This is a genomic window from Streptomyces sp. NPDC002994, assembly GCF_040611155.1.
Classification (GTDB): domain Bacteria; phylum Actinomycetota; class Actinomycetes; order Streptomycetales; family Streptomycetaceae; genus Streptomyces.
The window spans coordinates 1-57,671 of sequence record NZ_JBEXNQ010000035.1 but is presented as its reverse complement, the minus strand read 5'-3'; the positions used below and the strand labels follow the sequence as shown (position 1 = coordinate 57,671).

General features: G+C 69.9%; 45 protein-coding genes (1 of these 45 running past the window's edge). 12 read left to right on the top strand and 33 right to left on the bottom strand.

What is annotated here, in order from left to right:
- Positions 1-393: the start of an endo-alpha-N-acetylgalactosaminidase family protein gene (locus tag ABZX79_RS33340; protein WP_355266263.1), read on the bottom strand. Its footprint begins 3,483 nt before the window's first position; the window shows 393 of its 3,876 coding nt (coding positions 1-393); it begins with the start codon at positions 391-393; its stop codon lies off the left edge, out of view.
- A gap of 132 nt (positions 394-525) precedes the next feature.
- Positions 526-993 (bottom strand): cupin domain-containing protein, encoded by a 468-nt coding sequence (locus ABZX79_RS33335; RefSeq protein ID WP_355266260.1) that lies wholly within the window; start codon positions 991-993, stop codon positions 526-528.
- 117 nt (positions 994-1,110) lie between these two features.
- On the opposite strand from ABZX79_RS33335, the gene ABZX79_RS33330 reads away from it, so the two are divergent.
- The gene (locus tag ABZX79_RS33330; protein ID WP_355266257.1) at positions 1,111-1,731 is read left to right on the top strand and encodes a YceI family protein; all 621 of its coding nucleotides are present in this window, start codon (positions 1,111-1,113) and stop codon (positions 1,729-1,731) included.
- 34 nt (positions 1,732-1,765) lie between these two features.
- Here ABZX79_RS33330 and ABZX79_RS33325 read toward each other — a convergent pair whose 3' ends face one another.
- The 6 genes from ABZX79_RS33325 to ureA all read right to left on the bottom strand — a co-directional run bounded on the left by ABZX79_RS33325 (position 1,766) and on the right by ureA (position 9,283).
- The gene (locus tag ABZX79_RS33325; RefSeq protein WP_355266254.1) at positions 1,766-3,088 is read right to left on the bottom strand and encodes a hypothetical protein; all 1,323 of its coding nucleotides are present in this window, start codon (positions 3,086-3,088) and stop codon (positions 1,766-1,768) included.
- 106 nt (positions 3,089-3,194) lie between these two features.
- Positions 3,195-4,796 (bottom strand): citramalate synthase, encoded by a 1,602-nt coding sequence (gene cimA, locus ABZX79_RS33320; protein ID WP_355266251.1) that lies wholly within the window; start codon positions 4,794-4,796, stop codon positions 3,195-3,197.
- Positions 4,797-5,140: 344 nt separating this feature from the next.
- Positions 5,141-5,776: a TetR/AcrR family transcriptional regulator gene (locus tag ABZX79_RS33315; RefSeq protein ID WP_355266248.1), complete on the bottom strand. Its 636-nt coding sequence runs from the start codon at positions 5,774-5,776 to the stop codon at positions 5,141-5,143.
- Between the two features lie 34 nt (positions 5,777-5,810).
- Positions 5,811-6,842: an agmatine deiminase family protein gene (locus tag ABZX79_RS33310; protein ID WP_355266245.1), complete on the bottom strand. Its 1,032-nt coding sequence runs from the start codon at positions 6,840-6,842 to the stop codon at positions 5,811-5,813.
- An 18-nt stretch (positions 6,843-6,860) separates the two neighbouring features.
- Positions 6,861-8,582, bottom strand: coding sequence for an urease subunit alpha (locus ABZX79_RS33305; protein ID WP_355266242.1), 1,722 nt, complete (start codon positions 8,580-8,582; stop codon positions 6,861-6,863).
- The gene (gene ureA, locus ABZX79_RS33300) at positions 8,579-9,283 is read right to left on the bottom strand and encodes an urease subunit gamma (RefSeq protein ID WP_355266239.1); all 705 of its coding nucleotides are present in this window, start codon (positions 9,281-9,283) and stop codon (positions 8,579-8,581) included. The genes ABZX79_RS33305 and ureA overlap by 4 nt, the downstream gene beginning before the upstream one ends.
- Positions 9,284-9,423: 140 nt before the next feature.
- Between ureA and ABZX79_RS33295 the strand changes: the two genes are divergently transcribed.
- The 5 genes from ABZX79_RS33295 to ABZX79_RS33275 all read left to right on the top strand — a co-directional run bounded on the left by ABZX79_RS33295 (position 9,424) and on the right by ABZX79_RS33275 (position 17,297).
- Complete coding sequence (locus ABZX79_RS33295; RefSeq protein WP_355266236.1) at positions 9,424-10,869, top strand: cytosine permease; 1,446 nt, start codon at positions 9,424-9,426, stop codon at positions 10,867-10,869.
- 358 nt (positions 10,870-11,227) lie between these two features.
- Positions 11,228-15,352, top strand: coding sequence for a hypothetical protein (locus tag ABZX79_RS33290; protein WP_355266233.1), 4,125 nt, complete (start codon positions 11,228-11,230; stop codon positions 15,350-15,352).
- A 1-nt stretch (position 15,353) separates the two neighbouring features.
- Complete coding sequence (locus tag ABZX79_RS33285) at positions 15,354-15,803, top strand: hypothetical protein (RefSeq protein ID WP_355266230.1); 450 nt, start codon at positions 15,354-15,356, stop codon at positions 15,801-15,803.
- Positions 15,804-15,842: 39 nt separating this feature from the next.
- Positions 15,843-16,781, top strand: coding sequence for a hypothetical protein (locus ABZX79_RS33280; RefSeq protein ID WP_355266227.1), 939 nt, complete (start codon positions 15,843-15,845; stop codon positions 16,779-16,781).
- Between the two features lie 15 nt (positions 16,782-16,796).
- The gene (locus ABZX79_RS33275) at positions 16,797-17,297 is read left to right on the top strand and encodes a hypothetical protein (protein ID WP_355266224.1); all 501 of its coding nucleotides are present in this window, start codon (positions 16,797-16,799) and stop codon (positions 17,295-17,297) included.
- 89 nt (positions 17,298-17,386) lie between these two features.
- On the opposite strand, the gene ABZX79_RS33270 is transcribed toward ABZX79_RS33275, so the two are convergent.
- Complete coding sequence (locus tag ABZX79_RS33270; protein WP_355266221.1) at positions 17,387-18,475, bottom strand: branched-chain amino acid aminotransferase; 1,089 nt, start codon at positions 18,473-18,475, stop codon at positions 17,387-17,389.
- Between the two features lie 224 nt (positions 18,476-18,699).
- Positions 18,700-19,743, bottom strand: coding sequence for a 3-isopropylmalate dehydrogenase (locus ABZX79_RS33265; RefSeq protein ID WP_355266218.1), 1,044 nt, complete (start codon positions 19,741-19,743; stop codon positions 18,700-18,702).
- A 127-nt stretch (positions 19,744-19,870) separates the two neighbouring features.
- Between ABZX79_RS33265 and ABZX79_RS33260 the strand changes: the two genes are divergently transcribed.
- The gene (locus tag ABZX79_RS33260) at positions 19,871-21,433 is read left to right on the top strand and encodes a fibronectin type III domain-containing protein (RefSeq protein ID WP_355266215.1); all 1,563 of its coding nucleotides are present in this window, start codon (positions 19,871-19,873) and stop codon (positions 21,431-21,433) included.
- Between the two features lie 9 nt (positions 21,434-21,442).
- Here ABZX79_RS33260 and ABZX79_RS33255 read toward each other — a convergent pair whose 3' ends face one another.
- The 4 genes from ABZX79_RS33255 to ABZX79_RS33240 form a co-directional block, all read right to left on the bottom strand.
- Positions 21,443-21,568 carry a hypothetical protein gene (locus ABZX79_RS33255; RefSeq protein ID WP_285439257.1) on the bottom strand — a complete coding sequence of 42 codons (126 nt, stop codon included), beginning with the start codon at positions 21,566-21,568 and terminating at the stop codon, positions 21,443-21,445.
- 250 nt (positions 21,569-21,818) lie between these two features.
- Positions 21,819-23,030, bottom strand: coding sequence for a hypothetical protein (locus ABZX79_RS33250; protein WP_355266211.1), 1,212 nt, complete (start codon positions 23,028-23,030; stop codon positions 21,819-21,821).
- A 154-nt stretch (positions 23,031-23,184) separates the two neighbouring features.
- Positions 23,185-23,742 (bottom strand): GNAT family N-acetyltransferase, encoded by a 558-nt coding sequence (locus ABZX79_RS33245; RefSeq protein ID WP_355266208.1) that lies wholly within the window; start codon positions 23,740-23,742, stop codon positions 23,185-23,187.
- 111 nt (positions 23,743-23,853) lie between these two features.
- The gene (locus ABZX79_RS33240; RefSeq protein ID WP_355266205.1) at positions 23,854-24,915 is read right to left on the bottom strand and encodes a S1 family peptidase; all 1,062 of its coding nucleotides are present in this window, start codon (positions 24,913-24,915) and stop codon (positions 23,854-23,856) included.
- A gap of 161 nt (positions 24,916-25,076) precedes the next feature.
- Here ABZX79_RS33240 and ABZX79_RS33235 point away from each other — a divergent pair, with 161 nt between their 5' ends.
- Positions 25,077-25,916 carry a DUF1206 domain-containing protein gene (locus tag ABZX79_RS33235; protein ID WP_355266203.1) on the top strand — a complete coding sequence of 280 codons (840 nt, stop codon included), beginning with the start codon at positions 25,077-25,079 and terminating at the stop codon, positions 25,914-25,916.
- A 102-nt stretch (positions 25,917-26,018) separates the two neighbouring features.
- Here the strand turns inward: ABZX79_RS33235 and pruA are convergent, their stop codons facing one another.
- Together pruA and ABZX79_RS33225 are read right to left on the bottom strand one after the other, a co-directional pair.
- Positions 26,019-27,650 carry an L-glutamate gamma-semialdehyde dehydrogenase gene (gene pruA, locus ABZX79_RS33230; RefSeq protein WP_355266200.1) on the bottom strand — a complete coding sequence of 544 codons (1,632 nt, stop codon included), beginning with the start codon at positions 27,648-27,650 and terminating at the stop codon, positions 26,019-26,021.
- A gap of 71 nt (positions 27,651-27,721) precedes the next feature.
- Positions 27,722-28,648, bottom strand: a complete 927-nt coding sequence (locus ABZX79_RS33225; protein ID WP_355266198.1) for a proline dehydrogenase family protein — start codon at positions 28,646-28,648, stop codon at positions 27,722-27,724.
- 197 nt (positions 28,649-28,845) lie between these two features.
- On the opposite strand from ABZX79_RS33225, the gene ABZX79_RS33220 reads away from it, so the two are divergent.
- A complete protein-coding gene (locus ABZX79_RS33220; RefSeq protein ID WP_355266195.1) occupies positions 28,846-29,967 on the top strand; it encodes a helix-turn-helix domain-containing protein in 1,122 nt (373 codons plus the stop codon).
- 226 nt (positions 29,968-30,193) lie between these two features.
- On the opposite strand, the gene serA is transcribed toward ABZX79_RS33220, so the two are convergent.
- The 6 genes from serA to ABZX79_RS33190 form a co-directional block, all read right to left on the bottom strand.
- Positions 30,194-31,786 carry a phosphoglycerate dehydrogenase gene (gene serA, locus ABZX79_RS33215; protein WP_355266192.1) on the bottom strand — a complete coding sequence of 531 codons (1,593 nt, stop codon included), beginning with the start codon at positions 31,784-31,786 and terminating at the stop codon, positions 30,194-30,196.
- A 265-nt stretch (positions 31,787-32,051) separates the two neighbouring features.
- A complete protein-coding gene (gene ilvC / locus ABZX79_RS33210) occupies positions 32,052-33,053 on the bottom strand; it encodes a ketol-acid reductoisomerase (protein WP_355266189.1) in 1,002 nt (333 codons plus the stop codon).
- Between the two features lie 131 nt (positions 33,054-33,184).
- Positions 33,185-33,712 (bottom strand): acetolactate synthase small subunit, encoded by a 528-nt coding sequence (gene ilvN / locus ABZX79_RS33205; protein ID WP_028813778.1) that lies wholly within the window; start codon positions 33,710-33,712, stop codon positions 33,185-33,187.
- A 26-nt stretch (positions 33,713-33,738) separates the two neighbouring features.
- Complete coding sequence (locus tag ABZX79_RS33200; protein ID WP_355266308.1) at positions 33,739-35,598, bottom strand: acetolactate synthase large subunit; 1,860 nt, start codon at positions 35,596-35,598, stop codon at positions 33,739-33,741.
- A 208-nt stretch (positions 35,599-35,806) separates the two neighbouring features.
- Positions 35,807-38,818 (bottom strand): EAL domain-containing protein, encoded by a 3,012-nt coding sequence (locus ABZX79_RS33195; protein WP_355266186.1) that lies wholly within the window; start codon positions 38,816-38,818, stop codon positions 35,807-35,809.
- A gap of 345 nt (positions 38,819-39,163) precedes the next feature.
- Positions 39,164-40,102: a 2-hydroxyacid dehydrogenase gene (locus ABZX79_RS33190; RefSeq protein ID WP_355266183.1), complete on the bottom strand. Its 939-nt coding sequence runs from the start codon at positions 40,100-40,102 to the stop codon at positions 39,164-39,166.
- Positions 40,103-40,177: 75 nt separating this feature from the next.
- On the opposite strand from ABZX79_RS33190, the gene ABZX79_RS33185 reads away from it, so the two are divergent.
- From ABZX79_RS33185 to ABZX79_RS33175, 3 genes are all read left to right on the top strand, one after another.
- A complete protein-coding gene (locus tag ABZX79_RS33185; RefSeq protein WP_355266180.1) occupies positions 40,178-41,170 on the top strand; it encodes an aldo/keto reductase in 993 nt (330 codons plus the stop codon).
- A 311-nt stretch (positions 41,171-41,481) separates the two neighbouring features.
- Positions 41,482-42,663 carry a PQQ-dependent sugar dehydrogenase gene (locus ABZX79_RS33180; RefSeq protein WP_355266177.1) on the top strand — a complete coding sequence of 394 codons (1,182 nt, stop codon included), beginning with the start codon at positions 41,482-41,484 and terminating at the stop codon, positions 42,661-42,663.
- A 78-nt stretch (positions 42,664-42,741) separates the two neighbouring features.
- Positions 42,742-42,921, top strand: coding sequence for a DUF6191 domain-containing protein (locus tag ABZX79_RS33175; protein WP_355266174.1), 180 nt, complete (start codon positions 42,742-42,744; stop codon positions 42,919-42,921).
- Here ABZX79_RS33175 and ABZX79_RS33170 read toward each other — a convergent pair.
- From ABZX79_RS33170 to gatC, 11 genes are all read right to left on the bottom strand, one after another.
- Entirely contained in the window at positions 42,884-46,000 is a 3,117-nt protein-coding gene (locus ABZX79_RS33170; RefSeq protein WP_355266305.1) for an AAA family ATPase, read from the bottom strand. The two genes, ABZX79_RS33175 and ABZX79_RS33170, sit on opposite strands and share 38 nt — an antisense overlap.
- Positions 46,001-46,104: 104 nt before the next feature.
- Positions 46,105-46,290 carry a hypothetical protein gene (locus ABZX79_RS33165; protein WP_355266171.1) on the bottom strand — a complete coding sequence of 62 codons (186 nt, stop codon included), beginning with the start codon at positions 46,288-46,290 and terminating at the stop codon, positions 46,105-46,107.
- Positions 46,291-46,461: 171 nt separating this feature from the next.
- Complete coding sequence (locus ABZX79_RS33160) at positions 46,462-47,118, bottom strand: hypothetical protein (protein WP_355266168.1); 657 nt, start codon at positions 47,116-47,118, stop codon at positions 46,462-46,464.
- Between the two features lie 35 nt (positions 47,119-47,153).
- Positions 47,154-47,711, bottom strand: coding sequence for a GNAT family protein (locus tag ABZX79_RS33155; RefSeq protein WP_355266165.1), 558 nt, complete (start codon positions 47,709-47,711; stop codon positions 47,154-47,156).
- Between the two features lie 15 nt (positions 47,712-47,726).
- Positions 47,727-49,946 (bottom strand): MMPL family transporter, encoded by a 2,220-nt coding sequence (locus ABZX79_RS33150; protein ID WP_355266162.1) that lies wholly within the window; start codon positions 49,944-49,946, stop codon positions 47,727-47,729.
- A 178-nt stretch (positions 49,947-50,124) separates the two neighbouring features.
- A complete protein-coding gene (locus tag ABZX79_RS33145; RefSeq protein ID WP_355266159.1) occupies positions 50,125-52,224 on the bottom strand; it encodes a phosphocholine-specific phospholipase C in 2,100 nt (699 codons plus the stop codon).
- A gap of 116 nt (positions 52,225-52,340) precedes the next feature.
- On the bottom strand, positions 52,341-53,606 hold the full coding sequence (gene efeB, locus ABZX79_RS33140) for an iron uptake transporter deferrochelatase/peroxidase subunit (protein ID WP_355266156.1): 1,266 nt from the start codon (positions 53,604-53,606) through the stop codon (positions 52,341-52,343).
- Positions 53,607-53,811: 205 nt separating this feature from the next.
- A complete protein-coding gene (gatB, locus tag ABZX79_RS33135; RefSeq protein ID WP_355266153.1) occupies positions 53,812-55,323 on the bottom strand; it encodes an Asp-tRNA(Asn)/Glu-tRNA(Gln) amidotransferase subunit GatB in 1,512 nt (503 codons plus the stop codon).
- A gap of 16 nt (positions 55,324-55,339) precedes the next feature.
- Positions 55,340-55,573, bottom strand: coding sequence for a hypothetical protein (locus ABZX79_RS33130; protein ID WP_355266302.1), 234 nt, complete (start codon positions 55,571-55,573; stop codon positions 55,340-55,342).
- Between the two features lie 5 nt (positions 55,574-55,578).
- On the bottom strand, positions 55,579-57,075 hold the full coding sequence (gene gatA, locus ABZX79_RS33125) for an Asp-tRNA(Asn)/Glu-tRNA(Gln) amidotransferase subunit GatA (RefSeq protein WP_355266150.1): 1,497 nt from the start codon (positions 57,073-57,075) through the stop codon (positions 55,579-55,581).
- A 2-nt stretch (positions 57,076-57,077) separates the two neighbouring features.
- Positions 57,078-57,374 carry an Asp-tRNA(Asn)/Glu-tRNA(Gln) amidotransferase subunit GatC gene (gene gatC, locus ABZX79_RS33120; RefSeq protein ID WP_015036350.1) on the bottom strand — a complete coding sequence of 99 codons (297 nt, stop codon included), beginning with the start codon at positions 57,372-57,374 and terminating at the stop codon, positions 57,078-57,080.
- Positions 57,375-57,671: the final 297 nt, after the last annotated feature.

Sequence of the window (57,671 nt, the reverse complement as noted above, 5' to 3'; positions counted from 1 at the left end):
CTCCGTCACCTTGAACGTCGTGGCCCGTCCGGCGACGGACAGCTTCGCGTCGATCTCGACGCCCGCGAGAGCCGGGAAGGTGAGGGTGTACGCGGCGTTGTCGGCCCCGGCGACCGGCTCGCCGCCCTTTACCTCGACGGCGTACGCCTTGCCGTTGAGCGTGATCTCGGTGACCGGCCTTGTGCTGCCGAGGAGCCGGGCGCCGCTCGCCAGGTCGGTGTAGGAGACGACCCGCGGGAAGTCCTTGGCCACGGCGACCGAGAGCTGCGCGGAGCCGATGACGAGGTCGGCGGCCGAGGCGGCGGCTGCGGCCGGCAGGGCGGGCCCGGCCAGGGCGAATACGGCGGACGATGCGGCTGCGACAGCGCAAGCAACTCTGAATCTTCGTGACATGAGGCCTGAGTAGTCCTAGCTCTGACCACCGTCAACGAAGTCGTGCGCGGGGGCGGCCAGTAGTCCAACAACCGCCGCGCGTTAGTCCAAGTGCGGATGGGCGAGGAGTCACCAGCCATATGTCCGCGACCTTCAAAAGACCAGCCCGTGCTTCTGGACGAGCGCCCTGGTCGCTCCCATGTCGGCGAAGCAGCCGTACGGCCCGATCTTCTGCTCCAACTCCTGCGGGCTCAGTTCCTCGCTCAGCCGGTCCAGCCATCGGAACAGCTCTTCCAGGCCTCCCGGAGAGATGATCTCCAGCAGCCGGGCCGGTGTCTCGCCGGCGTTCCAGAACGTGTGCCACTCATTGCGCGGCTTGAATACGAGGTCGCCTGGCCCGGCCACGACTTCCTCGTCACCGAACCTCGCTCCGACCGATCCCGCGAGGACGAAACTGAACTCGTCCTCGCGGGTGTGCTTGTGCACGGGGGCTGCGAGCACCTTCGGCGGCAGACGATGCTCGACCAGCGCGAACCGGCCGCCCCATTCGCCACTGTTGATGAGGAACCGGTCCCCGCACGCCCCCTCCGGCTGGTAGAGCTCGCCGTCCTCAGGACCCAATATCCGACGCTCGACCACTGCGCACACCGCCCTCCGGGAGCAAGATGTTGAATTTTGAACAACATGGGTTTACAGTGAATCTCGTTGAAGGTTAAACAAATCACCCGAGGAGGAGCCATGGCTCTGTTCAACCGCAAGAACACCACCACCCCGGCCGCGACCACCACCCTCGCGGTGGACCCCGCCCTGGCCGCCCTGACCGGCGACTACACCATCGACCCGGCGCACAGCAGCATCAGCTTCACCGTCCGCCACGCCATGGTCACCAACGTCCGGGGCAGCTTCGCCGACCACGAGGGCACGCTCACCCTGAACGGCTCCGACCCGTCCGGCTCCGCCGCCGCGATCGACGTCAAGATCGCCAGCATCGACACCGGCATCGGCGACCGCGACGGTCACCTGCGCAGCGGTGACTTCTTCGACGCGGAGCAGTTCCCGCTCATGACCTTCCGCTCCACGTCGGCGGAACAGCTCGGTGGTGACAACTACCGGATCAAGGGCGACCTGACCATCAAGGACGTCACCAAGCCGCTCGCCATCGACCTGGAATTCAACGGCTCCGCGACGGACGTGTACGGCAACGAGCGCGTCGGCTTCGAGGGCAGCGCGGAGATCCTGCGCTCCGCCTGGGGCCTGACCTGGAACGCGGCGCTGGAGACCGGCGGCGTGATGGTCAGCGACAAGGTCAAGCTGACCTTCGACATCTCCGCGATCAAGAACGCGGCCCCGCAGGTGTGAGAACGCGACAGCGGCACGGGCCCGCCCGTGACTCCTAGAAGCCGCCACCGCCGAAGTCTCCGCCACCGAAGCCACCGCCGAAGTCGCCTCCGCCGCCGAAGTCCCCGGCGTTGAAGTCGCCGCCGGAGAAGTCGCCGCCCTCGTAACCGCCCATGCCGGAGTCGGCGTACGCGGGGGTGTGGAGCATCGAGCCGAGCATCGTGCCCATCAGCAGGCCGGGCAGGAGGCCGCCGCCGTAGTAGCCGCCGATCCATGGGGCGTACGCCGGTCCCGCCTCCCAGTACGGGCGGCGGCCGTCCGCCGTCTCGACCATGCGGGACATCGGGTCCTGGCCCTCCGCCAGCCGGGTCGCGTCGGCCGCGCAGACCGGCACCCTGCGTGCGGTGCCGCCGGCCGGAGCCCAGTCGACGTCGGCCGTGGACGGGCCGTGGCGCGGGTCGAAGAAGCAGGGCGGGCGTCGTTCGGGCAGCGGTTTGCCTTCGCGGCGCGCGGCGAGCACGGCCAGCGCGAAGCGGCCGTCCTCCAGCGCCTGGGTGACCGCGCGGGCGTCGTCGGCCTTGGTGGCCTTGGCCATGGCGGACTTGGCCCGCTCGTACGCGTCCAGGGCCCGCTCGTAGTCGGCGCGCATCGCGTCGTCCGCGCCCGGTTCGGCGGGATGGAAGTCGAGGCGTTCCAGGGTCTCGCCGAACGCGGTGATGTCCTCGTCGACGACCACCCGCACCTTCTCCAGCGCGGCCCGCTCCTGCGCCGCCCGCCGCCCGCGATTGCGCTTGGCCACCAGGAACACACCGGCCGCGCCTGCGACGAGCACCAGACCGAAGGTGACCAGTCCGACGACGGAGGAGGGCCCTTGGCTCGCGCCGTCCCAGGTGTTGGGGGCGCCGCCCCTGGCCTGATCAAGTGCGTCGTCGACGAAGGTGTTCAGCTGGGTGACGGCGTCGAGGCCGCCCGCCGGCTCGACGGACGCGGTGAGGTTGGCGACCGCCTGGCGCGACATCACGGCGGAGTCGGCGCCCGCGTTGAAGGCGTCGCCGAGCCTGACGGCGTACACCCCGGTGATCCCGGTCTTGGTCCGCAAGTCAGCCAGCAGGCCGTCCTCCCGGAACTCCGCGCTCTGCGGAAGTACGGCGACGAAGACCGGCTTTCCGGCGTCGAGGATCTTCTCCTCCAGCGCGTCGGCCTCGCGGGGCGGCAGCTGATCCCGGGCACGCTGATCGACGTACACCGGTCCCTGACGCAACGAGTCCGCCGCAGCATCGAGCCCCGTGGCCGCCTGGGCGCCGGGAGCCACAGCGAGTACGGCCGCCGCTATCGAGAGCAGCAGCCCTGACAGGGTGGAGAACAGTCGTGTCCTCATACTTAAAAGCTACCCGAATGGGCGCATTTTAAGACATATAGGTTTGACTGCCTGCCTGCGTGCGGACGCGGCACCGTCCGCACGCCTACATCTCCTGGCAGCCGGCCTACTCCGCCGGCTCGACGCCCGCCTTCAGGAGGCCGTAGGTGTACGCGTCCTCCAGGGCCTGCCAGGACGCCGCGATGACGTTCTCGCCGACGCCGACCGTGGACCAGTCGCCCTCGCCGTCGCCCGTGGTGATCAGGACGCGGGTCGTGGACTCGGTGCCGTGCTTGCCCTCCAGGATGCGGACCTTGTAGTCGACCAGTTCGAGCTTGGCGAGCTGGGGGTAGATCCGCTCCAGGCCTACGCGCAGGGCGCGGTCGAGGGCGTTGACCGGGCCGTTGCCCTCCGCCGTGGCGACGATGCGCTCGCCCTTGGCCCACAGCTTCACCGTGGCCTCGTTGGCGTGGCTGCCGTCGGGGCGGTCCTCGGTGATGGCGCGCCACGATTCCGTACGGAAGTAACTGAGCGCGTGGCCCTCGGCCTCCTCGCGCAGGAGGAGCTCGAAGGAGGCGTCGGCCGCTTCGTACGTGTAGCCCTGGAGCTCGCGCTCCTTGACGCGGGCGACGACACGGCCGACCAGCTCGCGGTCGTTGCCCAGGTCGACGCCGAGCTCCTTGCCCTTGAGCTCGATCGAGGCGCGGCCCGCCATGTCGGAGACCAGCATCCGGATGTGGTTGCCGACCAGGCCCGGGTCGATGTGCTGGTAGAGGTCGGGGTCGACCTTGATCGCGGAGGCGTGCAGGCCGGCCTTGTGCGCGAAGGCGGAGACGCCGACGTACGGCTGGTGGGTGGAGGGCGTCAGGTTGACGACCTCGGCGATGGCGTGCGAGATGCGGGTCATCTCGGCGAGCGCGCCCGGCGGGAGCACCTGCTTGCCGTACTTCAGCTCCAGGGCTGCCACCACCGGGAAGAGGTTGGCGTTGCCCACTCGCTCGCCGTAGCCGTTGGCCGTGCACTGGACGTGGGTGGCGCCGGCGTCGACGGCGGCCAGCGTGTTCGCGACCGCGCAGCCCGTGTCGTCCTGCGCGTGGATGCCCAGGCGCGCTCCGGTGTCGGCGAGGACGGTGGCGACGACGGCCTGGATCTGGGCGGGGAGCATGCCGCCATTGGTGTCACAGAGGATGACGACGTCGGCGCCGGCCTCCGAGGCGGCCCGTACGACCGACTTGGCGTACTCGGGGTTGGCGCGGTAGCCGTCGAAGAAGTGCTCGCAGTCGACGAAGACGCGGCGGCCCTGGGCGCGGAGGTAGGAGACCGTGTCGCGGACCATCGCGATGTTCTCGTCGAGCGTCGTACGGAGGGCGAGTTCCACATGGCGGTCGTGGGACTTCGCGACCAGGGTGATGACGGGCGCGCCGGAGTCCAGAAGGGCCGCGACCTGCGGGTCGTCCTCGGCCCTGGCGCCGGGGCGGCGGGTCGCGCCGAAGGCCACGAGCTGCGCGTTCTTGAAGTTGATCTCGGCCTTCGCGCGGGCGAAGAACTCGGTGTCGCGCGGGTTGGCCCCGGGCCAGCCGCCCTCGATGAAGCCCACGCCGAAGTCGTCCAGGTGCCGGGCGATGGTCAGCTTGTCGGCGACCGTCAGATTGATGCCTTCGCGCTGGGCACCGTCGCGCAGCGTGGTGTCGAAGACGTGAAAACTGTCGTCGGGGCCTGAAGAGGTCATGGCTTTCTGGACTCCTGTCGAGTGGAAGGACTGGCTCCACTTGCCCCCATCATCGCGCGCACCTCGCCCCGGCCGTGATGGGGCCGGGAAACGAAAAAACCTCTCGCGGGTGCGAGAGGTCTGCGCGCGGGTCTGGGGCACGGTGGCCGCGCCGTACGTGGTGATACGGAAGCGGTCACTGGGGACCGGCGCGCCTGCTGCCCATAATCACGGCGAACGAGAACACGAGGGCAGTCTGGCACGTCTTGCGTCACGTGGTACCCCCGTCTCACCATGCGGGCGGGCGTGATCAAGGACCGGTCAACCGACCGGTCAACCGCGCCCGCCCGCACCGTGACGTGGGGTCAGTGGAGCGTCTCGTCGAGGAACTCCGCGATCTGCGCCAGCACCTGTGACCGCTCCGAGCCCGGCAGCCCCATCGCCACATGCGTACTGAAGCCGTCGAGCAGCGCCCGTATCCGGGTCGCGAAGCGGTCGGCGTCGACCACCGTGCGCAGTTCGGCGCGCGAAGCGCCCTCGACGAGCAGGGCCACCAGGTCGCGGTGCCAGGACAGCTCGATGTCGAGGAGGCGGGCGCGGGCCTCCTCGTCGACGGCGTGCGAACGGTTCCAGAGCTCCAGCCACAGCGCCCAGTGCGGATCGCGGGGCCCCGACGGCACGTACAGATCGACGTACGCGTCGAGGCGCTCGCGGACCGGGACCTGACGCGCGAGCGCGGCCCTGCGGTCCATGCCGAGCTGCTCCTCGCTCCATTCCAGCGTCTGGAGGAGCAGTTCGTCCTTGCTGCGGAAGTAATAGAGCAGGTGCCCACTGCTCATGCCGACCTCACGACCGAGCCCGGCCATGGTCAGCCGCTCCAGCCCGTGTTCCGCGATGCTCGCCATGGCGGCGGCGAGCACGGTCTCGCGGGGCGGGGCGGAGTTGCGACGGCGGGACGGCGGCTTCGCGGAGCCGGCGTCGCCGGACGCGGACCCGGTCATGAGGCGTTCTCGTTCACTCGTATGTTTTACCCGATCAGCTGTGCGTCGCGGGCTGCTGCTGGGTGATGCAGTGGATTCCGCCGCCGCCGGCGAAGATCTCGCGGGCGTCGACGAGGGTGACCGTACGGTCGGGGAAGAGGCCGCGGAAGATCTCGGCCGCCTCCTCGTCACGCGGGTCGTCGAAGGCGCACAGGACCACGCCGCCGTTGCAGAGGTAGTGGTTGATGTACGAGTAGTCGACCCAGTCGCCGTCGACCTTCACCTTCGTTGGGGCGGGCACCTCGATGACCTTGAGCGGGCGGCCCTTGGCGTCCGTCTGGGACCGCAGCAGCTCGACGTTCGCCTTGCACGGCTCGTGGTCGGGGTGCGACGGGTCCGGCTGCGTGTGGACAAGGACGACACCGGGCGCCGCGAACGCGGCGACGATGTCGACGTGGCCGAGGGTGCCGAAGCCGTGCGGCGGGTAGTCGGTGGTCAGGCCACGCGGCAGCCAGATCGCCTTCGTCGTGCCGAGCTTGGCGTGGATCTCCGCCTCGACCTGCTCGCGCGTCCACTGGGGGTTGCGCTCGGGGCCGAGCTGGACGGTCTCGGTGAGCAGGACCGTGCCCTCGCCGTCGACGTGGATGCCGCCGCCCTCGTTCACGAGCGGGGAGGAGAGCGTGGCTACGCCCGCGATATCGGCGATCATGCCGGCGATCTTCGAGTCGTGCTCCCAGGTCGCCCAGTCCTGGGCGCCCCAGCCGTTGAACACCCAGTCCACGGCGGCCAGTTCGCCGGTCTCGTCGTCCTTGACGAAGGTCGGGCCGATGTCGCGCATCCAGGCGTCGTCCAGCTCACGCTCGACGAGCTCGATGTCCGGGCCGAGCAGCTCGCGGGCGCCGGCCGACTGACCGGGTCCGCAGACCACGGTCACCGGCTCGTAGGCGCGCACGGCGCGGGCGACGCTCGCCCATGCCTCGCGGGAGGCGGCGAGCTCCTCGGGGTCGGAGAAGGTGACGTTGGGGCTGGGCCACGCCATCCAGGTGCGCTCGTGCGGGGCCCACTCGGCGGGCATACGGAAAGCCATGGGGGGTCCTTACTGGGATCAGAGGAAGTAGAGGCGGTTCAGGGAGACGGAGTCAGCGGGTTCCGAGCGGAGCGGGTCGCCGTCGAGCGTGACGAGTCCGCTGTGTCCGTCCACCCCCACCTGTCCGATACGGGAGTTCAGGCGCAGGTCGGCGGGGCCGATGCCGCGCGTGCCGCGCACGGCGACGCGGCGCCGGCGCGTGGGCATCAGGTCGTTGCCCTGGTCGAGGGCGGCCTGCGCGACGAAGGCCACCGAGATGTCGGCGGGAGTAGCGCCGTACGCACCGAACAGCGGCCCGAGGACCAGCGGCTCGCAGGTGTCGGTCGCCGCGTTCGGGTCGCCCGTGACGCCGTACGCCGGGAAGCCCGACTTCAGCACCATCTGCGGCTTCGCGCCGAAGTACTGCGGCCGCCACAGCACGATGTCGGCCATCTTGCCGACCTCGATCGACCCGATCTCGTGGGCGAGACCGTGGGCGATGGCGGGGTTGATGGTCAGCTTGGCCATGTAGCGCAGGACGCGGGCGTTGTCGTCGTCCGGGCCGTCGCCCTCCATCGGGCCGAGCTCGGCCTTCATCTTCCCGGCCATCTGGAACGTACGGCGCACGGTCTCGCCCGCGCGCCCCATCCCCTGCGCGTCGGACGACGTGATGCCGATCGCGCCCAGGTCGTGCAGCACGTCCTCGGCGCCCATCGTCCCGGCACGGATCCGGTCGCGTGCCATGGCGGCGTCGCCGGGCAGGTCGGTCTTCAGGTCGTGTACGGAGACGATCATCCCGTAGTGCTCGGCGACCGCGTCCCGCCCGAAGGGAAGGGTGGGGTTGGTGGAGGAGCCGATGACGTTGCGTACGCCCGCCATCTTCAGCACGTTCGGGACGTGCCCGCCGCCGCAGCCCTCGATGTGGAAGGCGTGGATCGTACGGCCTTCGAGGACGGACAGGGTGTCCTCGACCGACAGGCACTCGTTCAGGCCGTCGCTGTGCAGGGCGACCTGTACGTCGTGCTCCTCGGCGACGCGCAGCGCGGTGTCCAGGGCGCGGGTGTGCGCGCCCATGTCCTCGTGCACCTTGAAGCCAGAGGCTCCGCCCTCGGCGAGCGCCTCGACGAGCGGGGCGGCGTCGGAGGACGAGCCGCGCGCGAGGAAGCCGATGTTGACCGGCCAGGCGTCGAAGGCGCCGAAGGCGTGGCGCAGGGCCCACGGCGAGTTCACGCCGACTCCCCAGACCGGGCCGAACTCCTGGCCGATGATCGTCGTCACGCCGGAGGCCAGCGAGGCCTCCATGATGCGCGGCGAGAGCAGGTGGACGTGGGTGTCCACCGACCCCGCCGTCGCGATCAGGCCCTCGCCGGAGACGATCGACGTACCGGTGCCGACGACGACGTCCACGCCGTCGAGGGTGTCCGGGTTGCCGGCCCGCCCGATGGCGTGGATGCGGCCTTCCTTGATGCCGATCGACACCTTGCGGATGCCCTGCGCCACGTCGATGACCAGCACATTGCTGATCACCACGTCACAGGTCTCGCGCACGGCGGCGGCCTTGAGGTGCATCCCGTCGCGGGCCGTCTTGCCGAAGCCGGCCAGGAACTCCTCGCCCGGCTTCTGCGCGTCCGACTCGACGCGCACGGTCAGCCCGGAATCGCCGAGCCGGACGCGGTCCCCGGCGCGGGGGCCGTGGGTGGCGGCGTACTCGTACGGGGTGAGGCGGCGCGCTTCGGCGGGGTGTCCTCCGGGGCGGCTCATCGCTCGACCTCCTGCTCAGTCGTTTCCGGTACGCCGAGGTAGCCGCAGGCGGCGGCGCGGCGCAAGGCGTCTTCGCGGGCGCCCGGCGCGTCCAGCGGCCCGTCGACCAGTCCGGCGAAGCCGATCGCGATCCGGTCACCGCCGATCGGCACCAGCCCGACCTCCTCGCTCTCGCCCGGTCCGAAGCGCACGGACGATCCGGCGGGGACGGCGAGCCGCATGCCGTAGGCCCGGGTGCGGTCGAAGTCGAGCCGCGGGTTGGCCTCGAAGAAGTGGAAGTGCGAGGTGACGGAGACCGGCACGCTCGCGGTGTTGGTGACCCGCAGCCACACCACGGGCTCCGCCTCGGAGTGCTCCGGCCCCGGCAGCAGCGCGCCCGGGGCGTGCTCGCCCAGGCCGCCGCCGATCGGATCGCTGACCACGGCGAGCCGGGAACCGTCGTCGAAGACGGCCTCCACATGCACCTCGGTCACCACATCGGCCACGCCCGGCAGCACGTCGTCGGGGCCGAGCACGGAGCGTGCCGCCTCGATCGCCTCCGCGAGCCGCCGCCCGTCGCGGGCCGCCTCGCAGACCGTGTCCGCGATGAGCGCGGTCGCCTCCGGCACGTTGAGCCGCAGCCCGCGCGCCCGGCGCGCACGCGCCAGCTCGGCAGCTCCGAACAGCAGCAGCCGGTCGCGTTCCGTCGGGGTCAGTCGCACGCCGCCACACCTCCAAAAGTTTAGAACTTCACTCTAACCACGAGATTCACACGCCGGAAACATTGACGCGCCACCTTGAGGCAAGTCACATTGAACAGCACTCAAAACTTTGTCGTCCGGCAGACCGGGAGGACCCAGCCATGCCGATTGAACAGCGCGGAGTCGACACCATCCCCGACGAGGAACGCACCAGTGGGCCGCGTGACCTCGTCTCCCTCCTTCTCGGCTCGAATCTGTGCCTCGGCGTCATCGTCTTCGGGTGGCTGCCGCCGTCCTTCGGCCTCGGCCTGTGGCCTTCGCTGACGTCGATCATCGTCGGCACCCTGGCCGGCATCGCGGTGACGGCCCCGCTCGCGCTCATCTCACTCCGTACGGCCACCAACCTCTCCACCTCCAGCGGCGCCCAGTTCGGCGTACGCGGCCGGCTCGTCGGTTCGGTCGTGGGCCTGCTCCTGTCCCTCGGTTATACGGCGCTCACGCTGTGGATCGGCGGTGACGTGATGGTCGGGACGCTGTCCCGGCTGACCGGGCTGCCGGACGGCGGGGCGTCCCGCGCCCTGATGTACACCGTGCTGGCGGGGGCCACGGTCGTAGCGGCGGTCTACGGCTACAAGCTGCTCCTCAGCCTGAGCAAGGTGCTGTCCATCGGCATGATCGTCCTGCTGCTGGCCGGCGTCTACGCGTACGCCGGCGACTTCACCACCGCCGCCCCGCCGGACACCCCCTACCTCCTGGGCTCCTTCTGGCCCACCTGGCTGCTCGCGGCCGTCGCCGCGGGCCTGAGCGGCCCGGTCGCCTTCATCACGCTTCTCGGCGACTACACGCGCTACATCTCGCCGCGCCGCCACAGCTCGCGCAAGGTTTTCTGGGCCACCTGTCTGGGCCTGCTCCTGGGCCTGCTGATCCCGCAGCTGTTCGGTACGTACACGGCTCTCGCGGCCCGCGCCGGCCTCGACTACGCGGGACCGCTCGTCGAGGCCGCACCCTTCTGGTTCCTGGTGCCGCTGCTCCTGGCGGCCTCCGCCGGGTCCGTCGGCAACGCCGGCCTGATGCTGTACTCGATGGGCCTCGACCTGGACGCGATCCTGCCGAAGGCGACGCGCACCCGGGCCACCGTGATCGCGGCCGCCGTCGCGACCGCGTTCGTGTTCGTAGGCTCCTTCGCCTGGTCGGTGCAGTCCGCGATGACGTCGTTCGTCCTGCTCCTGACCGCGATAGGCACCCCGTGGGCGGTCATCTCCCTCATCGGGTACGTGCGCTGCGGCGGCCAGTACGACGCGGACGCCCTCCAGGTCTTCAACCGCCGCGCCAAGGGCGGCGTCTACTGGTACCGGTCGGGCTGGAACATCCAGGCCACGGTGTCTTGGGCGCTGGGCGCGGCGGTCGGCCTCGCGGCGGTCTCCACGACGGTGTACGAAGGCCCGCTGCTGGCCCTCACCGGCGGCGTGGACTGCAGCTTCATCCTCTCGGGCCTGGTGGGCGGTATCGCGTACGCCGCACTGACGGCGAAGGTCGGGACGGCGGTACACACCACGGAGGCGGAACCCCTGGTGGAGGTCGAAAGCGAGACTCCTGCTCCGGCGTAGCCTCTGGCGGGCGCGCTGGCGCCGCCGGGGCCGACCCCCCGGCGGCGCACAGCGGAGTGACGGCCAGGAGACGCACGGGCACAACGGCAGCGGGTTGCCGGTAAGGGCCGGCCGACCGGAACAATCAACTCCACTACGCCCGTGGCAACCCGATCTCGACCAACTACTGGTCCAGACCTTTCCAACGGGCCATTCCTGTGCCTAAGGTGACCGCGTTCTTGTCGGTGTACAGATGAACTACCGGGCAGTTCCGCCCATGTCACCTGAGAGCGTGGCTTTGGCGTTACTCCCGGGCATCGACGAGAGCACGGGCGGGAGGCCCGACCACGGCTCCCGACCCCGTGAAGGACCCACTGTCGTGTTATCCCGCCAGAGCGCGGCCGGACGCCACAGACCCAGCGGCCCGGCCCGTACGAAAGTCCACCTCACAGCCGTCTGCACCACCGCTCTCCTCGTCGGGCTGCTGCCCGGCACCGCGCTCGCCTCCGACGCTCCGCCGCCCGGCGCCGCGGTCGGCTGGTCGGCGGAGACGCGCAAGAGCGCCTCCGCGCAGGAGCTGCCCGACCGGATCCCCACTGCCGACCGAGCCAAGGTCCTCGGGTCCGGCTACCGCGCCTCGAAGGACCGCGCATGGACCACCTCGGGGGACGCCGACGGCTTTCATCTGCTGGTTGCCGACGCCAAGGACGGCTACGCCTGGAAGACGGCGGCCACCCTCTCCGAGCCGGGCTTCGACACCGACGCCTGGGTCGGCAACGCGTGCGTGACCCGTTCAGGAAAGCGGGCAGCGGTGGCGTACGCGCCCCGCACCTTCACCAACAAGCCCGAGTTGATGGTCCGCGGCGCCTTCGCGGCGGTCGTCGACCTGACGACCGGCAAGGTCACGAAGCTGGCGAACACCGCCTCGCTGGCCTATTTCTCCCCCGGCTGCGGCACCGGTGAGAAGGCCGTCTTCACCCAGCTCACCCACGACGGTGACAAGCGTTCCGGCACTCGCCTGGTCAGCGTCGACGCCGCCAGCGGCAAGAGCGCGAAGCCGGTGCAGGTCGATGGCCAGGTCACCTCCGCCGTCCCCACCGACCAGGGCATCGTCGCCGCACACGGCACCCGTCTGGTCCGGATCGGCACAGACGGCCGGGAGAAGGAGATCGCCCGAACCCGTACGGTGCCCTTCCAGCTCCGTCCCGACCGGTCCGGCGGCGTCACCTTCATCGAGCGTGTTCCCTCGGCAGTCAAGTCCGGGGAGAAGGACTCCGGTTCCGTGCAGAGCGTGGCCCGCCGGGTCGGCGCCGGGCAGATCGCCCGGGGCAGGGCGACCCCGGCGACGCTGGCCCGCGGCCCGCTCACCGCCTGGGACCTGGCCGCTGCTGCCGACGGCACGGTGTACATCACCGGAAAGGCCCGTACCCAGGGCACCTTGCCGGACGGTGTGAAGAACCCCGGCACCCTCGGCAAGGACGACCGTATCTCCACCCGGGCCGACGCCGCCGTTGCCACCACCTGGGCGCCCGGCGACGGCACACTGCCGCGTACCGAGGGCGCGGGGGACGGGGCCAGGACCGTACGGACGCGATTGCGGCTGCTGGACACTGGCGCGACGGCCGTCCTGGAGGCCCTTCCCGGCGGGGCGCCGCTGGCGTCGAAGCAGCTCGCGGGCGGTGGCAGGACCTCGCCCGCGCTGCCTGCCCCGAGTGTCAGGGCCGGTACGCCCGGTGCCGGGAAGTCCGCTCTCGCCGCCTCGCCCAGCAACCCGGTGGAGGCCGAGCGTACCTGTGCCGTACCGCGCAACGACCCGCGCAAGCAGGCGCTGCAGCCGACTCCGCGCCAGACGGAGTGGGCCGTGGACCAAGCGGTGATCGACGGTCTGTACAAGTGGGTGAACCGGCCTGCCAACTGGAACAACACCGGCATGTCCGCGTACACCCCGCAGACCCTCTTCCCGCTGCCCGTACTGGAGGGCGACCCCAACCACGTCATCGACCGGGCGGACGAGTGGCACATCCCGGCGCAGATCCTGCTCGGCGTGACCGCGCAGGAGTCGAACATGTGGCAGGCCACCCGGACCGTGGTCCCGGGCGTGACCGGCAACCCGCTGATCGGCAACTACTACGGCATCGCGTACTCCTCCGACGGCGACCAGGCCGACCCGTGGGCGGTCAACTGGGCCAAGGCGGACTGCGGTTACGGCATCACCCAGGTCACCGACGGCATGCGGATCACCGACACCCAGCTCTCGACCGCGCAGAAGGATGCGGCCGCCCTCGACTACACGGCGAACATCGCGTACGGGGCGCAGATCCTCTCCCAGAAGTGGAACGAGACCCGTATCGCGGGCATGACCGTCAACGGCGGCAAGCCGAAGTACATCGAGAACTGGTTCTTCGCACTGTGGGCGTACAACTCGGGCTTCCACCCGCAGTCGGCGGCCGGCAGCAACAGCGGCAAGTGGGGTGTGGGTTGGACCAACAACCCCGCCAACCCGCTGTGGAAGGAGAACCGGACACCTTTCCTGGAGAGTTCGTCCGGCGGTGACGATTACTCGCACGCCGCGCACCCGCAGGACTGGCCGTACCAGGAGAAGGTGATCGGCTGGGCGGCCCGTCCGATCTCGGCGATGTTCAAGCCGGGAGACATGCAGGCCGGTTACCGGGCGGCCTGGTGGAACAACACCCTGGCCCGCACCCGCGCCAAGCCGCCAAACATGATCTTCTGCACGGCGGCGAACGACTGCGACGACGACAAGATCCTCGACGGCTCCTCCAACAAGACCGGCATGGGCCCCTGCCTGCTGCCGGGCGATCCCGACGAGACCGATCCGCTCTATCTGAAGTGCTGGTGGCACGAATCGGTCAAGTGGAAGGACTGTGAGGCGGCGGCCGAGTGCGGCAACCCCGTGCACCGCTTCAACAACGCCGACTATCCCGAGCAGCCGAACGAGAACTCCTCGTACCCGCCGCGCTGTTCCTCCGGCCTGCCGAGCGGATCACTGATCGTCGACGACATACCGAACGGGGTCACCCCCACCGGGCAATCGGGGCATACGTGCGGGGCGGTGTCTTCGGCAGGTACGTTCGCGTTCGACTTCGCCGCCTCCAACGGCACCTATCCCGGCAAGATCGACCTGCACCAGATCGGCGCAGGGTACGCGGACCACTTCTGGTTCACCCACACTCGCAAGTCGTCCGACTCCGACGGCGCGCGGTTGCGGACCACCGGCACCTGGACGCTGGGCAAGACCCTCAACCAGTGGACCCGCATCATGGTCCACGTGCCCGACCACGGGGCGCACACCCAGCAGGCGAAGTACGAGATCGACACCGGGAGCGGCTCGTACAGCCGCACCCGGGCCCTGGGCCAGGAGCGCAAGGCCAACACCTGGGTGTCGCTCGGCGTCTACAAGCTCACCGGCACCCCTCGGGTGAAGCTCACCAGTCACACCCTGGACGGCACCGGGGACGAGGACGTGGCCTGGGACGCGGTGGCCTTCCAGCCGCTCGCCGCCAAGCCGAAGCACATCGTCGCGGTGCTCGGCGACTCCTTCACCTCGGGCGAGGGCGCGGGTTCGTACTCCACCGAGAGCAACAAGGACCACGGCACCGCGCAGTGGAACGCCTGCCGGCGCAGCGCGAACGCCTGGCCGCGCAAGCTGGTCCTGCCGGGTGTCTCCGAATCGCTCGGCCAGATCTCCGACACCTGGGGCTCCGCCGCCGAACTGGGCTTCGTCGCCTGCTCGGGGGCGATGAGCAAGAACGTGGCGTATCAGCCGAACTACAGCAACGAGCCACAGAGTCACCTGGAAGGCCAGTTCCACGAGGTGCGGCAGGCCGAGTCCGGGGTCCTCAGCGCGGACACAACCCTGGTGATGCTGACCCTCGGCGGCAACGACGAGGGCGGCTTCGCCTTCGCCATGCAGGACTGCGGCGCCCCGACCAATTGTTCCGCCGACACGGGTTTCCTGCCCAAGTACAAGGCGGTCGTGGACCGCATGACCGAGCGCGTACAGGCCGTGCTGGAGAACGTGGCCGTCAAGGCGCCCAACGCCCGGATCGTCCTGATGGGCTATCCGGAGCTGCTCAGCCGCACAGTCAAGTGCGGCGGCTCGCTCTACTACGACCTGTCGGAGGTCGACGCCCTCGCGCAGCTTGTCAACTACGCCGACAGCAAGCAGAAGGCGATGGTCGACAGCCTGCGAACGGGAGCGGCGAAGCTCAAGGTCGAGTATGCCGATCCGGTGAGCGCGTTCGTCGGGCACAGCGGCTGCGACGACCCCGAGTGGATCAACAAGTTCGTCCTCGGCCCCAACGGCGACGGCGACTTCCACCTGGGTGACCCCGCGGCCGTGCCGGCGTCCTGCCTGTGGGGCGTGATGGGCGGCAAGTGCCTCAGCCGTGAGTCCTTCCACCCCAAGGACGCCGGTACCACCGGTTACGCCGAGGTGATGCGGCAGCGGCTGCTCGCCATCGGCTACCAGGGCACCCCCTGACATGTCAGGCGATTCCACCAGACGCACCCGCCTGCTCGCGGGCGGGTGCGTCTACCTCGTCATCATCGCCCTCTTCCTGGTGGTGGCGGTCCTCCTGCTGCTGTCCGTGATGGTGACGGGATTCTTCGACCGGCCCCCGGAGCCCAAGCGGACGACGACACCGAGCAGGGCCGAAGTGACGAGGCACCACCTGGAGGACCTGGCCCATGACGGCACCCTGACGAACGAGGAGATCACCTACGCCGCCCGCGACGGCCGGTGGCACCAGGAGACCGACGACACCACGATCCGGATCACGGTCACCTACCCGGATGAAGCGGGCTCACCGGAGGGCTGCTACCGCTTCGTCCTCCGCCGTCCGTTGAACCTGGACACCCGGGTGGCCCTGCCCGCGCCGGGGGAGGGCTGCGTACCACGTACGCCGGCCTCAGCCCCCATAGAACACACCTGAACACACCCGAACACACCACGCACACCAGTGAGGACTGACGTGAGAACATCTTCTCTGGCGCTCGGCGCCGCCCTGCTCACCGGGCTGCTCACCGCCTGCGGCACGGGACAGACGGGGCAGCACCCTGGAACGACCGCCGCGGCCGCCCCGGAGTCGCCGCTGCGGCTGCCGCTGAGCGGCATCCTGACGGCCCCCTCCAGCGGTCTCGCCAAGGGGCTGACGCTCCCGCTGGACGACTACTCCCTCGACTCGGCCGGCCAGTACGCCTGGCAGGTCGCGACCCAGGACCGCTGGCGGACCTGCATGGCCCGGTACGGATTCAAGGACTTCGGTCCTCCCCAGCCCTCGTTCCGGGCGGCGACCGCCCAGGCCGATGCGGACATGGGACGCCGTTACGGCATCTCCGACCTCGAATCGGCCAGGAAACATGGCTACCACCTGCCCCGTACGGCACCGGAGCCCTCGCACTGGGAGCCCGCCAAGGGCGCCGAGGAAGCGGTCTTCACCGGCGAGGGTGCCGAGGTCACCGGCGGTCTCTACGAGGGAAAGACAATTCCTGACAAAGGCTGCCGCGGCGAGGCGAAGCGCCTGTTCCCGATGCCGCTGACGCCCCAGTCCGCAGAGGCGGAGGTGCGGGCGTACGAGAAGTCCATGGACGACACGGACGTCACCAAGGTGTTCGCTAAGTGGTCCACCTGCATGAAGGAACGCGGGTTCGAGGTCGAGGCACCCCTCATCGAACTCGACGACTTGGGCATCTCCCTGACCACACCCACCCCGAGCGCGAAGGAGATCGCCCTCGCGGTCGCCGACGTCGAGTGCAAGAAGAAGACGGATCTCGTCGGCGTCTGGCACGGGAAGGAAAAGGCCTGGCAGCAGGAGGAACTGGCGAAGAACGCTGCCGACCTGGAGAAGGAGAAGAAGCAGACGGACAGGATCGCGGCCAAGGTCACCCAGGCCTACGAGAACGAGAGCTGAACCATGAGAAAACGCATGTTCCGCGTGTTGGTCCCCTTCTTCATGACGCTGGCGTCGACCTTCGTCTTCGCCCCCAGCGCGTCGGCGGCCACCTCCTACGCCTCGGACGAGTGCAGCTCCTCCGGCAACGCCTATTGCTTCGTCATGCACTACAACAGCCGGGGAGAGCAGACCTGGTACTCGGTGAGCTCCTGCTTCGTCGCCAACGAGTCCATCCCCAACCACTACGGGTACTCGCCCAACGGCGTGGCTCTGGTCCGATACGTCTTCGGTTACGGACTGATCTCCGGAAACTACAACACCTGCCGCCTCGGCAACTCCGGTGAGGGCCTGGAGCTGAAGAACAACGCCGCCTCCGCCTCCAACGGCGAATGCTCGGCGAACAACCGCGTCTACTACAGCTCCGGATACTCCGGCATCAGCCAGGCCTTCCTTCCGAACTGCGGCGACTACTGGCCGTCGGAGAACCTGGTGTCCTCGATGAAGAACGAGAACGCCTCGCACGAACGCTACTGAGCCTGAACGACGCGGAGGCCGCGCCCGGCGGATCTACCGGGCGCGGCCTCACGTACGTAACACCCACCTGCGTACAACCGCAGGGCGGGTCAGGCCAGTTCGTGCGTCCAGCCGTGCGTGTCCTCCGCCGTGCCGGTCTGGATGGCCAGCAGCGCCTTCCGCAGCTCCATCGTCACCTTGCCCGGCTGACCGTCCCCCTGCACCCACTCCGCACCCTCGGACTTCACCGACCCGACCGGCGTGATCGCCGCCGCCGTGCCGCACGCGAAGACCTCGGTCAGGGTGCCGTTCTCGGTGTCGCGCTTCCAGTCCTCCGTGGAGATCCGGCCCTCCGCCGACTCGTACCCGAGGTCACGCGCCAGCTGGAGCAGCGAGTCACGAGTGATGCCGGCGAGCAGCGAGCCGGTGAGCTCCGGGGTGACGATCTTGTCCCCGTACACGAAGTACAGGTTCATGCCGCCCATCTCCTCGACCCACTTGTGCTCCAGCGCGTCCAGCCAGACCACCTGGTCGCACCCCTTCCCCGCCGCCTCGGCGAAGGCGAGGAGCGAGGCCGCGTAGTTGCCGCCGGTCTTGGCGAAGCCCATGCCGCCGGGGACGGCGCGGACGTAGTTCTCGGACAGCCAGACCGAGACCGGCTTGACCCCACCCGGGAAGTACGCACCGGCAGGCGACGCGATGACGATGAAGAGGTACTCGTTGGCCGGCTTCACACCGAGCCCGACCTCGTTCGCGATCATGAACGGGCGCAGGTAGAGCGAGTCTTCGCCGCCGTGCGCCGGAACCCATGCCTTGTCCTGCTGCACCAGCGCGTCGCACGCCGCGATGAACGTCTCGACCGGCAGCTCCGGCATCGCCAGCCGGCGCGCGGAGACCTGGAAGCGCTTGGCGTTCGCGTCGGGCCGGAAGGTGGTGACCGTGCCGTCGGGCCGGCGGAAGGCCTTCAGGCCCTCGAAGATCTCCTGCGCGTAGTGCAGGGTCATGTTGGCCGGGTCGATCGACAGCGGCGCGTACGGCACGAGCTGCGCGTCGTGCCAGCCACGACCCTCGGTCCACCGGATGGTGACCATGTGGTCGGTGAAGTGGCGGCCGAATCCGGGGTTGGCCAGGATCCCCTCGCGCTCCGCGTCGGACAGCGGGTGCGAGGAGGGCTTGAGCTCGATCGTGGGCGTCGTCATGAGTGCGTGTCCTTCACCGTTTGTGTGTGGTGGACCGCGCTCACGCCTTAGTAGGACGTCCGAGCTTCCCCTCATACCGCGGCCCCACGTTCGATTATCGCCCGTGGGAGTGCGTGCATGAAACGGCGTGTAGTGCGGCCCAGGATTGATGGTCCCACCCGGCCGCGGCAAAGCACAGCCGCCGGGTGTCTGTAACCCGGCGGCTGTGGGAGGAGTCCGTCGGGTCAGCCCGCTACTCGTACCGCGAGCGCGTCGCCGATTTCGTCCGTCGTACGGACCGTGCTGCCGTCGCGCTCCGCGAGGTCGGCGGAGACGGCCGCCTCGATACGGACGGCCTCGGCCTCGAAGCCGAGGTGCCGCAGGAGGAGGGCGACGGAGAGAATCGTGGCCGTCGGGTCGGCCTTGCCCTGGCCCGCGATGTCGGGCGCGGAGCCGTGGACGGGCTCGAACATCGACGGGAAGGCACCCGTCGGGTTGATGTTGCCGGAAGCGGCCAGGCCGATGCCGCCGGTCACGGCAGCGGCGAGGTCGGTGAGGATGTCGCCGAAGAGGTTGTCGGTGACGATGACGTCGAAGCGCTCCGGCTGCGTGACGAAGAAGATCGTCGCGGCGTCGACGTGCAGGTAGTCGGTGGTGACCTCGGGGTACTCCTGGCCGACCTTGTCGAAGATGTTCTTCCACATGTGGCCTGCGTAGACGAGGACGTTGTTCTTGTGGACCAGCGTCAGCTTCTTGCGCGGACGGGCCTTGGCCCGCTCGTACGCGTCACGGACGACGCGCTCGACGCCGTACGCCGTGTTGAGGCTGACCTCGGTCGCGACCTCGTGCTCCGTACCGGTGCGGATCGAGCCGCCGTTGCCGGTGTACGGGCCTTCGGTGCCCTCGCGTACGACGATGAAGTCGATGTCGGGGCGGCCGGCCAGCGGTGTCGCGGTGTTGGGAAACAGCTTCGACGGGCGCAGGTTGATGTAGTGGTCGAAGGCGAAGCGGAGCTTGAGGAGCAGGCCCCGCTCCAGGACGCCGGACGGCACGGACGGGTCGCCGATCGCGCCGAGCAGGATGGCGTCGTGCTGCTTGAGGGAGTCGAGCTCCGCGTCCGGGAGGGTCTCTCCGGTGCGGTGCCAGCGCTGAGCGCCGAGGTCGTACTCCTTGGTCTGCAGCTTCACATCCTGCGGGAGGACGGCGTTGAGGACCTTGAGCCCTTGGGCCACGACCTCCTGGCCGATGCCGTCACCAGGGACCACTGCGAGATTGAGGCTGCGAGACATGTCGGCACCCTACTCCCGCGTCCCAGCCCCTGACACCGGGCGTCCGCCATTCGGACTCAAAATCTCGACAGATTCTGTTCACCCTTAGTACTGGCCAGAGTTGGTTGTTACTGGGAAGTTTTTTCCCATGGCCGACACCCCCCGCACCGGTATCCCCGAGCAGCTCGCCCGCCGCATGAGCATGCCGGAGCAGCACGAGTTTCTGCGTACGAAGCTGTCGCGCAGGCGGGTGATCACCTCGTCCGCCGCCACAGTGGGCGGAGCGGCCCTGCTGGGCGGCGCGAGTCCGGCGTACTCGGCCGCGCCCGTTGTCGCTGCCCTCACTCCCCGCGTCGACGGGTCGCTCGTCGCGCCCTTCGGCCGCCACCTCGCCTTCGGCGCCGACCCGAAGACGCAGATGCGGATCTCCTGGCAGGTGCCCTTCGCGGTCAAGCGCCCGTACGTACGGATCGGACTTCAGCCGTGGGAGCTGAGCCGGAAGATCGAGGCGGAGGTGCGCGCGCTGCACACGCCGTCGCTGTCGCGGAAGCTGCCCGCGGTCGACCAGTTCTACCTGCACGCAGGGCTCGACGGGCTGCGGCCGGGGACGACGTACTACTACGGCGTCGGGCACGACGGATTCGATCCGGCCGACGCGTCGCGCCTGTCGACCATGGGGTCCTTCCGTACGGCGCCGACGCGGCCGGAGACCTTCGTCTTCACGGCCTTCGGCGACCAGGGCGTCAGCTACGACGCTCTCGCCAACGACCAGTTGATCCTCGGCCAGAACCCCTCCTTCCACCTCCACGCTGGCGACATCTGCTACGCGGACAGCAGTGGGCAGGGCAGGGAGTCGGACACGTACGACGCGCGCGTGTGGGATCAGTTCCTGGCACAGACCGAGAGCGTGGCCTCGCGGGTGCCGTGGATGGTGACCACCGGCAATCACGACATGGAGGCCTGGTACTCCCCCAACGGCTACGGCGGCCAGTCCGCGCGCTGGTCGCTGCCCGAGAACGGCCCCGACGCGACGAAAGCCCCCGGCATCTACTCCTTCACGTACGGCAATGTCGGCGTCGTGGCGCTGGACGCGAATGACGTGTCGTACGAGATCCCGGCCAACAAGGGCTACACGGACGGCGCCCAGAGCGCCTGGCTCGACAAACGGCTCGGCGAGCTGCGGCGGCAGGCCGGCATCGACTTCATCGTGGTCTTCTTCCACCACTGCATGTACTCGACATCGACGCATGCCTCGGACGGCGGGGTGCGCGACGCGTGGCTGGCGCTCTTCACCAAGCACCAGGTCGACCTGGTGATCAACGGGCACAACCACGTGTACGAGCGGACCGACGCCATCCGGGGCGGCGAGGTCGGCAAGCCGGTGCCGGTCGGGGCCTCGACCGACCCGACGCGCGACGGGATCGTGTACGTCACGGCGGGCGGTGCGGGCAAGGACCTGTACGGCTTCGGGCCGGGGGTGAAGGACAGCTACGAGGGCGAGATCCACGACCACGACCACATAGTGACCTTCCACTGGACGAAGCTGCGACTGCCCGACCCCGACACAGTCGAGTGGTCCCGGGTCCGCTACACCGGCTTCTCGTTCCTCGCGGTGGAGGCTGAAACCGGCACAGTGCCGAAGCTGAAGGTCTCCGCGCTCGCCGAATCGGGCGAGCGCATCGACTACTTCGAGATCCAGCGCGGCCGTTAGGAGAACGCCTCAGTGGCCGGTCGCGCCGCCGTTGTCGCGGCGGTCGAGGGCCCGCTGGAGGGCTGCCGCCGCCTGCTTGCGGTCGGTGTCGTTCGAACGGGGGGTGTGGCGGACGCGGCGCACGGTCTCGGCCATGATGATCGACTCCTTGAGATCAGAATGATTTCAGGGCGCCGGAATGGGCGGGGAGCAGGTGCCGCAGGGGTTACCTGCATGGGGCACGGGCTCGCGTCCGCCGTTCGCTGATGGAGCGAGACGTTCGGCTTCTTCCAAGCTAAGCGAGGCCGGACTGTCTGTCTCCACAATTACTCGGACTTCCTACTATCTGAGACGCGATCATGGCCACGCCGGGGGAACCGGGGGAAAAGCGTGGCCATCACCGCTGTCAGGATGCCGTCAGGTACATCCCCGAGGCGTCCGCCCCCGCCGTATTGCGGCAGGTGTAGCTGCCACTGCCGCCGGCCGGAGCCGCGTGGATGAGGGAGAGGCACCGGCCCTGACCGAGCTGGCCGTAGTAGTTGGGGTGCATGGATTCCTGGACCGGCCCCTGCGTGGAATCACTGTCGATCCAGCGCGCCCACTCACTGCTCGTGGCCGACGGCGGCTGCGTGGCGTTCACCAGCCTGCTCTGCTTGGCGCACACCTCGCGGCCCTGCAGCATGTCGCGCAGGTCCAGGAACTGCGTGCCCTTGGCGGCGGCCACACCCTTGAGACGGTCCGCGATCTGCGGGACGAGCGAATCGCGCGCCCAGTCGGAGTCCTTGTTCCAGAACGGACAGCCGCCGGTGTTGACGCGACTCCAGCCGCTCTCCAAGTAGCGGTTCTCGGCGGCCCGTGGGATGGGCGAGGGGTAGGACTGCAGAACGATCCGGTAGTCCGAGGCGGCGTAACCCGCGGCGGACATGACCGCGCGGATCTCGTCGACAGACTTGCCGACGGCTCTCATCGCCGTGTCGATCTTCGCGTCCACGACGGCCTGCTGGTCGTCGTGGCAGTACGAGTACCAGACCATGTAGTCCGTCGCGCAGGCGGTGATGATCTCCGCGAAGCCGAGGTCGTTGCCGCCGACCGACAGCGCGATCACCTTCACGTTGTTCGCCGCGGCGATGCCGGCGAGCTGGTCGGCCTGCGGGGCCTCGCCCTTGAACGCCGTGCCGCCGCTCGAAGCGCGGAAGACGTTCTGCGTGGTGGCGCCCGAGCAGGCGATGTTGATCAGCGCCTGAGTGGTCCCGGTGGCGCTGCGCACCTCGGCGGAGTCGGAACGGTGGCAGCCACTGGCGGCCGTCGGACCGTATACGAGGCTCGGGTCGTAGCCACTGCCTGTCCACGCCCGGTCCGAGCCGTAGCGGCTGCCGCTGTCGGTGAGGCTGTTGCCGCGCCAGCGCCCCGCTTCGCCCGAGATGTAGCTGTCACCCATGGAAACGATCGCGGTCGGTCCGGAGGCGGGTCCGGCGACCGAGGGGCCGGCCCCGGTTGTCAGCAGGGCGGTGAACGCCAGGGGGAGGGAGAGCGCGGCGGCGAGAAGGCGCCGCGTGGGCCTGGGGGTGCGGGTCGGTCTGAGCGTACCGATGGAGCCGATGGAGCTGAATCCGGACACGGCGGAACTCCTGCGCTGGGCCTCGAAGGCGTATCGGTGAGGGGAGCCGCCGGCCGGTGGCATGCGGAAATCTGGCACGCCGCCGTTTGTTACCGCTAGGTAGGTGCAGGTTTCGTTTTCGTCACGGCGTGGCCGGAAAACGACTTCCACCGACCTAGAGCAGGTCGCCGCCGCGCCAGTCGAAGAACAGGGCGTCCGACGCGTCGGGAAGTCCGGCCGCGGCCACAGGCCTCAGATACGTCGAACCCTCCTCGTCGGGCAGGGGTACGACGCCGTGGGGACCCAGCGCCGCGATCCTCCCAGGCCACACGACCCACCCGCGCGCCGCGTAGAGCGAGGCCCCGTCGTCGGACGCCGAGAGCGCCCCGAGCACGTACGCCCGGTCGATCACCCGCTCCAGCGCCTCCATCACCCGGCCCCCGAGCCCTTGTCTGCGGCGGTCGGCCCGTACGGCCACCCCTTCGACGTAACCCACGCGCAGCGACCGGCCGCGGTGTAAGACCCGGCGCTGGATGACGCTGCCGTGGGCGGCGAGGCCGTGATCGTCCTGGACGAAGGCGTGGATGCCGCCGATGGTGTGGTCCCAGTCGTCCTCGCCGAAGTCGCCGTCGAAGGCGGCGTCCAGGAGGGCGCGAATCTCGTCGAGCGCGGCGGGCGCGAGATCGGCGGTGTGGGCGGTACGGAGGCGGTCGGTGCGCTCGGACTCAGTCATGCCCCGACTCTCCCAGGCCCAGGCGACATTCAGCCCCTCCCGCGTTTGAGGAGCGGGGTCCGGGGCAGCGCCCCCGCAGGCCGCCCGCAGGACCGCCACCCCCGACCCGCGTCAGTACACGTTCACCCCGTACGCCGACAGCGCCTCCCTCACCGGCTGGTGAATGGCGGAGCCATTGGTGCCCGTACAGCCCGAGCTCCCCGAGTGGATCCCGAGCGCGACGCTCCCGGCGAAGTGCGCGCCGCCGCTGTCGCCGCCGGCCGAACAAGCGGTGGTGCGGACCATGCCGTAGACGGGCCCGTCGCCGTAGTTGACGGTGACGTTCACGGCGGTGACGGTGCCGCTGGTCACCTTGGTCGTCGAGCCACTCTTCTTGAGGGCCTGCCCGACGACAGCGTTCGCGGCGGACGCGATGTCCTGGTAACTGCCGTTGTAGAGGTTGACGTTGCCCGCCGGCGCCGAGCCGTTCGTGTAGCGCACGATGCCGTAGTCGTTGGTCGGGAAGCTGGTGCCCTCGCGGACGCCGATCACCGGACCGCCGGACGTGGCCGACCAGTTGGCGACGTCGTTGGTGCAGTGCCCCGCCGTCACGAAGTAACGCGCGGTGCCCTTCGAGACGTTGAACGCGGCCGAACAGCGGTACCCACCGCCATAGATCGCGTCGCCGCCCGCCACCTCCCGCTTGAAGGTCCCCGGCACCCGCGACACACGCACCGCGCCGTCCTGCGCGTCCGCGACCCTCTTCAGCCGGGCCATTTCCCGCGCGGACACGGACTGGTCGGCCTCGACGCTGACCTGGTTGGTCCGGGGATCGATGCCCCACGACGTACCGGTGATCTTCGCTCCGGACTCCAGTGCGGCCATGGCCGCCTCAAGCCGCGCGGCACCGCGCTCCACGCGCTTCGCGACGGCGCCGGCCGCGCGGACCTGCTCGGCAGCGTGCTCGCTGGTGACGGTGACGGTGAGTTCGCCGGTACGGCGGTCGATGTAGCTTCCGGCGGTGTCGTCGCCGAGCCGCTCGGAGAGCGCGGAGTCGAGGGCGTACGTCGCCGGGCCTGCGGCAGCGGCTTCGGCCCCCGCCGTCCCGGCCCCGGCGGCGACCGTGCCGGTGCCGAGCGCACCGGCGGCAATTAAGGCGGTCAGGGCTGCGCGCGCACGGAAGGTGCGTCTCATGGGGGGATCTCCTCAGTCAGGTTTCCGTGGGGATCGGAAACACCACTCAGGAATTTGACATGTTCATTGCCATCCCACAAGACCGCCCCGGCTGCCCTTGCACGCCACGGGTTCCGCCGCCCGCTTCGGGGCACATGAACAGCGACAAAGGAGGCGAGAGCATGGGCACATGGGCACTCTCCCGTCGCGGCAGGCGCACCGCCCGCCGGGCGTCGGACAGTTCGGCCCTGGAGACGGCCGCACGCTGGGGATTCGTGGCACGCGGGGTGCTCTACCTGCTGGTCGGCCTACTGGCCATGCGGATCGCGTTCGGCGACGGCAAGCAGGAGGCGGACCGGGGCGGCGCGCTCGCGGAGGTGGCCGCGCAGCCGCTGGGCCAGTACCTGCTCTGGGCGCTGGGCGCCGGGCTGGCGGGCATGGCGCTGTGGCGGCTCTCCGAGGCCCTCTTCGGCGCGGTCGGACCCGACGGGCACAAGCCCCGCAAGCGCCTGCTGTCGCTGGCGCGTTTCCTCTTCTACGGCTTCGTGTCCTACTCCGTACTGTCCTTCGCCGCCGGCACCGGCGGCAGCGGAAGCGGATCGAGCGACGACCAGTCCGAAGACGTGACGGCCAGGGCCATGCAACTCCCCGCCGGTCAGTGGATCGTAGCCATCGGCGGCCTGGCCATCGCGGTCGCGGGCGTGTGGATCGCGGGCCGCGCCGTGCTGCGCAAGTACCGCAAGCACCTGAAGACGCTTGAACTGCGGGGCCGAACCCGCCAGGCCGTCGACGTCACGGGCGTGGCGGGCGGCCTCGCGCGCGGTGCGGTCTTCGCCATGCTCGGCGGCTTCGCGGTGAAGGCGGCGGTCGACTACGAACCGGACCGGGCCAAGGGCATCGACGACACCCTCCGCTCCTTCGCCGACACCCCGGCGGGCCCGTGGCTGCTCGCCCTGATCGCGGTCGGCCTGGCCATGTTCGGCCTCTTCTCCTTCGCCATGGCCCGCTGGCGCAAGATCTGAGCCCGGCACCGGAAACGCGAACCGCCCCCGTCCGGCGTGGGGGCCAGGACGGGGGCGGTGGTTTCGCAGGCCGCGCGACGGGAGCCGCGCGCCGTGGAGGGGTCAGCCCTGGTGCGGGTACGTGTAGTCGGTCGGCGCGACCAGGGTCTCCTTGATGGCCCGGGTCAGGGTCCAGCGCTGGAGGTTCTGCGGTGCGCCGGCCTTGTCGCACGTACCGGACGCGCGGCCGCCGCCGAAGGGCTGCTGGCCGACGACGGCGCCGGTCGCCTTGTCGTTGATGTAGAAGTTGCCCGCGGCGTAACGGAGCTTGTTCATCGTGTACGCCGCAGCCGCGCGGTCACTGGAGATGACGGCGCCGGTCAGGGCGTAGTCGGAGACCGACTCCATCTGCTCCAGCATGGCGTCGTACTTCTCGTCCTCGTAGACGTGGACCGCGAGGATCGGGCCGAAGTACTCGGTCGCGAAGACCTCGCTCGAAGGGTCCGTGCACGCGATGACCGTCGGGCGGACGAAGTAGCCGACCGAGTCGTCGTACGTACCGCCCGCGATGATCGTGCACGTCGGGTCGGCGGCGGCGCGGTCGATCGCGGCCTTGTTCTTGGCGAACGAACGCTCGTCGATGACGGCGCCGATGAAGTTCGACAGGTCGGTGACGTCACCCATGGTGATGCCGTCGACCTCGGCCGCGAACTCCTCCTTGAAGCCGGACTCCCAGATGGAGGCCGGGATGTACGCCCTCGACGAAGCGGAGCACTTCTGCCCCTGGAACTCGAACGAGCCACGCGTCAGCGCGGTCTTCAGCACGGCGCGGTCGGCGCTCGGGTGCGCGACGACGAAGTCCTTGCCGCCGGTCTCGCCGACGATGCGCGGGTACGAGCGGTACTTCTCGATGTTGTTGCCGACCGTCTTCCACAGGTACTGGAAGGTCTTGGTCGAACCGGTGAAGTGGATCCCGGCCAGGTCGCGGTGGTTGAGCGCGACCTCGGAGACGGCGATGCCGTCACCCGTGACCAGGTTGATGACGCCCTTGGGAAGGCCCGCCTCCTCCAGGAGCTCCATCAGCAGCACGGCCGCGTGGGTCTGCGTCGGGGACGGCTTCCAGACCACCACGTTGCCCATCAGGGCGGGAGCGGTCGGCAGGTTGCCGGCGATCGCCGTGAAGTTGAACGGCGTGATCGCGTAGACGAAGCCCTCCAGCGGACGGTGGTCCAGCCGGTTCCACACACCCGGGGAGTTCGCCGGCGGCTGCTCGGCGAGCAGGTCACGGGCGTACTTCACGTTGAAGCGCCAGAAGTCGATGAGCTCGCACGGCGTGTCGATCTCGGCCTGCTGGGCGGTCTTCGACTGGCCGAGCATGGTCGAGGCGGCGAGCGTCTCCCGCCACGGGCCCGACAGCAGCTCGGCGGCGCGCAGGATGATCGCGGCGCGGTCGTCGAAGGACATCGCGCGCCACGCCGGAGCGGCGGCCAGCGCGGCGTCGATCGCGTCCCGCGCGTCGTCCTGCGTGGCGTGGGCGGCGGTGCCGAGGACGGCCTTGTGGTTGTGCGGCTGTACGACGTCGAAGCGCTCGCCGCCGCCCATCCGCTTCTCACCGTTGATCGTCATCGGGAGGTCGCGGGGGTTCTCGGCCAGCTCCTTGAGCTTGGCTTCGAGGCGCGCACGCTCCGGCGAACCGGGGGCGTAGGTGTGCACCGGCTCGTTGACCGGGGCGGGGACCTGGGTGACAGCGTCCATGAGTTCCTTGACTCCTTTGTGAGGGGTGGAAGGGCTCGGCCCTTGGGTCAGGTCCTGGGTCAGTTCTTGGGTCAGTTCTTGGTGATCATCGAGCGGACGAAGAACAGTAGGTTGGCCGGCTTCTCCGCGAGGCGCCGCATGAAGTAGCCGTACCAGTCGGTGCCGTACGCGGTGTACACACGCATCCGGTGTCCTTCTGCCGCGAGCCGCACATGCTCTTCGCTGCGGATCCCGTACAGCATCTGGAATTCGTACTCATCCAGTTTGCGCCCGGCACGCCGCGCGAGCTCCTGGCTGATGGCAATCAGTCGCGGGTCGTGCGACCCGATCATCGGATACCCGTCACCGGCCATCAGGATCTTCAGGATCCGGACGTACGCCTTGTCGATCTCGGCCTTGTCCTGGAACGCGACGGTCGCGGGCTCCTTGTAGGCGCCCTTGACGATACGGACGCGACTGCCGGCCCCGGACAGGCGGCGCGCGTCGTCCTCGGTGCGGAACAGGTACGCCTGGATCACGCAGCCGGTCTGCGGGAAGTCCTTCCGCAGCTCCTCGTGGATGGCGAACATCGACTCGAGGGTGGTGTGGTCCTCGGCGTCCAGCGTGACCGTGGTGCCGATCTCGGCGGCGGCCTCGACCACCGGACGGACGTTGGCGAGCGCCAGCTCGTGGCCGCCGGACAGCGCCTGGCCGAACATCGACAGCTTCACCGACATCTCGGCCCTGGCGCCCAGACCGAGGTCCCTGAGGTGCTCGATCAGCTCCAGGTACGCGTCACGGGCGGCGAAGGCCTGCTGGCGCGTGGTGATGTCCTCGCCCACGTAGTCCAGCGTGACGTCGAGCCCCTTGGCCGCCGCCTCCTGAACGATCGGAATGACTTCCTCGACCGTCTCACCGGCGATGAACCGGCCGACGACCTGTTTGGTGCCCGGGGCAGCCGACACGAAGCGGCGCATCTTGTCGCTGCGCGAAGCGGCGAGGATCACGGGACCCAGCACGGGGCACCTCCACGGAAAAGGCTCGAAGGGGGCCGCGACCAGGGATTTTCGGTACGGCACGGATAACCACCGTGAAATCTAAGGATCGCTCGCATCTTGAACCATCGACAGCTGTCACGCATCCGTGGCGTCTATCTCATACAGATGTCTGAAGTGCTGCGAGAATGAGAAGCGTGAAGGGCGATTACCAAGACCTGGTGGACGAGATCTCTGCGCTGCTCGGCGCGCCCGCGACGCTGGAGGACCGCGATTTCCGGCTGATCGCGTTCGGCGCGCACGACAGCGGCAGCGGTTTCGACGAATCGACCCTGGACCCGGTCCGTACGCGCTCGATCCTCACCCGCCGCTCGACGGCCGAGGTGCGCGCGTGGTTCGAGAAGTTCGGCATCGCCACGGCACAAGCCCCGGTGTACATCCCGGCCGATCCCGCCGCGGGAGTGCTGCGCGGCCGGCTCTGCCTGCCCGTACGCCATCGGGGCATCATCCACGGTTACGTGTGGCTGCTCGCCGGGGACAGCGGCCCGCCCGGGCCCGTCCCCGCCTCGGCGATGGCGGTCTGTGCCCGGATCGGCGAACTCCTCGCCGACGAGGCCCGCGCCCGCGCCGACCTCGGCCCGCATCTTCTGACCCTGCTCACCTCGGACTCCGCCGACAGCCGGGCGGCGGCGCTGGCCTCGCTGGGTGCGGCGCTGGGTGACGGTGGCACGTACGCCCTGCTGTGCGTAGCACCGTGGCCGGAAGCCGTACCCGGTGTGCCCAAGGTCCCGGGCGCGGCCGCGCTGTGCCTGCTTCCGGTGCCGGGGCCGGCCGGCCCGCGCATCGCGGCCCTGATCCGCATCCGTACGCCGGCCGACCTCTCCCCCGCCCACCAGGCGGCGGCCACTTTCCTCACCGCGGCGGGACGGGTCGTAGGCATCGGCAACCCGGTACACGCCCTCGAAGACCTGCCGGGCGCATGGCGCGAAGCCTCGGCCGCGGCCCGGGCGGCGCTGGCGCGACCCCACCTCGGCCCGGTCGCGGAGTGGTCGGGCATCGGCCCGTACCGCCTGCTGGCCGCACTCCCCGACAGCGGCCCCGGTCACCCGGTCGACCCCGCGGTACGCCCCCTCCTCGACCCCGCGCACGCCGAACTGGCCCGCACAGCGGAAACGTTCCTGGACTGCGCGGGCCAGGCGGCCCGCACCGCGACCGCCCTGAACATCCACCGCCAGACGCTCTACTACCGCCTGTCCCGCGTGGAACAACTAACCGGCCTGGACCTCCACAACGGAGAGGACCGCCTACTCCTCCACATGTCCCTGAAGGCAGCCCGCCTCTGACCCCCGCACCGCCAACTCCAGCCCGTCCGCGCCACCCCAGGCAACTCCAGCCCGTCCGGCGTTTGAGGACCGGGGTCTGGGGCGGAGCCCCAGTTGCGGGAAGGGGCGGGTAGGGGAAAAGCGCCGCAGGCACCCGCATCCGAACGCACCCGTACCCGGCACCCGGACCCCCGCGCAAGGCAGGCGTCCGAGTACCGGGTACGGGAGTGAAGCGTGAGAGCCAGGCTCAGTCGGCCAGGTTCACGAAGCGCGCCGAGGCCGCCCCGATCTCAGCCGCGATCTCGCTCAGAACCGCCGCCGGAACCTTGTCGTCCACGGACAGAACGGCCAACGCCTCGCCCCCCTGATCCGCGCGCGAGACCTGCATGCCGGCGATGTTCAGCCCACCCTCGCCGAGGATGCGGCCGACCGTGCCGACGACGCCCGGACGGTCCTGGTAGCGCAGGACGACCATGTGGTCGGCCAGCGTCAGGTCGATGGCGTGCTCGCCGATTCCGACGATCTTCTGGAGGTGCTTCGGCCCGGCCAGCGTGCCCGAGACCGAAACCTCCTCGCCACCGGACAGCGTGCCGCGCACGGTGACGACGTTCTTGTGGTCCGGGGACTCCGAGCTCGTCGTCAGCCGCACCTCAACCCCGCGCTCCTGCGCGAAGAGCGGCGCGTTGACGTAGCTCACGGTCTCGTCGACGACGTCCTCGAACACGCCCTTGAGGGCGGACAGTTCGAGCACCTTGACGTCGTACTGCGTGATCTCGCCGTACACCTCGACATCGAGCCGCACCGCGACCTCGCCCGCGAGCGCGGTGAACATCCGGCCGAGCTTCTCGGCGAGCGGCAGACCGGGACGTACGTCCTCGGCGATGACACCGCCCTGGACGTTGACCGCGTCCGGCACGAGCTCACCGGCGAGCGCGAGCCGCACGGACTTGGCTACCGCGATGCCCGCCTTCTCCTGCGCCTCGTCCGTCGAAGCACCGAGGTGCGGCGTGCAGACGACCTGGTCGAGCTCGAAGAGCGGGGAGTCGGTGCAGGGCTCCTTCGCGTACACGTCGAGGCCCGCGCCGGCGACCCGGCCCTCCTTGAGGGCGGAGTACAGCGCCGCCTCGTCGACGATCCCGCCGCGCGCGGCATTGACGATGCGTACGGCCGGCTTGACCTTGTGCAGCGCGTCGTCGCCGATCAGGCCGAGCGTCTCGGGCGTCTTCGGCAGGTGCACGGTGATGAAGTCGGCGACCTCGAGCAGCTCGTCCAGCGTGAGCAGCTTGACGCCCATCTGGGCGGCGCGCGCGGGCTGTACGTAGGGGTCGTACGCGACGATCTTCATGCCGAAGGCCGACATGCGCTGCGCGACCAGGACACCGATGCGGCCGAGGCCGACGACGCCCAGGGTCTTCTCGCTCAGCTCGACGCCCGTGTACTTCGAGCGCTTCCACTCGCCGTTCTTCAGGGCGGTGTTGGCCTGCGGGATGTTGCGCGCGGTGGCGACGAGCAGGCCGCAGGCGAGCTCGGCGGCGGTGACGATGTTCGACGTCGGCGCGTTGACGACCATGACGCCGGCCTTGGTGGCGGCGGAGACGTCGACGTTGTCGAGGCCGACACCGGCACGGGCGACGACGCGGAGCTTCTTCGCCGCGGCGATGGCCTCGGCGTCGACCTTGGTGGCGGAGCGGACGAGAATCGCGTCCACGTCGGCGATGGCCGGCAGGAGCTCTGCCCGGTCGGCGCCGTTGCAGTGCCGGATCTCGAAGTCCGGGCCCAGGGCGTCGACTGTGGCGGGCGACAGCTCTTCAGCGATGAGTACGACAGGTTTCGAGCTCACGTGAGTCCTCACTGGTCCTTTGCGGACGGCCGTCCCGACGGCCGCAGGCGGTGGAGGGGCTAGCCGCGTGGAAGACGCACGACGCTGTGGGCCTGACGCGTATATGTATGGAAGCAGTCTAGTGGCGCCCGGCACTCGGTCTTCCGCCTCAGCGTAAGATCACCCGTCCGTGGCTGGACGTTCTGTCCAGTTGTGCTTTCCGGTGTGCTTTCCGGTGGTGCACGAAGGGCCGCGGCGATACGCCGCGGCCCCCGTGCCTCAAGGCTTACGCCTCTTCGTTGTTGACCCAGCTCATGAGCTTGCGGAGCTCCTTGCCGGTGGTCTCCAGCAGGTGCTCGGAGTCCTTCGTCTTGTACTCGTCGTACTTCTTCAGACCGCCGTGGTACTCGTCCATCCAGTTCTTGGCGAACGTGCCGTCCTGGATCTCGGCGAGGACCTTCTTCATCTCGGCCTTGGTCTGGTCGGTGATGATGCGGGGGCCGGTGATGTAGTCGCCCCACTCGGCGGTCTCGGAGACCGACCAGCGCATCTTCTCCAGGCCGCCCTCGTACATGAGGTCCACGATGAGCTTGAGCTCGTGGAGGCACTCGAAGTACGCGATCTCCGGCTGGTAGCCGGCCTCGGTCAGGGTCTCGAAACCGGCCTTGACGAGCGCCGACGCACCGCCGCAGAGCACGGCCTGCTCACCGAACAGGTCGGTCTCGGTCTCCTCGGTGAAGGTCGTCTTGATGACACCCGCTCGCGTGCCGCCGATGGCCTTGGCGTACGAGAGGGCCAGCGCGAAGGCGGAACCGGTGGCGTCCTGCTCGACGGCGGCGATCGCCGGAACGCCGCGGCCTTCCTCGTACTGACGGCGGACCAGGTGGCCCGGGCCCTTCGGGGCGACCAGGGCGACGTCGACGCCGGCCGGGGGCTTGATGAAGCCGAAGCGGACGTTGAAGCCGTGGGCGAAGAACAGCGCGTCGCCGTCCTTCAGGTTGCCCTTGATGGACTCCTCGTAGACCTGGGCCTGGATCGGGTCCGGGATCAGGATCATGATGACGTCGGCCTCGGCGGAAGCCTCCGCCGGGGTCACCACGCGCAGACCCTGCTCCTCGGCCTTGGCCTTGGACTTGGAGCCCTCGTGCAGACCGACCCGGACGTCGACACCCGAGTCACGGAGCGACAGCGCGTGGGCGTGGCCCTGGCTGCCGTAACCGATCACCGCGACCTTGCGGCCCTGGATGATGGACAGGTCGGCATCGTCGTCGTAGAACAGCTCGGCCACTGGGATTCTCCTTGAGTGCTGGTTGTGCTTCCCACCGTACGGCGGGGTGCGGAATGAAGGATTTCGGGTCTCGCTATGCGAGCAGATTTCACAGCGCTATGCGAACAGCGGGACGGGAGCTCGGAGCTCGGTCAGGCCGAGCGGTCGAGGGCCCTCAGGCTGCGGTCCGTGATGGACCGGGAGCCGCGCCCTATGGCGATCGTCCCGGACTGGACGAGCTCCTTGATGCCGAACTGCTCCAGCATCTTGAGCATCGCTTCGAGCTTGTCGGCGCCGCCGGTGGCCTCGATGGTCACGGCCTCCGGGGAGACGTCGACCGTCTTGGCGCGAAACAGCTGGACGATCTCGACGATCTGCGAGCGCGTCTCGTTGTCGGCCCGCACCTTCACCAGGACGAGCTCCCGCTGGATCGCGGCGCTCGGCTCAAGTTCGACGATCTTCAGTACGTTGACGAGCTTGTTCAGCTGCTTCGTGACCTGCTCCAGCGGCAGTGCCTCGATCACGTTCACCACGATGGTGATGCGCGAGATCTCGGGGTGTTCGGTGGTGCCCACCGCGAGGGAGTCGATGTTGAATCCGCGGCGGGAGAACAGGGCCGTGATCCGCGCGAGGACGCCCGGCTTGTTCTCGACCAGGACGGAGAGGGTGTGCTTGGACATGGGCTTGAAGTCTCTCTCTCGTCTGCTCAGTCGTCTTCGTTGTCGCCGAAGTCGGGGCGCACCCCGCGGGCGGCCATGACCTCGTCGTTGGAGGTGCCCGCGGCCACCATCGGCCAGACCATGGCGTCCTCGTGCACGATGAAGTCGACCACGACCGGGCGGTCATTGATGGCATTGGCCTCGGCGATGACCTTGTCCAGGTCGGCCGGGTCCTCACAGCGGATCGCGTGGCAGCCCATGGCCTCGGACAGCTTCACGAAGTCCGGGATCCGGGTGCCGGCGCTCGGCTGCTTGCCGTCGGCGTCCGGGCCGCTGTGCAGCACGGTGTTGGAGTAGCGCTGGTTGTAGAAGAGCGTCTGCCACTGGCGGACCATCCCGAGCGCGCCGTTGTTGATGATGGCGACCTTGATCGGGATGTTGTTGAGCGCGCAGGTGGTCAGTTCCTGGTTGGTCATCTGGAAGCAGCCGTCGCCGTCGATGGCCCAGACCGTACGCTCCGGCATGCCGGCCTTGGCGCCCATGGCGGCCGGGACGGCGTACCCCATCGTCCCCGCGCCGCCCGAGTTCAGCCAGGTGGCGGGCTGCTCGTACTGGATGAAGTGCGAGGCCCACATCTGGTGCTGGCCGACGCCCGCGGCGTAGATGGTGCCCTCGGGGGCGAGCTGGCCGATGCGCTGGATGACCTGCTGCGGGGACAGCTGGCCGTTCTCCGGCAGGTCGTAGCCGAGCGGGTAGGTGTCGCGCCAGCGGTTGAGGTCGTTCCACCAGGCCGCGTAGTCGCCGGTGTTGCCCTCGGTGTGCTCGGCCTGGACTGCCTGGACGAGGTCGGCGATGACCTCGCGGGCGTCACCGACGATCGGCACGTCCGCGGCGCGGTTCTTGCCGATCTCGGCCGGGTCGATGTCGGCGTGGACGATCTTGGCGTACGGGGCGAAGCTGTCCAGCTTGCCGGTGACGCGGTCGTCGAAGCGGGCTCCGAGGGCGACGATCAGGTCGGCCCGCTGCAGCGCGGTGACGGCGGTGACCGCACCGTGCATGCCCGGCATTCCCACGTGCAGCGGGTGGCTGTCGGGGAACGAGCCCAGCGCCATCAGGGTGGTGGTGACGGGGGCGCCGGTGAGCTCGGCCAGGACCTTCAGCTCGGCGGTCGCGTTCGCCTTCATGACGCCGCCGCCGACGTACAGCACGGGGCGCTTGGCCTGGACGATCAGCTTGGCGGCTTCGCGGATCTGCTTGGCGTGCGGCTTGGTGACCGGACGGTAGCCGGGCAGGTCGTGGCTCGGCGGCCAGCTGAACGTGGTCTTCGCCTGGAGGGCGTCCTTGGCGATGTCGACCAGGACCGGGCCCGGGCGTCCGGTCGAGGCGATGTGGAAGGCCTCGGCGATCGTGCGCGGGATGTCCTCGGCCTTGGTGACCAGGAAGTTGTGCTTGGTGATCGGCATGGTGATGCCGACGATGTCCGCCTCCTGGAAGGCGTCTGTGCCGATCGCCTTGGAGGCGACCTGGCCGGTGATCGCGACCATGGGGACGGAGTCCATGTGGGCGTCGGCGATCGGAGTGACCAGGTTCGTCGCACCGGGCCCCGAAGTGGCCATGCACACGCCGACCTTGCCGGTGGCCTGCGCGTAGCCGGTCGCCGCGTGACCGGCGCCCTGCTCGTGGCGGACCAGGACGTGGCGGACCTTCTTGGAGTCCATCAGCGGGTCGTACGCCGGCAGGATGGCGCCGCCGGGAATGCCGAATACCGTGTCGGCGCCCACTTCCTCGAGCGAGCGGATGAGCGACTGGGCGCCCGTCACGTGCTCGACGGTGGTGGCGTGGTGTCCGCCGTTGCGGGGCCGCGGCTGCGGATGGTGGGCCCCGGAGGCCTGCTCGGTCATCGGCATTCTCTTCTCGAAGCTGAGGGTCATTTTACGAGGGTTTGGGAAGTGCCAGTGCAACAAAAAACCCCCCGTGCCGTGAGGCAAGCGAGGGGAGCGCGCCGGTGCGGTCTGCAGAGCTGCGTGTGCGTGCTCTGCTTCAGCCGACGCGCTTTCCAAGTACGAGAATTCGGGTGCGCATGGCACTGACCCTCCCTCCGGCGCCCCGGGCCTGTCAAGTAGGTGGGACGGGCGTCTCACTATTTGAGCGCAATGGAGGACGTGTGATCGTTTCGCTTCCGTTCGCGCCCACATGACGTACGGGAAGCGATCCACCCGATCCGCCTGCGAGAACGGACAGGGCCGCCGTCCCGCCCGGCACGGGGAACTCACCGCGCACCAGCGCCCGCCGCAGCCGGTACTCGTCGAGCGGCCCCGAGAAGGCCATCCCCTGCCCGTGCGTACACCCCATGGCCCGCAGGGCGACCACCTGCTCCGGTACGTCGACACCATCCGCCACCGACTGCATCCCGAGGTCGCACGCGATCCGCAGCAGCCCGCTGGTGATCTTGTGCAGCCGGGCCGACTCGACGACGCCCTCGACCAGGCCACGGTCCAGCTTCAGTACGTCGATGGGGAGCCGGCGCAGCGCGTTGATGGCGGCGTACCCGCTGCCGAAGCCGTCCAGCGCGATCCGCACGCCGAGCCTGCGGAGCGACACCAGGCGCCGCTCCAGCTCGTCGAAGGAGATCCGCGGGTCGCTGTCGGCCAGCTCGATGATCAGCGAGCCCGAGGGCAGTCCGTGCCGGGTGAGGAGCGCCTCGATGGAGCCGAGCGGCAGGGACTTGTCCACCAGCCTGCGGGCCGAGAGGCGGACCGCGACCGGCACCTCGTGGCCCGCCCGGTTGCGCTCCGCCGCCTGCTCGACCGCCTCTTCGAGGAGCCAGCGGCCGAGCTCCGCGGTGCGGGCGCCCTCCTGGGAGTCACCGGTGTCGGCCACCCGCAGGAACTCGGCGGGCGTGAAGAGGATGCCCTGGGTGGAGCGCCAGCGGGCCTGGGCGGCGACGGACGCCACCTGGCCGGTCGCCAGGTTGACCACCGGCTGGTGGAGCAGCGCGAACTCGCCGTCGTGGAGCGCCGTGCGCAACCGGGTGGCCAGTTCTGTCCTGCGGACCACCTCGGCCTGCATCTGCGGCGCGTACAGCTCGACCCGGTCCTTGCCGGCCGCCTTCGCCCGGTACATGGCGAGGTCGGCGTTGCGCATGAGGTCGGTGGGGGTGATGCCGGGCTCGGCGAAGGCGACCCCGATGGACGCGGCGACCCGCACTTCGTTGCCGTCGATCCGGTACGGCTGGGACAGCGTGAGGCGCAGCCGGTCGGCGATCTCGTGGACCTGGCATTCGCGGGCGGCCTGATCCCTGGAGCCCTCGCCGAGGATGAGGGCGGCGAATTCGTCGCCGCCGAGCCGGGCCGCGGTGTCGCCCACCCGTACGGATTCCTGGAGGCGGCGGGCCGCCTGGATCAGCAGCTCGTCGCCGGCCTGGTGGCCGATGGTGTCGTTCACCGCCTTGAAACCGTCGAGGTCGATGAAGAGCACGGCCGTACCGGGATCGCCGACACGGCGGCCGTTGAGGGCTTGGCGGACCCGGGCGGTGAACAGCGCCCGGTTGGGCAGGTCGGTGAGCGGATCGTGCTCCGCGTTGTGCTGGAGCTGCGCCTGGAGGCGGACCCTTTCGGTCACGTCCCGGCTGTTGAAGATCAGGCCGCCCTGGTGCCGGTTGACGGTGGACTCGACATTGAGCCACTCCCCCGTGCCCGATTTGAAGCGGCATTCGATGCGGGTGGTCGGTTCCTCGGCGGGAGGCGCGGCCAGGAAGCGGCGTACCTCGTGGACGACTCTGCCGAGATCCTCCGAGTGGATGAGGGAGGCGAGCTCGGATCCGATCAGCTCCTCCGCCTCGCGTCCGTAGACGCCGGAGGCCGCCGGGCTGACGTAACGCAATATGCCCGTCGGAGCGGCGATCATGATGACGTCGCTCGATCCCTGCACCAGGGAGCGGAAGTGGTTTTCCTTCTGCGCCAGTTCCTGGGTGAGGGAGATGTTGTCGAGGAGCATGATGCCTTGGCGCACGACCAGAGCGAGCACAACCGTGCACCCGGTGAGGACCACCACGCGGTCGGGGCGGCGGCCCTCGATGACGTTGTAGAGGATGCCGAGGGTGCAGACGGCGGCGGCGAGATACGGCGTGAGGGCGGCCAGTGAGCCGCCGATGGGGCGGCTGGCCGGGTTGCGGGTGCCCGGGTTGTGGCCGCCCGGATTGTGCGGGCCCACCTTGTGCGTGCCCGGAGTGTGGGTGCCCTGGGTGCGGGTGCCCGGGGTGCGGGTGCCGGGAGCATGCGTGCCCGGATTGCGGCTGCCCCGGTTGTACGGAGCACCCTCCCCCCACTGCCCCGCGCGGCGCGCGCCCCAGGGCGCGTAGGCGAGGAGCAGCGAGCCGGCGAACCAGCCCGCGTCGAGAAGCTGGCCCGAGCGGTAGTTCTCACGCAGCAGCGGCGAGGTGAACAGCGCGTCGCACACCACGGTCATGGCGAGGGCGGCGATCGCGGTGTTGATCGCGGTGCGGTTGGCGTTGGAGCGCCGGAAGTGCAGCGCCAGCACCATGCTGACCAGCGCGATGTCGAGCAGCGGGTACGCCAGGGACAGCGCGGCGTGGGCCGTGCTCTCCGCTTGGAAGTCGGCGGTGTGCGCGAGAGCGAGGCTCCAGGAGAGCGTGAGCAGCGAACCGCCGATCAGCCAGGAGTCGAGCGCGAGGCAGACCCAGCCGGCCCGGGTGACGGGGCGCTTGGCGAGGACCAGAAGGCCGACGATGGCGGGCGGGCCGAAGCAGAGGAAGAAGAAGTCGGCGGAGGAGGGCGAGGGGACCTCGCGGTCCAGCACCACTTCGTACCAGCCCCACACTGCGTTCCCGCAGGCTGCCATCGCGGAGGAGATCGCGAACAGCAGCCAGGCGGGCCGAAACCGGCTCTCCCGCGCGCGTGCGTAGAGGAAACAGGAGATCGCGGCGATCAGGGCGGCGGCGGCGAGGCCGAAGTCGCCCATGATCAGGGCGATCTGGGCGGAGCCCCAGCCGAGGGCCGAGCCGACGGCGTAGGCGCCGCAGACCAGTGCGAGGACGAGCTGCGAGAGCAGCGTCGTCCCGCTGCCGGGCACCTGCTGCCGGGCGATGAGCGCGCCGGGGGCACTCACCGGGCCGCCCTGATACGCGGCGCCCCGGGCGCCTGAGGGACGGAGAGCCGCTGTGGGACGGGGGGCAGCCGGTGATCCGGCCTGCCCGCCGGATCGCACGGGAGTTGTCGCCGGTGGCCCCGTCGCGTCGGATCCTTGGTCCATTCGCCGTGCATCGCCCGTCGCCCCCCTCACAGTCCGGTCGCTCCCCAGCGCCGTGATATCGCGCGGCGCAGCCCCTTGGTCCGGACGATACACCAATTCAGTCACTCAGGGACATACTTCCTCTACTCTGCGTGACGGCTCAGGTGGTCGACGGCACGCCGCGCATTCGGGTGGCTTCGGAGTGTGTCGACGGCGCGGCTGTCAGTGAGTGGTGAGGACGATGTTGCGCAGCGGTACCCCGGCGGCGAAGCGGGTCAGCTGGTCGGCCATCAGGCGCTTGGCGCGGGGCATGAACGCCGAGGTGCTGCCGCCCACGTGCGGGCTGATGAGCAGGCCGGGCGCGTGCCACAGGGGGTGGCCTGCGGGAAGCGGCTCCGGGTCGGTGACGTCGAGGGCGGCTCGCAGCCGGCCCGTTTCCAGCTCGGCGATGAGTGCCTTGGTGTCGACAACGGGGCCGCGGGCGACGTTCACCAGCAGCGCCCCGTCCTTCATGCGGGACAGGAAGTCGGCGTTCACCAGACCCTGGGTCCCTTCCGTGAGCGGGGTGGAGAGAATCACGACATCGGCCAAGGGCAGCAGTCCGGGCAGATCTGCCAGTGGATGCACGGGGCCGCGCGCCGTTGTACGGGCGGAGCGCGCGACGCGCGCCACCCGCGCACACTCGAAGGGCGTGAGCCGGTCCTCGATGGCGGCACCGATCGAGCCGTAACCGACGATGAGAACGGACTTGTCGGCGAGCGCCGGGTAGAAGCCGTCCCGCCATTCCTCCTTGTCCTGGCCGCGTACGAAGCCGGGTATGCCGCGCAGCGAAGCGAGGATCAGGGCGAGGGTCAGCTCGGCAGTGCTGGCCTCGTGGACGCCGCGGGCGTTGCACAGGCGCACTCCGGCGCCCAGGTCCCCCAGGCCGGGCTCGACGTGGTCTATGCCGGCGGAGAGCGTCTGGACGGCCCGTACGGACGTCATCGCGGCGAGCGGGCGTACGGCAATCTCCATGCCCTTCATGTACGGGACGACGTAGAAGGCGCAGTCGGCGGGATCGGCGGGAAAGTCCTGGCCACCGTCCCAGAAGCGGTAATTGAAGCCCTCCGGAAGGCCTTCTATTTCGGCCGCGGGGACGGGGAGCCATACGTCTGAAGTCATGGTCACGAGGCTATGCGAAGGGTGACCGGGAACAGAGGTTAGTTTTGGGAGCGGCAGAGGGAGGGGTACGGGGAGTTGGAGCGCAGGACAATCGGTGCGGCAGCGCTCGAAGTGGGCGCGATCGGACTCGGATGCATGCCGATGAGCTGGGCGTACACCGGCTCGCAGCAGCGCGGGGACCGGTCGCTGCGTACCGTGCACGCGGCGCTCGACGCGGGGTCCAGCCTGCTCGATACGGCTGACATGTACGGGCCCTTCACCAACGAGCTGCTCCTGGGGCGGGTACTCAGGGAGCGGCGCGCCGATGCCTTCGTGTCGACGAAGTGCGGGCTGCTGGTCGGGGATCAGCACATCGTCGCCAATGGGCGCCCGGGATACGTGAAGCGGGCGTGTGACGCTTCGCTGCGGCGGCTGCAGACGGATGTGATCGATCTCTATCAGCTGCACCGGCCGGATCCGGAGGTGCCGGTCGAGGAGACGTGGGGCGCCATGGCGGACCTGGTGCGCGCGGGAAAGGTGCGGGCGCTCGGGGTGTGCGCGGTGGGGGCGCGGGCGGCGCGGCGACCCGGGGCGCGGATGCATGACGGAACGATTCGTCAGCTGGAGCGGGTGCAGCAGGTCTTTCCGGTGAGCGCGGTGCAGGCCGAGCTGTCGGTGTGGTCGCCGGAGGCGCTGGCGGCGCTGCTGCCGTGGTGTGAGGCGCGGGGAGTCGGTTTCCTGGCAGCCATGCCGCTGGGCAACGGCTTCCTGACGGGGACGCTTAAGCCGGGGCAGGGCTTCGAGCCGGACGACGTACGGGCCAGGCATCCGCGCTTCACCGCGGAGATGATGGCGGCGAACCAGCCGGTGGTCGCGGGGCTGCGGCGCGTCGCCGAGCGCCACAGCGCGACGCCGGCGCAGGTGGCGCTGGCGTGGGTGCTGGGGCGCGGCCGCCAGGTGGTGCCGGTGCCGGGGACGAAGCGCGAGCGGTGGGCGGTACAGAACGCGCGGGCGGCGGCGCTGCGGCTCACGGGGGACGACCTGGCGGAGATAGCGGGCCTGCCCCGGGCACGGGGCTCGTGGGACTGACGTTTCGCGGCTCCGCCGCGCGGGACTCCGCCCCAGACCCCGCTCCTCAAACGCCGGAGGGGCTGAAGTTGCCGCAAGCGGCAATATCCAGCCTCACCCCGGCAAATCCAGCCCGTCCGGCGTTTGAGGACACGCCCGCAGGGCGTAGGGGAGCCTGGGGGCTTGCCCCCAGTTCGGGAAGGGGCGGGTAGGGGAAAGCCCGCCGCAGGCGACCCGCGCGCCCGACTGATCCAGAACGGAACCTTCCGCGCACGAGCGGTGTATGAAGAGTGAGAGCCGCCGCCGGCGAACGACTGCCGGCCGTCGAAGGGATGCGTACCGTGCAACGTCCTGCTGTGACAGCTGTGGTGGCTGCCGCCGTTCTCCTGCTCACCGCAGGGTGTTCCGGCGCGGGCGAGAACGCGCCGGCTCCAACGGCCACACCGCCCGGCGGCACCACGTCGCCGTCGGGTGACGCGTCCGGTCCCGGCTCCGGATCCCGCGCCGACCCGCCCCCCGCGAAGGGCTCGGTCAAAGTGGTGGGCACGCTCACCGAAGACCTCAAGTCGCCCTGGGGCCTCGCCCCGCTGCCCGACGGCGACCTGCTGGTCTCCTCGCGCGACGAGGGGACGATCACCCGCGTCGACGGCGAGAGCGGCGAGAAGACCGAGATCGGCACGGTCACGGGGGTCGCTCCGGCCGGGGAGGGCGGCCTCATGGGCCTGGCCGTCTCGCCCGACTTCGCCTCGGACCACATGGTCTACGCGTACTTCACCACCGAGTCCGACAACCGCATCGCCCGCATGCTGTACGACGAGAAGAAGCCCGCCGGGCAGCAACTCGGCGCGCCGGACACCATCTTGAGAGGCATCCCCAAGGGCACGGTCCACAACGGCGGGCGGATCGCCTTCGGCCCGGACAAGATGCTTTACGCCGGGACGGGCGAGACGGGCGACACGGGGCTGGCCCAGGACAAGAAGTCGCTGGGCGGCAAGATCCTGCGGATGACCCCGGACGGCGAGCCGGTGCACGGCAATCCGCAGGCGGACTCGGTCGTCTACTCGTACGGGCACCGCAATGTGCAGGGTCTGGCCTGGGACAGCGAGAAGCGGCTGTGGGCGGCCGAGTTCGGCCAGAACACCTGGGACGAGCTGAATCAGATCCGCCCCGGCCAGAATTACGGCTGGCCCGAGGTCGAGGGCAAGGGCAGCCAGGAGGGGTTCGTCGACCCGGTCGCGCAGTGGAAGACGTCCGAGGCCTCGCCGAGCGGGATCGCGTACGCCGCAGGATCGATCTGGATGGCGGGCCTGCGCGGCGAGCGGCTGTGGCGGATTCCGCTGGACGGTACGAAGCCGGTGGCCGACCCGGAGTCGTTCCTGTCCGAGGAGTACGGCCGGCTGCGCACGGTGGTGGCGGCCGGCGGCGACAAGCTGTGGCTGGTCACCAGCGAGACGGACACCCGGGGCACGCCGGAACCGGGCGACGACCGGATCCTGAACCTGGAGGTGAAGTAGGCCGGGCCTGTTCCAGGGGCCGCGTGCTTACGCTGGAGGGCAGATCCAGGCTGCGTCTGATTAAAGACCGGGGGGCACGTGTTCAACATGATCGAGCAACTCTTCGCGCCGGGCCGCAAGCACACCGACGACGAGCGTCAGCGCCTTGAGCTGTCGCGGGACGACGTCGGGGACGGGGACCCGGGGCAGGGGCCGATAGACCTCGCTTCGGGGAAGGTCGTCATCCGGCCGCCTGGGTCTGGTCCTGCGCGTCGGTGAAGAGCCGCAGCCGGTGGGCCAGGGCCGCGGCCTCGCCCCGGCCCGAAACGCCCAGTTTGGCCAGGATGTTGGAGACGTGGACGCTCGCCGTCTTGGGGGAGATGTAGAGCTCCTCGGCGATCTGCCGGTTGCTGCGGCCGACCGCGACCAGGCGCAGTACGTCCTGTTCGCGGGGGGTCAGGCCGAGCGACGCGGCCGGGCTCGCGGTGAGCGCCGGGACGTCGGGTGCCCGGGTGTCCAGCGAGAGGCGTGCGCGCTGGGTGAGCAGGGCTACGCTCTCGGCGAGGGGGCGGGCCCCCAGGTGTTCCGCAGCGGCCCGGACGAGGCGGAGCAGCTCGGCGGCCCGCTCGCGCTCGTCGGCGTTCAGCTCGCGAAGGCTCACCGCACCGGCCTCCGGCGCGGCCGCCCCGGCGTCGCCGCCGCCCGTGGTGGACGCGGCGAGTAGTGCCTCCGCCCAGCGCAGGCGGACGCGGGCCAGGTCGTACGGGCGCTCCAGGGCCTCGAAGGCGGTGACGACGCCGGCCCAGTCGTCGGGGCCGGCGTTGCCCTCGGCCCGGCGCAGCTCGGCGCGGACCCAGCGGTCGTAGGCGTGCCACAGCGGCGCGGGCGTGGCGAGCCGCTTCGCTCCGGCGCGGATCAGCTCCAGGGCCTCGGTCCGGCCCGCCTCCGCCGCCGGGAGGCCGCGCGCGTCCGCCTCGGCGGCGGCGGCTTCGGCCAGCAGGGGCCAGGCGTAGCGGTGGGTGCCGAGGGGGAAGCCGGTGGAGGCGGCCCGCGCGAAACCGGCGCGGACGTCCAGGATGCGGCCCCGGGCGGCGGCGAGGGACAGGCCCGTCGTGTGCACCGGCAGGTCGTGCTGGGGCATCGGGTCGTGGCTGCCGAAGTACGCGCGGGCGGCGGCCAATTGCTGCTCCGCCTCGGCCAGCTCGCCGCGGGCCCGTGCCACGTCGGCCTGTATCCAGGCGCCGGCGCCGCGGGGCTTGGCGCTGGGCACGGACGCGCGCTCGATGCACACGGCGTGCTCGACCGCCTCGCTCCAGCGGCCGAGGGAGACGAGCGACTCGGCGAGATTCCCGCGGACCCAGGCTTCGCTGTCCGGGAGGCCGAACTTCTCGCACACGGCCACGCCCTCCTCGGCGATGCGTACCGCCTCACCGGAGCGTCCCACCGACTCCAGATGGGAGGGCAGGTTCACGTGGACGCGGGCCGCCACGCTGGCCATGCCCTGCTCTACCGCCTGCTCCTTGACGGCGTACAGCATGGCGAGGCCGCCCTCGACGTCCCCCGCGTCGACCATCAGGCCGCCGAGCGTGGTCCGCGCGGTGAGTTCGGTGGCCTTCGCTCCGACCATGCGCGCGTACTCCACGGCCTGCTCGGCGGCGACCAGGGTGTCCGGGCCGGGCTCGTGCAGCATGCCCCAGCCCGCGACCTGGGCCAGGACTTCGGCGTGCACGGCGGACGGCGGCAGTCCGCGCACGAGGTCCCGAGCGGCGGCGAGCTCGGACCAGCCGTCGCCCCGGGCGAGGTTCGATATCAGCCGGGCGCGCTGGACCCAGAACCAGGCCTCACGCAGAGGGTCACCCTCACCCTCCAGGAGCCGCAGGGCCTTCTTCGCAATCTTGAGCGCCCGTTCCCGCTCGCCGCCGAACCGGCCGGCGACGGTGGCTTCCGCCATGAGGTCGAGGAAGCGCAGCGGCGTGGTCGCGGGGTCGCAGCCGCACGGCGGGTAGACCTCGGCGTAGTCCAGGGGCCGCAGCACGGCGCGTACGTCGGCGGGGGCGTCGTCCCACAGCTCCATCGCGCGCTCCAGGAGGCGCAGTTGCTCGGCGTAGGCATGACGGCGGCGGGCCTCCACGGAGGCCTTCAGTACGGCGGGAAGGGCTTTCGCGGCGTCGTGCGCGGCGTACCAGAAGCTGGCGAGACGCGTGGCGTACTCGTCGGTCCGTACGAGCGTGGGGTCGGCCTCCAGCGCTTCGGCGTACCGCCGGTTGAGTCGGGAGCGCTCGCCGGGCAGCAGGTCGTCGCTGAGCGCCTCGCGCACGAGGGAGTGGCGGAAGCGGTAGCCGTCGCCGTCCGGCGTCGCGAGGAGCAGGTTGGCGCCCACGGCGGCCCGCAGTGCCTCGATCAGATCGTCCTCGGGAAGCTGTGCGACGGCGAGCAGTAGCCGGTATTCGACGGTGGAGCCGCCTTCGGCGACGATCCTGGCGACCTTCTGGGCGTCGTCGGGCAGCGCTTCGACCCGTACGAGCAGCACGTCGCGCAGGGAGTCGCTCAGGCCCGTGGCGCAGCCGGTCCCGATGCATGAGGCCAGTTCCTCGACGAAGAACGCGTTGCCGTCGGAGCGCGTGAACACCTCTTCGACCAGGGCCGTCTCCGGTTCGGCGGCAAGGATTCCGGTGAGCTGGCGGTGCACTTCCAAGCGGTTGAAGCGGGACAGTTCGATCCGCCGGACGGTGCGCAGCCGGTCGAGTTCGGCCAGGAGGGGCCGCAGCGGGTGGCGGCGGTGGATGTCGTCCGCGCGGTAGGTGCCGACGACGACCAGGCGTCCTCGCCTCAACGTGCGGAAGAGGTACGCGAGGAGGTGGCGGGTGGAGGTGTCGGCCCAGTGCAGGTCTTCCAGGGCGAGGACGACCGTACGGTCGGCGGTGATGCGCTCCAGGAGGCGGACGGTCAGCTCGAAGAGGCGCGTCATGCCGTCTTCGCTGTGCTGGTCGCGGGTGGTCTCGCCGAGCTCGGGCAGCAGCCGGGCCAGTTCGCCCTCCTGGCCCGCGGCCGCGGCGGCGACCTCGTCGGGCAGCCGGCGCCGCAGGGCGCGCAGGGCGGTGGAGAACGGCGCGAACGGCAGCCCGTCGGCGCCGATTTCGACGCAGCCGCCCACTACGACGACCGTGTCCTGGCGGCAGGCCGCCGCGAAGAACTCCTCGACGAGCCGGGTCTTGCCCACCCCGGCCTCGCCGCCCACGAGCAACGCCTGCGGCTCGCCCGCGGTGGCGCGGGCGAGCGCATCGGTGAGCTGGGCCAGTTCGCCGGCGCGGCCGACGAACACCGGGCTGACGGACCTGGTTTCCACATCGCTGAGCATCGCACAGGGGTCCGACATCTCGGCATCCGCACGGGCATTCACTTGGGCACTGACCAAGGGCACGACAGTCATTTCGTGTCCGTCACGCCGCCGTCAGGCCGCCGTCACGCGGCCCGTGCGAACCGGCTGCGCAGCGAACTCACCGGCCCCTCGGATGCTTTCTGCCCGGACGCGCGGGCGGCGCGGCGGTCGGCCCTGCGGGCCTTGGCGGCCTGCCGTGCGAGGCGCTCGGTGGCTGCCAGGCGCATCAGTTCGGCCGCGTGCTGCTGCTGGATCTCGAGCTCGAACACGGTGTGCTCCCTGGTGGGTTGTTCGCTGAGGTCGCTTTCTGCGATGTCTCAACTTTCGTTTCCCAGGGGCCCCTCGCGCATCGGGAGAGTGCCGCATCTTGGCAGCACGAAGGGCCTTAGGGACGTACGCGCGCGGGTGCGTACGTCCCTAAGGCCCTTGGTCGGGCTGCCTTACTGGCCTGCTCCCGCGCCCGTTCCCGCCGCGGGCGGCGTAGGCATCGAGGCGAAGAGGTCGAGGTACATCCCGGCGGAGAGGAGCAGCCCCAGGACGCCGAGGGCGACGCCCGCCCAGGCGAAGGAGCGGACCCACGGGGACTGCTCGCTCGCGGCGGGCGTACCGAAGAGCGGGCGGGCCAGCACGCCGACGGCGACGACGAGCGCGAGCAGCGCGAAGCCGCCGTTGACGAGGGCGGTCAGGTGCCAGGGGTCGCCGTACATCGCCGCGATCTGTTCGGCGGGGGCGGCGGTCTGCGGGGTCCCCAACTGGCCGACGATCCTCTGGCGCTCGGACACGACCTCGCTGATCCAGGTCCCGGAGAGGGCCGCGAAGCCGAGCACCGTGGAGACCACGGCGGCGGCGCCCGCGCCGACGCCCGCGGACGTGGCACGCGGGGCCTCGTCGAGGTCGTCGGCGTCGTCGGCATCGTCGTCGGCCTCGTCATCGAGTGCGGCGTCAGCGCCCTCGCTGCCCTCAACCGTGACGTCGTCCTGGTCAGCGGCCTTCTTGGTGTCTACTGCGGCGATCTCGTCGCCCTTGTCGGGCGCGCCTGAGGTGGCGGCGGCCTCGTCGGCTGCTTCGTCGGACTGGGTGCGGGCTGTGGCTGTCATACGCCGCACGCTAGGTGCCGTTTCTGAGAGCTTTCTTAACGCCCCTCGCGCCACTCCCGTGCCAGCACCGACCAGATCTCCATGTCGTGCCGTACGCCCCGATAGGGGTTGCTTTCGCGCAGTACGGCGTCCCGCGTCATCCCGAGCCGCTTCGCCACATTGACGCTGGCGGTGTTCGCGGACGCCACCAGCCACTCCACGCGGTGCATCCCCCGCTCGTCCACCGCCCAGTCGATCAGCGCCCGCGTGGCGCGCGTGACCAGACCGCGCCCCACCGCCGCCTCCTCCAGCCAGCAGCCTGCCTCGCAGTTGCCCGCCGCCGCGTCGAAGGTACGGAAGAGGACCCCGCCGACGAGCGTGCCGTCGAGCCAGATGCCGTAGATGCGGCCGGCGTCCGCGGCCTGCTTCTCGGCGTACGACTGGAGGAAGGCCCGCGCCGAGTCGAGGTCGGTGGCGGCTGCCGCGAGCCCGATGTACCGGCCGATGTACTCGCGCCCCCGGTCCATGTGGGCCAGGAACTCCCCGGCCTGCCACGGCTCCAGGGGGCGCAGCGCCGCGTCCTCACCACTGTCACCCAGCTGTATCGCGAACATCGTGCTCCCCGCCTGTTATGGCACGAGCTCCTGGGACTCTTTTGACGTGCCCGTGCGCTGTTCCTCGATCTTGCCATGCGCCGTAAGGCACTCGGGGGGTTCGATGCTGATGCGCGGGAGCCACCGGTCGAACCGCTTCGGCAGCCACCAGTTCGCGCCGCCCAGCATGTGCATGAGGGCGGGCACCAGGAGCGTACGGAGGACGAACGCGTCCAGGGCGACGGCCGCCGCGAGGGCGATGCCGAACATCGCGATCACGCGGTCGCCGCTGAGCACGAAGGCGAGGAAGACCGAGATCATGATCACGGCCGCGGAGTTGATCACGCGGCTGGTCTCGGCGAGGCCGACCCGCACCGCCCGCCGGTTGTCACCGGTCTCCAGCCACTCCTCGTACATCCGGCTGACCAGGAAGACCTGGTAATCCATCGACAGCCCGAAGAGCACCGACACCATGATCACCGGCAGGAACGGCTCGATCGGCCCCGCACTGCCGAGCCCCAGCAGCTCGCTCCCCCAGCCCCACTGGAAGACGGCCACGACGACTCCGAAGGAGGAGGCGACGGCGAGGACGTTCATCAGGGCGGCCTTGAGCGGGATGCCGACGCTGCGGAAGGCGAGCAGCAGCAGGGCGCAGCCGAGGGCGATCACGATGCTGACGAAGAGCGGCAGCTTGCCGATGATGACCTGGGCGAAGTCGTCGTAGCTCGCGGTGATCCCGCCGACGTACACCTCCAGCGACGTGCCCCGCTCGGCCTGCGGCAGGACGCTGTCGCGCAGCCGGTCGACCAGGTCGCTGGTGTCCTTCGACTGCGGCGACGACTCGGGTACGACGGTGAGTGCGGCCGTGTCGCCGGTGTTGTTGTACGCCACCGGGCTGACGGACGCCACACCGTCGGCGCCGCGCACCGTGCCGGCGAGCGCGTTCATCGCGGTGCGGTCGTCACGGCCGTCGACCTCGGCGACGAGGGTCAGCGGACCGTTGCTGCCGGGGCCGAAGCCGTCGGCGATCAGGTCGTACGCCGAGCGGGTCGTCGAGGACGCCGGGTTGTTGCCCTGGTCGGACGTGCCCAGGTGGAGTCCCAGCGTGGGCAGTGCGAGGACCAGCATGACGACGGCGGCGACCAGGCCGAGCAGCTTGGGGTGGCGCTCGACGAACGCGGACCAGCGGGCGGCGAAGCCGGTGGGCAGCTCGGGCTGCGGGCCGTGTTCGATCAGCTGCCTGCGTTCGCGCCGGCTCAGCGCCCTCATGCCGATGAGGGAGAGCAGGGCGGGCAGCAGCGTCACCGAGGCGGCGACGGTCAGGACGACGGTCAGCGACGCGGCGATGGCGACGCCGTTGAGGAAGGACAGTCGCAGTATCAGCATGCCGAGCAGGGCGATGCAGACGGTGGCGCCGGCGAAGACGACCGCGCGGCCGGTGGTGGCGACCGCGTTCGCCGCCGAGTCGGCTACGGAGAGGCCGCGGCGCAGCCCCTTGCGGTGCCGGGTGACGATGAACAGGGCGTAGTCGATGCCGACGCCCAGCCCGACCAGCATGCCGAGCATCGGCGCGAAGTCGGCGACCGTCATGACGCGGCCGAGCAGTACGGTGCCCGCGTACGCCGTGCCGACGCTGACCAGGGCGGTCGCGATGGGCAGCAGGCTGGCGGCGAGCGAGCCGAAGGCGACGAAGAGGACGACGGCCGCTACGACGACCCCGACGACCTCGCTGAGGTGCGAGTCGGGGGCCTCGGTGAGGCCGATGGCGGTACCGCCGAGCTCCACCTGGAGCCGATCGGTCTCCGCGCCCTTGGCGGCGTCGACGAGTGCCTGTGCGCGCGGCTGGAGGACGTCGTCGGCCTGCGGGTCGAAGGTGACGGTCGCGTAGGCGGTGTGCCCGTCCTTGCTGATCTGCGCGGCGCCCTCGCGCTCGTACGGGCTGACGACGCTCGCCACACCCGGGAGGTCCTCTATCGCGTCGAGCGTCCGCGTCATCGACTGCTCGACTCCGGCGGCCTGGACGGTGGTGTTGCCCGCGGTGTGCCAGACGACGGTGTTGCTGTCGCCACCCCTGCCGTCGAATCCGGCGTCGAGGAGGGCGGTGGCGCGGCCCGACTCGGTGCCCGGCACCTCGTAGTCGTTGGAGTACGCCGAACCTGCGACTCCGGCGGCTCCGGCCACCGCGCCGAGCGCGAGCAGCCAGAGCAGGACCGATGCGAAGCGGTGCTTGACGCACCACCGGGCGATTGCTGCCAACGGGTTTGCTCCCTGAGTGGTTCGTGGATCTTTACCGGGACCAACCCGCAAAGAACTCAAGACCTACGATCAGCAACTTTGACAGCTGAACGTGATCCTTTGTCCCATTCGTGCGCATTGTCACAGGAGTCGCGGGAGCCAGGGGCAGCTCCCGGGCTCCCGCGTACCACCCGGTGCGTCAGCCTGAGACGCTCGCGCGCCCGTTCTCTATGTGCCCCATGAGGCGCCTGCGGAAAGCGTCATCACCCGTAACGGTGATCGCCAAGTCGTACCACCCGTGCGCGTCGGCGGCGGAGTGCACGACGGTGCGGCTGCGGCCCGGCTTCACGGTGACCTGGCGGGGCCGGCCCTCGCCGCGGCCGGCCCCGTCGGCGTACGCCAGCGTCCGCACCGTGAAGGTCAGCGGCGTCCTGCCCCGGTTGACCAGCGTGAGGTGCAGGTCACGGTCGCGTGCGTCGAGGTACGAGGAGACCTCGGCGACGCCCGTCTTCCTACCGGCGAACTCGCGGCGGAAGCCGTTCGGCCCGGTGATCGTGAAGCGGTAGGCGTCACGCGTAAGGGGTACCGCCCATTGCGCCGCGCCCCTTACATCCCGGTGCTGCGGAATGGCGAACTCACCGGCGTACGGGTAGAGGGTGAAGTGCGCGCTCGCGCGCCCCGTATTGCTGAGGGCGACCTTGAAGGTGGTGTCGTCCACCTTGCCGTGCGCGTCCGGCTGGTACGGCAGCGGGCGGGCCGGCCGCGTCCCCTCCTCCTGTACGGGCATGTGCTGCACCAGCGGCGGAACGGGCCGCCAGCGGCCCGTGAACGGCGGTATCGCCCCCGGCTGCTCCACCGGGGGCTGCCGGCGCCCGCGCTTGAAGTCGAACGCCGAGGTCAGATCGCCGGTGACCGTACGCCGCCAGGGCGTGATGTTGGGCTCCTCGATGCCGGTCCACCGCTCCAGGAAGCGGATGACGGAGGTGTGGTCGAAGACCTCGGAGCAGACGTAACCGCCGACCGTCCACGGCGAGACCACCAGCATCGGGACCCTGATCCCGAGCCCGGTCGGGCGCCCCTGCCACCGCTCGTCGGTGTTGTCGGCGGGCGGCACGGGCGGCGGCACGTGATCGAAGAACCCGTCGTTCTCGTCGTAATTGATCAGCACGACGGTGTGCCGCCACACGTCCGGATGCGAACCGAGCGCGTCCAGCACCTGGTAGACGAGCGAGGCGCTGGCGATCGGCGAAGAGGAGCCGGGGTGCTCCGAGTCGAGCGCCGAAGGCACCAGGTAGGACACCTCGGGCAGCGTGCCCGCCGCCACGTCGGCCCGGAACTGATCGGCGAGGCTGCCGGTCGCTCCTCGCCGCAGGCCGCGCTCGAAGAGGGAGCGCTCGGCCTCCGTCAGCGTGGCCACGCCCTCCTCCAGCGCGGCGAGCAGCTTCTCGCGCTCCGCGGCGTCGCCAGTCTCCCGGACCTTGGCGTAGAACGCCTCCATGTAGGTGAAGCCACCAGGGACCTTCGCGAGCGCCTTGCGGGCGATCTTCTTGAAGACCGTGAAGAACTCGATGTTGTTGTCGGTGAAGTTCTCCCACTCCTGGTACGTCTGCCAGCTGCGCCCCGCCTTCTCCAGCCGCTCGGCGTACGTCGGCCACGGGTAGCCCGGGTGGGTGCCCTCGGCGTACGCCGCATTGGTGACGGCGCGGCTGCCGTCGGCCTCGTTACCGGTCCACCCGCTCCACAGGTGGTTCCGGTTGGGGCTCGTCGACGTATGGATGGAGGAGTGGTAGGCGTCGCAGATGGTGAAGGTGTCCGCGAGCTCGTAGTGCAGTGGCAGGTCGCGGCGGTCGTAGTACGCCATGGTGGCGGCGGTCTTGGCCGACACCCACCCGTCCATCCACCCCTGGTTCCAGGCCTTGGCGCCGCCGCCCCACGAGTGGTCGAGGTCGCCGATGTACTGGAGGTCCTTCTTCTGCGCCTCGGCCGCGTCCCGGACGGGGAAGGGCAGCACCGTGCGGGGCGGCGCCGGCTGCTCGAAGACCGGGTTCCCCGACGGCAGCTCCACCGCGTTGCGGTCACCGAATCCGCGGACTCCGCGCAGGGTCCCGAAGTAGTGGTCGAAGGACCGGTTCTCCTGCATCAGGACGACCACGTGCTTGACGGCACGCAGCCCGCCGGACGGCGGTTCGGCTGCGAGCGCGGCCTGGAGCGACGGGGGCAGCAGAGACCCCGCAGCGGCCGCGCCGAGCGCGCCCCCGCCGAGTGCGAGCAGCCGCCGCCGGGATATGTCAGTGGCCAATTGATCCTCCTGAGTCAGGTGTGACGGCGGGGACGCTAATCACACGCAATGACAAAGGGAAGGCGTACGGACGGCGCACCGGTGAACGTCCTCGGCACCCGGCACTGACCGGGCCGTCAGGTCTTCAGCAAAGTGGAACCGAACCAGTCGGAGGCGTTTCGTACTCCGGGGAGCGCGAAGAAGTAACCGCCGCCGGTCGGTGAGACGAATTCCGCCAGCGGCTCGCCGGCGAGCCGGCGCTGAATGGCGGCGAACTGCCGGACGACGTTCTGCTGGTAGCAGCAGAAGGCCAGTCCGAGGTCGAGGCTTCCGTCGGTGTCGAAACCCCTGTCGTAGTTGTAACTCCGGCGCAGAAGGAGGGAGTCGGCGGTTTCGGCGGTACGGGGGTTGGCGAGGCGGATGTGTGCGTTGAGAGGGATCTTCTTCCCTTGCGGGTCCTTGCGGTAGTTCGGCAGGTCCGCTTCACGCCGGCCGTCCAGAGGAGCTCCGCTCGCTTTGTGACGGCCGAAGATCTTCTCCTGGGCCGCGATCGGCACCCGGTCCCAGGCCTCCACGTGAAAGCGAATGAGGCGGATCACTTGATAGGAGCCGTCCTGGGCCCAGGCCGGTTCGCCGGAGGACGGCTTCACCCACACCAGCCGGTCCATTTCCTTGGACGACTTCGTGTCCGGATGGACGATCCCGTCCTTGAAGCCGACGAACGTGCGGGACGCGCCGGAGGGCCGGGCCGGGTTGAGGAAGCCGTCCGCGCGCCACCGGGGCCGTAGTTTGCCGTTGGTGTGGCGTGCGATGTCCCGGATCACGTGTACGACGGCGTCGGGATGCCGGGCACAGATCTGCAGGGAGACATCACCGTGACAGGACTCCGGATCCAGTACGTCGCCTGGAAACTCGGGCATCGCCGTAAGGAAGCGCGGCCGCCTCGGTGCGAGGCCGAACCGGTCGTCGAAGAGCGAAGCGCCCACGCCGACCGTGATGGTCAGAGCGTCCTGGGTCTTCGGCTCCGCGGCGACGCTCGCGTCCTTGGGCTTCCTGCCACGGACCAGGAGACGGGCCCGCTCGGTGAGCGTCTTGAACAGTTCCACGAGTTCTTCGCGGTCCTCTGTCAGCACGTCGAAGGCGATGAACGCGGCGAAGGACTGCTGCGGGGTCACGATGCCTGCCTGGTGCAGACCGTGGAAGGGGACGCTGGGCGCTGTCCCGTGACCGCCTCCGGTGGTCAGGGTCGGAGCACCATCCTTGACCGCGTGTGCGGCATGCGCTTCCACGCTTGTGAATCCGGCGGCCGTCACCCCGGCGAAACCAGCGGCCTGCTGAAGAAACCTCCGTCGTCCGTCGTGGTGTCGGTGGGCGTCGTGCTCGCCGGTCTCGTCACGTCTCATCGTTCTGCCGTCCTGTCGTTGCACGACCCGTTGGCTCAACCCGCGTGATTCTGAACGAAGAGCATCGACGGACCGGAACGACACTTCCCCGGCCCTTGGATTTTCACGCAGGGGTGTGCCGACCAATCGGACGGACGGCCAAGGGGCGGCGCACCGGCAGTTCCACCGGTGCACCGCCCCTTGGCGTACGTACAAGACGCGGGCGTCAGCCCTCGGTCACGCCCAGCTTCTCCAGGATCAGCTCGCGCACGCGCGCCGCGTCCGCCTGGCCCCGGGTGGCCTTCATGACCGCGCCGACCAGCGCGCCGGCCGCCGCGACCTTGCCGCTGCGGATCTTGTCCGCGATGCCGGCGTTGGCCGCGATGGCCTCGTCCACGGCCGTGCCCAGCGCGCCCTCGTCCGAGACCACCTTCAGGCCGCGCTTCTCGACGACCTCGTCCGGGCCGCCCTCGCCCGCGAGGACGCCTTCGATGACCTGGCGGGCCAGCTTGTCGTTCAGCGAGCCCTCCTTCACCAGGGCGGTGACGCGGGCGACCTGCTCGGGCGTGATCGGCAGCGACGCGAGGTCGCGGCCGGACTCGTTGGCGTTACGGGCCAGCTCGCCCATCCACCACTTGCGCGCCGAAGCGGCGTCCGCGCCCGCCTCGATGGTGGCGACGATCGGGTCGATCGCACCGGCGTTCAGCATCGACTGCATGTCGTGCTCGCTTACGCCCCACTCCTCGCGGAGACGGTTGCGGCGTACCCGCGGCAGCTCGGGCAGACCGCGGCGCAGCTCCTCGACCCACTCACGGGCAGGAGCCACCGGGACCAGGTCCGGCTCCGGGAAGTACCGGTAGTCCTCGGCGTTGTCCTTGATGCGGCCGGCCGTGGTGGAGCCGTCCTCCTCGTGGAAGTGCCGCGTCTCCTGCACGATCGTGCCGCCGGAGTTGAGCACCGCGGCATGCCGCTGGATCTCGAAGCGGGCCGCACGCTCCACCGAGCGAAGGGAGTTGACGTTCTTCGTCTCGGAGCGCGTACCGAACTCCTCACGGCCGTGCGGCCGCAGCGAGAGGTTCACGTCGCAGCGCATCTGGCCCTGCTCCATGCGCGCCTCGGAGACGCCGAGCGCCTTGATGAGCTCGCGCAGCTCGGCGACGTACGCCTTCGCGACCTCGGGGGCACGCGTGCCCGCGCCCTCGATCGGCTTGGTGACGATCTCGATCAGCGGGATGCCGGCCCGGTTGTAGTCCAGGAGGGAGTGCGACGCGCCGTGGATACGGCCCGTCGCGCCGCCGACGTGCAGCGACTTGCCGGTGTCCTCCTCCATGTGGGCGCGCTCGATCTGCACGCGGAAGATCTCGCCGTCCTCCAGCTGGACGTCCAGATAGCCGTTGAAGGCGATCGGCTCGTCGTACTGCGAGGTCTGGAAGTTCTTCGGCATGTCCGGATAGAAGTAGTTCTTCCGGGCGAAGCGGCACCATTCGGCGATCTCACAGTTGAGCGCGAGGCCGATCTTGATGGCCGACTCGACGCCGATCGCGTTGACGACCGGGAGCGAGCCGGGCAGCCCCAGGCAGGTGGGGCAGGTCTGGCTGTTGGCGTCCTGCTTGAGCTCCGTGGAGCAGCCGCAGAACATCTTCGTCTTTGTGCCGAGCTCGACGTGGACCTCGAGGCCCATGACGGGGTCGTAGGCCGCGAGGGCGTCCTCGTACGGCACAAGTTCAGTGACGGTCACGGTGAAACTTTCCCTCTCAGCCCAGCAGAACGTCGTCGTCGCCGAGCTTCTTCAGCTCGCGATAGAGCAGAGCGATGCCGGTGGCGATGGCGGCGGCGGAGACGACGGCGTCGACGAGCCGGAGCGTGTCGTTGTCCCGGCGGGCCATCCTGGCCTGCTTGACGACGCTGATCGCTCCGAAAGCGGTGGTGCCGATCGACAGGTACGTACCGACCTTGGAATTCTTGAATCCCTTGGCCTTGACGGTCATTGGGCTCACAGCGACGGTGCCTCCTCGAGCAGCGGGTGGCCCCACTTTTCCACGAAGGCCGCCTCTACGGCAGCGCCCACCTTGTAAAGGCGGTCGTCCTTCATGGCCGGGGCGATGATCTGGAGACCGACCGGCATGCCGTCCTCGGGCGCCAGGCCGCAGGGCAGCGACATGGCGGCGTTGCCGGCCAGGTTGGTCGGGATCGTGCACAGGTCCGCGAGGTACATCGCCATCGGGTCGTCGGCGCGCTCGCCGATCGGGAAGGCGGTGGTGGGCGTGGTCGGCGAAACGATCACGTCGACCTTCTCGAAGGCCTTCTCGAAGTCCTGCGTGATGAGCGTACGGACCTTCTGGGCGGATCCGTAGTACGCGTCGTAGTAGCCGGAGCTGAGCGCGTACGTACCGAGAATGATCCGGCGCTTGACCTCGTCGCCGAAGCCGGCCTCACGGGTGAGGGCGGTGACCTCCTCGGCGGACTTCGTACCGTCGTCGCCGACCCGCAGGCCGTAGCGCATGGCGTCGAAGCGGGCCAGGTTGGAGGAGCACTCGGAGGGGGCGATGAGGTAGTACGCGGAGAGCGCGAGGTCGAAGGACGGGCAGTCCAGCTCGACGATCTCGGCGCCGAGCTCGCGCATCAGCTCGACGGACTCGTCGAAGCGCTGGAGGACACCGGCCTGGTAGCCCTCGCCGCGGAACTGCTTGACGACGCCGACGCGCATGCCGACGACGGAGCCGTTGCGGGCGGCCTCGACGACCGGCGGGACCGGGGCGTCGATCGAGGTCGAGTCGAGCGGGTCGTGCCCGGCAATGACCTCGTGCAGGAGCGCGGCGTCCAGGACCGTACGGGCGCAGGGCCCGCCCTGGTCGAGGCTGCTGCTGAACGCGACCATGCCGTAGCGGGAGACGCCGCCGTACGTCGGCTTCACGCCGACGGTGCCGGTGACGGCGGCGGGCTGGCGGATGGAGCCGCCGGTGTCCGTGCCGATGGCGAGCGGGGCTTGGTACGAGGCGAGCGCGGCGCTCGATCCGCCGCCGGAGCCGCCGGGGATCTTGGTCAGGTCCCACGGGTTGCCGGTCGGGCCGTACGCGCTGTTCTCCGTCGAGGACCCCATGGCGAACTCGTCCATGTTGGTCTTGCCGAGGATGACGACGTCGGCCGCCTTGAGCTTCCGGGTGACCGTGGCGTCGTACGGCGGGATCCAGCCTTCGAGGATCTTCGAACCGACGGTGGTCGGGACGCCCTCGGTGGTGAAGATGTCCTTCAGCGCGAGCGGCACGCCGGCCAGCGGGCCGAGCTTCTCGCCGTTCGCCCGCTTCGCGTCGACGGCGCGAGCCTGGGCGAGCGCCCCGGCCCTGTCCACGTACAGGAAGGCGTGCACCTTCTCGTCGACGGCGTCGATACGGGCCAGGTGGGCCTCGGTCACCTCGACGGCCGTGAGCTCGCCCGAAGCGATCTTCGCGGCGGTCTCGGCGGCGGTGAGCTTGATGATGTGCTCGGTCATGACTAGTCCTCCCCCAGGATCTGCGGCACCTTGAAACGCTGCTGCTCCTGGGCGGGGGCGCCGGAGAGGGCCTGCTCCGGGGTGAGCGACGGACGGACCTCGTCCGCGCGCATGACGTTGGTCAGCGGCAGCGGGTGGGAGGTCGGCGGTACGTCTTGGTCGGCGACCTCGGAGACGCGGGCGACCGCGCCGATGATGTCGTCGAGCTGACCGGCGAAGTGATCGAGCTCTTCGCCCTTCAGCTCCAGACGCGCCAGCCGTGCGAGGTGGGCGACCTCCTCGCGCGTGATGCCAGGCATGCAGCGATCCTCAGGGGTGAGTGTGTGGATTTTGGCCCAATCCTATGGGGCCGGGCCCCCTGTCCACGAAACGGTTTCGCCGGGGGCGGCCTCGCGGGCGGCCTTGGTGCCCGCTGCGGGCCGTTTCCGGGTGCGGCCCGGTGGTCTGTGCCCCGGCCTCCGGCCGGGTGGTCTCCCACCCGGCCCGCCCGTGCGGCGGGGGCGTGAGTTGCGTCGGGGCTCCAGTGGCCAATGCCCGCCGTCGGCGCCTGCGGGCGGGTGGGCACCCGCCCCACGGCCGCCAGGCCGGGCGCACCC

Coding starts and splice junctions, on each gene's coding strand:
- ABZX79_RS33295 (WP_355266236.1), top strand. CDS start 9,424: ATGCCGATTGAACAGCGCGGAGTCGACACCATCCCCGACGAGGAACGC.
- ABZX79_RS33265 (WP_355266218.1), bottom strand. CDS start 19,743: ATGTCTCGCAGCCTCAATCTCGCAGTGGTCCCTGGTGACGGCATCGGC.
- ABZX79_RS33315 (WP_355266248.1), bottom strand. CDS start 5,776: ATGACCGGGTCCGCGTCCGGCGACGCCGGCTCCGCGAAGCCGCCGTCC.
- efeB (WP_355266156.1), bottom strand. CDS start 53,606: ATGAGACGTGACGAGACCGGCGAGCACGACGCCCACCGACACCACGAC.
- ilvN (WP_028813778.1), bottom strand. CDS start 33,712: ATGTCCAAGCACACCCTCTCCGTCCTGGTCGAGAACAAGCCGGGCGTC.
- ABZX79_RS33235 (WP_355266203.1), top strand. CDS start 25,077: ATGGGCACATGGGCACTCTCCCGTCGCGGCAGGCGCACCGCCCGCCGG.
- ABZX79_RS33245 (WP_355266208.1), bottom strand. CDS start 23,742: ATGACTGAGTCCGAGCGCACCGACCGCCTCCGTACCGCCCACACCGCC.
- ABZX79_RS33160 (WP_355266168.1), bottom strand. CDS start 47,118: ATGACAGCCACAGCCCGCACCCAGTCCGACGAAGCAGCCGACGAGGCC.
- ABZX79_RS33310 (WP_355266245.1), bottom strand. CDS start 6,842: ATGGCTTTCCGTATGCCCGCCGAGTGGGCCCCGCACGAGCGCACCTGG.
- ABZX79_RS33325 (WP_355266254.1), bottom strand. CDS start 3,088: ATGAGGACACGACTGTTCTCCACCCTGTCAGGGCTGCTGCTCTCGATA.
- ABZX79_RS33180 (WP_355266177.1), top strand. CDS start 41,482: ATGCGTACCGTGCAACGTCCTGCTGTGACAGCTGTGGTGGCTGCCGCC.
- ABZX79_RS33305 (WP_355266242.1), bottom strand. CDS start 8,582: ATGAGCCGCCCCGGAGGACACCCCGCCGAAGCGCGCCGCCTCACCCCG.
- ABZX79_RS33170 (WP_355266305.1), bottom strand. CDS start 46,000: ATGCTCAGCGATGTGGAAACCAGGTCCGTCAGCCCGGTGTTCGTCGGC.
- ABZX79_RS33190 (WP_355266183.1), bottom strand. CDS start 40,102: ATGACTTCAGACGTATGGCTCCCCGTCCCCGCGGCCGAAATAGAAGGC.
- ABZX79_RS33200 (WP_355266308.1), bottom strand. CDS start 35,598: ATGCCGATGACCGAGCAGGCCTCCGGGGCCCACCATCCGCAGCCGCGG.
- ABZX79_RS33275 (WP_355266224.1), top strand. CDS start 16,797: ATGTTCCGCGTGTTGGTCCCCTTCTTCATGACGCTGGCGTCGACCTTC.
- ABZX79_RS33260 (WP_355266215.1), top strand. CDS start 19,871: ATGGCCGACACCCCCCGCACCGGTATCCCCGAGCAGCTCGCCCGCCGC.
- ABZX79_RS33285 (WP_355266230.1), top strand. CDS start 15,354: ATGTCAGGCGATTCCACCAGACGCACCCGCCTGCTCGCGGGCGGGTGC.
- ABZX79_RS33155 (WP_355266165.1), bottom strand. CDS start 47,711: ATGTTCGCGATACAGCTGGGTGACAGTGGTGAGGACGCGGCGCTGCGC.
- ABZX79_RS33330 (WP_355266257.1), top strand. CDS start 1,111: ATGGCTCTGTTCAACCGCAAGAACACCACCACCCCGGCCGCGACCACC.
- pruA (WP_355266200.1), bottom strand. CDS start 27,650: ATGGACGCTGTCACCCAGGTCCCCGCCCCGGTCAACGAGCCGGTGCAC.
- ABZX79_RS33130 (WP_355266302.1), bottom strand. CDS start 55,573: ATGACCGTCAAGGCCAAGGGATTCAAGAATTCCAAGGTCGGTACGTAC.
- ABZX79_RS33255 (WP_285439257.1), bottom strand. CDS start 21,568: ATGGCCGAGACCGTGCGCCGCGTCCGCCACACCCCCCGTTCGAACGAC.
- gatC (WP_015036350.1), bottom strand. CDS start 57,374: ATGCCTGGCATCACGCGCGAGGAGGTCGCCCACCTCGCACGGCTGGCG.
- gatA (WP_355266150.1), bottom strand. CDS start 57,075: ATGACCGAGCACATCATCAAGCTCACCGCCGCCGAGACCGCCGCGAAG.
- ABZX79_RS33240 (WP_355266205.1), bottom strand. CDS start 24,915: ATGAGACGCACCTTCCGTGCGCGCGCAGCCCTGACCGCCTTAATTGCC.
- ABZX79_RS33270 (WP_355266221.1), bottom strand. CDS start 18,475: ATGACGACGCCCACGATCGAGCTCAAGCCCTCCTCGCACCCGCTGTCC.
- cimA (WP_355266251.1), bottom strand. CDS start 4,796: ATGACCTCTTCAGGCCCCGACGACAGTTTTCACGTCTTCGACACCACG.